We start from the raw sequence: 57,671 nt of genomic DNA, 5'->3' as shown, positions 1-57,671 counted from the left end.
TCGCAGTGATTTTTCAGAAATCAGACGGATTCTGTCTAAAGGAGATGAAATTCACTTTAGTGTATTAGGTAAACAAAACATGGGAGTCGAGATTGAAGCAGTTGATACTCTCCTAAGTTGTGAAGAGGTTAAATATACTAACGAAATACCCTATTGTAGTGGGGTATTTCAATCACGTGCTTATAGGGAAAGAGAAGGTGCAGTAAATGTTAACAATGTTGGACATTACAGCACAAGAAAGCCAGTGGTTATAAAAGCGGTTATTCCTAATTTCTCACACGGCGTACTAGTGGGTTCAACGACAGTAGCTCCTAAACCACCTAGTAGCCAACCTGATTTAAAGCCTGACATTTTATGGTGGGATGTTGCTAAAGAGTCTTATGTTAAAGATTTAACAGGTGTTGCTTGGGTTTATCCTCAGCCTATTAGTTTATCATTTGTTATAGATGATAGCTTTGCAGGGACAAACGGTAGTACTAGTGTATACCCAGGGATTAAAGCTGTAAGTGGAATTGACTTAGACAAGTTAAATATCACTATGCCAGACGGTTCAGTGATTAATGGACAAAATATTCAAGACAGCTTAAGACTAAATCAAGCGCCAAATTATGCAAGACTTTGGCTTGAACACCATCAAATTTCACACCTAAACGATGATGTTATAGCCAGCTCACCTGAGCACTTTCAACTAATTTACGAGCCTAATTCTTCCACGCTAAGTGATGGAGTTAATACTATCAAATTGGGCATTGCGGATTCGGCGGGGAATATAGCCACTGAAGTGAGTTGTTCGTTTACATATCCAACGTCAATTCAGTGTCAGGAGTAGGGAAACGATGAAAATTAAACTTTTAATAACCACACTTATATTTTGGTTGATGTGCTCGTTTGTTTTGGCAGCCGAACTTCATAATACGAGTGTTAAAATATCAGATGTAAATACGCGCTCGTTTGTAGTGGCTTGGGCTGCCCCTTCAGACTCCACTGGTAGTGTTAAAGTTTACTTAGATCCAAAAGGTAGCGACTTAGTTGATACACGTGTCAGTTCATCTCAATTTACATATACTGAAAACAGTAATATTAAGCAGCAAATGTTGGCGCAGGGCTTATTTAGAACGCGAGTTTATGGTTTAACACCTGATACTCATTACTATATTCGTATAGAGCAGCTAGATAATAGTGGGCAAAGCCATGCTTTGCCCGAATCAGGTGCGCTTTTCCATGTTAAAACGATGAGCAGAGAAGATATTGTGCTAAACGACACCTTGGCTGCTTATATTGAAAACGAAAGCGAGCAAAGCCCTGCTGGAAAATTAATGTATTTTAGTTTTCCTGGTGCCGTTTATCCTCTTTCTCACGTGGTGGGAGATTCTCTTCCTGAAAATATGGCTGCGGTTAGTTTATCGAATGTTGCAGATGGAGATAAACATATTTCAATGCTGCGCTCTAACGTTGAGGTTCAGGGTCATGCCGTAACTGGTTTAGTAAACGAAGGGTTTGCGATGGCAGAGAATTCGCAATTAGGTCGCTTACAAATACTCCCTCAAACTATTACTTTAAACAGTGCTAAGGACACCGATGCTGATGGTATTCCAGATTGGTACGAGCTTGAAAATGGCTTAAATGTTCATGGTGATGATGCGTCTTTTGACTTGGATAGTGATGGACTTACTAATTTAGAGGAATTTCAGTTGGGAACACAGTCTAATTTGGCTGATACCGATGGTGATGGGGTTAATGATTATCAGGAAGTTAAGATTGCTGGTACCTCAGCCTTAAGAGTTGATACTGATAATGATGGATTGAGTGATTATCAAGAGTTATTTGTATATAAAACAGATGCATTAGCAGTAGATGGTGATGGCGATGGTTATACTGACGCAGATGAAATTAATTTGGGGTATGATCCAAATGACGCTTCTAAGTACCCTGATTATGATATTGATTTAGATAATGATGGCATTTTTGATAAAAATGATAACTGCCCTGAATTAGCTAACGCTAATCAAGTAAACACAGATGGCGATGATTTTGGGGATGCATGTGATGACGATGATGATAATGATGGTGTAGATGATTATGAAGACAATGCCCCATTGATTGCAAACTCAGATCAACAAGATAGTGACGCTGACTTAATTGGTGATGTCATTGATAATTGCCCATTATTAGGTAATCCACATCAAAAAGATAACGATGAGGATGGGCGAGGTGATGTATGTGATGAGGACGATGACAATGACACCGTTTTAGATTACAAGCAAGCTGGAGAGTCGTCAAATATTGCATTGACTCTATACCGTCTTGAGTCGGTTGAAAGCATCAATTTGTCATTTGCCAAAAATTCGAACGCAAAAATTCATTTTGCTAAACAAACATTTGACGATAATGAGCAAATTTATTTAGGCGAATTTGATATGAGCTTGCACAGGTTTAATGCAAGTGAGCTGTCACCTGAAGACGAAGGGAAGTTGGGGCAGTTGATTTCGATTTTAGATGGTGAAAGTTGTGATTGCGTTATTGTTAACCAACCTAATAGCCAATTAAAACTCATTACGGATAGTCAGTCTATTAATATTCGTGTACCAAGTCACATTCCGCAAAAAGGGAAAACAATATTTATATCATCAGATGATGGTTCTGCGTTTGCTGCTTATAGTTCATCAGATCACAGCAACCTGTTAAATTTACTCGTTGCGGGTAGTGCCTTTATTAAAAATGACAACTGTCAATTTATCAGTAATATAGAGCAAATTGACGGTGATGGTGATGGAGTAGGGGATGCGTGTGATATATCACCACAAGATATTGATGGAGATGGCATCTTAAATGTTAATGACAACTGTCCTGCGATTCACAATGAAGATCAAAGCAATATCGATGGTGATTCTATTGGAGACCTTTGTGATGAGGATATGGATGGAGATGGTATTCCTAACGAAGTTGAGTCAAATGAGTTGTATACAGATCCAAAAGATGCATATTCGTGGTCAGATATTATAAGTGATGGCGAGGCTGATTTTGATAACGATGGGTTTAGTAATTTACAGGAAGTGTCTCAAGGAAGCAGTATTTTAATTCCAAACCTTAAATTGTTGAAAGGTAAAAACTATATTTACTACCCAATTGAAGGGTTAACTTCAAAGAAGGCATCAGATTTAGTTGAGGTATTGGGTGGTGCTGAGTTTGTAACTCGGCTTGCCACAATTGATTTAGAAGGTAATATTTCCGAGACATTTACGTTCGATGGGCAAGCCTGGGTGGGTACTAATTTCGACCTTAATGAGTATAAAGCTGTAATCGTTGACTCATTGACACAATATATACTCCCCGAATCAGTGGCAGTGGCTTGCAAGTCATTAGATTTGGCTATTGGGGTTAATTTTACGTCGCTACCTTGTGTTACGAATGGTGATACTGCCTTTAAATTATTAGAAGAATATGGTCAAGATAAAGTTAAATCGATAACAGGAATTAATGCCCACTCAGGACTGCGTCAAACAGCTGCTTTTGTAGATGGTGAGTTATCAGGAGAAAACTTTTCTCTTAGCGTGTTGCAAGGTTACCAGTTAGACGTTATATCACCCTTTACAATAGAAAAACCTATTTTGAATCAGTTCGGTGTATCTATAGATAACTTTGATGGAATAAAAGTAGTTACAACCTCAAGCATTAATTTGAGTGGTTTTATTGATACAGCAAGTGGTGTCCTTCTGGTTAATGGGGTTGCGGTAGATGTTATTGATGGGCGTTTTAGCTTAGAAAACTTTGCATTAAAAGAAGGTGAAAACTTAGTTGTTGTTAAAGGGCGAGACCAGAATGGCTCTCCAATCTATTTAGAGTTTGTTATACAGCATGTAATACCGCCAACTTTTGACGTGATTTCTCACCAAAGTGGACAGTCTTTAAGTGCAAAGTCTATTACAATAGCAGGCCGCTACCAAGGAGCTAAACGTGTTGTAGCCAATGGCGTTGAAGGTATATTAAAGGACGGTATGTTTATTGTATACCCAATACAGTTAACAGAGGGAGATAACGTAGTTACAGTCGCTCTTTATGGTGACTATGGCGTTAAAGTTGAAAAAAATGTTCATCTTACATCTTACCCTATTACAGTGACTCTTCCTGCAGGAGCTTCTCAGCAAGTAAAGTTACCTCAGTCGGTAATCTTTAGTGATGAAAAATTACCGATATCTCCTCAATATGTAACTTATTTAGGGAAAGATAAAACAATCAAAGCAGAACGTTACCAAACTTATTATCCTGATCTTGATAAAGTTGGATTTTATGCGTCCTTTGTTAGTGCTGACCAAAGCTTAACACCAAGTATTACAATGAATTTCAGATCAATTAATACTAATCTGCAATACGGTACTCATCAATTTGCAATCCCAGTTAAAGTAACCGATGCATATGGCTCGTTGACTCATATTGATGACGTGTGGGTAAACATTACTCTGCTTAAAGAAAATGGTGGGGGAGCTATGTTTGTTACCTCACATTCGGATGGTGAAGTTGTAAATGACGCAGATATTAGGTTTCAAGGCTATGTGATTGAAGCACAAAGTCTTAATTATCAAGGGCAAAGCATTAGTCTCGATAATGATTTTTTTGATATTCCAATTAACCTTTCTGCTGGTCGAAATTACTTAGCTTTTGAGATTGTTAGAGAAGGGATCATCAATAATGAAGTATATCGATTAGACTACTATCCAGAAGGGTATAGCCAAATATTTGTTACATCACATAGTCATAATCAGCATGTTTCAGGAAGTAATATCGTACTTTCAGGTGTTGTCTCTAATGAGGGGGCGAAGCTAAAAGTAAATGGTATTGATGCGTTAGTCGATGGTATAAACTTCTCAATTAATGTTCCCATTTCCGCTGGAACTAATTGGCTGAATATTACTGCGGAAGTGGAAGGTAAAGTAAGTGAATATCAATTAAATGTAATTGGAAAAAAATATACTGCACGTTTTACAAACTTAGTAGACCGTGAGCACTTGTATACATATACACCTGTAATTAACGTGGCGACTGATGGAGTAATCAAAAGAGCGAGGGTCAATAATGGTGATTGGCAATCAATGACTGATGCAAGCGACATAAATCTTGCAATAAAGTACTCTAACCCTCTAATTGAAGGCCGTAACTTTATCGTTGTTGATATTGAATTTATGGATAACACCAGCCAAAAACTAATTGCGATCGTTTACTTTGATAAACAAACTCTAAAATTAAAAACGATTATGCCAAGTAGCGTAAAAGTTTGGGTTACTATGGATGAGGTCGTATATAGTGAAGCAGACCAATTTACCTTTGATTTAGGCTGGCTGAGAAATCGTGACCTTGGTTTATTTCAAGCACCAGTCCCAGATAACGCTTCCTCTAGTTATGGCGCTTACGGTCGAATGGGGGCGAGCAAAGTTATTAAAGATTTAGGTGTTGATGAGTTATCTCGAAGAACTGTGTTAGTTGAGTTTCCTTATGAAATCTTTCAATCTAATATGGTTGTTGGTGATACAGCTGACACATCTGGATATATTCGGGTTTATAATAAATCTGGTGAACAAGTTCATTATCAAAATGTACACTACAAAGTTGAATATGTGGAGATCGGGAAAGAGCCACAACTCTATATATGGAACCACGGTGAAAATGAAAAAATTCACACCAACAAAACGACCTTGATTGCCTCTGCAGCAAACTTTATACCCTCTAGTGCAAAACTTAACGGCGTAAATGTAGCCGTGCAACGAAGCACTTTAAATAATGGGATAAATGAGTACCTTCTGCTAGCAGGAGCTTTTAAACTTTCTGATAAACCCTATGTATTAGAAGTGTTTAATGCTAACGGGGACTCATTAACCACACAGTTTAACTTAGAGTATGAACATTTGGCCTATACCCTGCAGTCAGGGCAAGAGTTTAGAGAAAATATCCAATATGAATTAGTGACTTACAATACTCCTGGGAATGTGTGGAGTCGAGAAAAAAGAACCAGTGATTATCCTATTATAAATATGGGCTCTTGGTATCAAATGGGGCCAGAACAACGTAACCTTGATGGTATATATGTTGGCGAAATCACATTAGGTCTTGAAACAAATGAGGGAGGGGCTGCTCTCGGCTCACAAAGTATATCTCATAATGTTAATTTAAGCAGTTATGGTTTGCCAATCTCTAATGAGGTGTATATTTATCGGTATGTAGATGTTGTGTCAGGCCCAAATGTGGTACCAATTATTGATGTCATTGAACCAGCCCTCAATAGTGAAACTTTCCTTTCAGAGGTTAAAGTTAAAGTTGAAATTAAAAATGATAACCTTTCACAAGTATATATAAATGATAATCTAACAACTAAACAGTTTCTTTCGGATTATGGCTGGCCAGCTCGGGATGGTCTACATCATGTACTAAAGGTGCCACTTCATCTTGGCGAGAATGAAATTATTATTAAAGCGCATGCTACTTTGAATGATCAAGTCGTTCAAAAAACTTTAACAGTTATACGCAACCCTATGCCACGACCTTCATTCGAGATTTTAGCACCTACTCAAAACTCAGTTTATAAATTGTTTGATGATGGTATGAAGGACGTTGAGCTTAAGGGGCGTATTGATAAAGCTATTCCTATTCAAGAGTTATTGATTGATGGGGTAAAGGTTGAGGTCGGAAGTGATGGGTATTTTTATCATAGAGCAGCCTATTCTCAAGGCGAACATCATTTAGTTATTAGTGCGAAAAATGATGCTGGAGTAACTGAAAAGATTGTCAATTTTTCCGTTGAATATGGTCCTCCTAACATTACTATAGAAGTTCCCGAATCCAGTAGCTATCAAACAAGGGAAAAAAACATATATATATTGGGTTCAGTTGATGATAAAAATGCATACTTGACCGTTAATGGACATGAGCACGATATTGATTTTGAAATTGGATCTTTTTCTCTTAACTATATTTTAGTTGAAGGTATAAATGATATTGAAATTGTAGCAAAAAATAGTTTTGGGGAATCTAGAAAGTTAATATCAGTTAACCTTGTTGTCCCTGAGAAAACACATGTTGAGGTAGTTAACGGTACTAGCAAATCGATAGAGCGGAAATTAAAAACTACAAATGAAGTTGTATCAAAACTTAGCAGTTATAGAAGAGATATAAACTCTCCTAAATATGGGGTAAATGTAGACGTTAATTATAAAAGAATAGAGGGTCAACCTAGGGACACTGTTGTTTTTGAATATACAGTAAATATTGATGACTCTGTTGAAGCTGGAATTTATACAGTCCCAGTAAAAATAGATTTAATCGATGGCTCTGGAGTTGTTATTCACTCAGATATTTTAGATCTAGTAATTTATGTAGGCATTGAGCGCTTAAAAGTAAAATTAGATAATCTATATGAGAATCAAAGGATAAATACGCTCAATTATACTATTACAGGCAATGTAAATGATCCATCCGCATTAATTCAGATAAACGGGAGCCCAGCGGCTGTAAGCGATATAGGCAATTTCTCATATGAATTAAATTTAGTTGAAGGAATTAACTTTGTAACCGTTACTGCAATCAATACAGAACAACAAGCCATAACAACTTTTCATGTTAATGTTTTACTCGGCGACTTAGATTTAACAATAACCAGCCCAGTACAAAATGCTGCTTTATCAGAGCCTAGCGTGGTATTTTCTGGAAAGGTGAATGACCCCTTAGCTAACATAACAGTGAATGGTCAAACAGCTATTGTTGATGATGAAGGGAAGTTTGCTAAAACTTTGTTTTTCAGTGAAGGAGCTCATCAAGTTCTCATTAATGCTGACAACGGCTTTCAGTCTGCTTCTAAGGAAGTTTCTTTTGAGGTTCTCCCGCAGCCTTTATCTTTGATGATTACATCACCAGCAAATAACAGTACTTTTGATCGTAATGATATAACCATAACAGGGGTTGTATCTGATGCGAGTGCTTTTGTAACCATTAATGATCAGGAGGTCTCAGTTAATGTATCTGGTGAGTTTTTACATGCTATTGTGTTGGATTATGGGGAGCATAACCTTAATATTGTTGCCTATAACGATTTAGAACGAGTGAATCAGACTGTATCTGTAATTATAAACGAAGCTATTGAAGATGAAGTAATTGAAGTTACACAAGGTAACGATAGCTTGGTACAAAGTACAACTATGGTTTTAAGTGATGAGCAAAAGTCAAAGCTTACTGCTTATTCTTATAATCTCTCACAGCTGCCAGAAGGTTTAAGTTTTAAGTTCGTAAGAGTTTATTTTAATAGTGAGGGGGTCGCTTTTGATTATCAATTTAGTGCTAGCGTTTCAATGCCTGTTTCAAAGCACTCAACGGTGTTGTCACTTTCTTTAAATGATTCAGAAAATAAAATAATAGCAACAAAAACAATACCGCTTACTGTATCTGTAGTTGATGAACAAAAGCTAGAGCTTGAATTAACTGTCACTTCTCCCAGCAATGATGAGAAGATTAATTCAAATAAAGTGTTTATTGAAGGGATTGTTAATCACCTTTCGGCACTAGTTGAAATTAATGGTGATAATGTAACTGTATACAGTGATGGTACGTTTTCTCATGAGCTGGTTCTCGACGAGGGCAATCATACAATTGAAGTTAGTGCTAAATATAATGGTGAAACAAAAATTAAGTATGTCCCTATTGTAGTTGATACGAGTACGCCTAGAATAGTCGTGAACATTCTCACTGGGCAAAATACGACTTTCGAAGTTGTAGTGACTGAAAATAAACAGCTTATGTCTCAGGTAAGGAACATTTTTAGTCAATTTTCTCAAGTGCCGAATGGTACTGAAATTAATACAGTTAGCGCAGCTTTCATTAGCGAGAATTCTATGAAATTAACTTACGAGATTTTAGCTGACTCTATATTGGATAACGAGGAAATCGGCCTCGATATTTTGTTAAAAGATGGTTCAGACAATACCATTTTTGTATATCCAGTTAATTTAGTTATAAACCCGTAAATGGAATTTATATGTCATCTATAAGTAGAAAAAAATACGCTTTAGGCATATTCATAAGTGGGATTTTGGTTTCTATAGGTTATTATTTGTTTTTACCTATACAGCTCAACCTAAGCTCTGATGGTGATTACAATAATTTTTTGGTACAAGTCATAGATAATAACGTTGAGGTATTAGAGTCAAATACTATTGATAAGAACTTTTCTTTGGATGCTATAAAATATTTAAAGTATTCGCTGGATGGTTCTACTATCAGGGTTATTCACCCTTTACTCAAAAAGCAGATGTACGCAATTGGAATCTCAGATATTTTTAACAAAGAAATAACAATTAACTTAACTTGCTGGTGTGCAGATAAATCATACCCTGAACAACAAGATTTAACTCTAATTTATTCGCATTTTGAGGACATAAAAAAACATTATATCGAGAATGTTGATGTGAGAAATCGAAGGCTGTCAGTGCAGGGAATGAGCAGGTCTTTATATTTATTGATTGCAATTGCTAGTGATCGAATCGGTTTGGCGAGAACGTTACATAAAGATAGAATACGCTTGATGAAACAAAGAATGGGCGAAATAATTGGTGACTTGTATATTAATTGATAAAAAATAAAATTGCAGTTATCTTTGAAGTTAACCGAGCCTTAATACAAACATGTTTAAGGCTCGACTTTTACTATAGAGGCTAGCTCACAGCTCTAAGATTTATTACGATTTTCTTTAGCAAATGCACGTATTTTACGCTTTTGCGACAGTGTTACTTTATTAACACGACCAGCAAATGGGTTTTCACCTTCTCTAAATTCAATTTTGATTGGGGTGCCCATAATTTTAAGCGCTTTACGGTAGTAGTTCATCAGGTAGCGTTTATAACTATCTGGTAAATCTTTAACTTGGTTACCGTGAATAACAATACGTGGTGGGTTATAACCACCGGCATGCGCATATTTGAGCTTAACACGACGACCACGAACAAGTGGCGGCTGGTGATCGGCTTGAGCCATGTCCATAATACGACGCAACATTGCAGTACTTATACGTTTAGTTGCAGACTCATACGCTTCGTCAACAGATTCGAATAAATGACCAACACCTGTACCGTGTAGTGCAGATATAAAGTGTAGGCGTGCAAAGTCAATAAAGCCTAAACGGCGATCGAGCTCTGATTTAATACGATCTTTAACGTAATCGTCTAAGCCATCCCATTTGTTCACAGCAATAACCAATGAACGACCTGAGTTAAGGGCAAAGCCAAGCAAGCTTAAGTCTTGATCTGAAATACCATCGCGAGCATCAACAATCAATAACACAACGTTACAATCTTCGATTGCTTGAAGCGTTTTAATTACAGAGAACTTCTCAACTACGTCGCTTACTTTTTTACGCTTACGAACACCTGCGGTGTCAATTAACACATACTCTTTTTCATTTCGCGTCATCGGAATGTAGATAGAGTCACGTGTTGTACCTGGCATATCGTATACAATTACGCGATCTTCACCGAGTATGCGGTTAGTAAGTGTAGACTTACCAACATTAGGGCGACCAATAATGGCAAGCTTTACAGGTTTGTCTGCAAATGCCTGGTGATCGGTGTCGCTGTCTTCATCTTCTTCGTAAAGATTAATAAGCTCTTCGTCATCGCCTGTTACGTCTTCGTCTTGTGCAGCTAATTCAGCAATAAGCGGCTGAAGTGTTTGCTCAAGTAATAACGTAATACCACGGCCATGGGATGCCGCAATATGATGGATTTCACCTAATGATAATTGGTAAAATTCAGCACAGTTTGAATCTGCATCAATACCATCGGTTTTGTTGGCAACAACAAAACACTTTTTATCTTGCTTGCGTAAGTGATTAGCAATTGCTTGGTCAGCTACGGTCATACCTACACGAGCATCTACTAAAAACAGAACAATGTCGGCTTCTTCAATGGCTAGCAGAGATTGATCTGCCATTTCGATTTCGATGCCTTCTTCTGAGCCATCAATACCACCCGTATCTACCACGATAAATTCATAGCCATCATAACTAGCTTGGCCATATTTTCTATCTCGTGTTAAACCAGGGAAATCGGCTACGAGCGCATCACGAGTACGTGTTAAACGGTTAAATAATGTGGACTTGCCCACATTGGGTCGCCCAACTAGAGCGATCACGGGAAGCATAAACTACCTCTTTAAAAAACAACAAAAGGCTTCGCAGTGCGAAGCCTTACAAAAAATAATTAACTATTAGCAGGTTATACTAATAGTAGTAAGTTAGTTCGGTATTTTAACCGCACTAACTTCACCATCACGGGTGTATAAAATCAGTTTATCGTCGGCAACAACAGGCTCAATAAAAAATCCTGAACTGTCAAAGTCTTCACGAGATACTAGCTCGCCAGTTTCTTTATTTAACCAATGCAGGTTACCTTCTTGGTCGCCTATAGCTAAATGGCTACCCGCAACTGTAGGGCCTGTTAAGTACCAACCACGTAGAGCGGGTTGGCTCCAACGTTCAATACCTGAATCTTTATCCAATGCGTAAATAACACCATCGCTATCTACTACATAAATACTTTGTGCATCCATTGCAATATCGCGGTAGCTACTGTATTCACGTTTCCAGACAATATTACCTGAGCGAATATCAATAGCGGCTAAGTTACCATTATAAGCAATAGCATATGCGTATGGGCCGCTAATAAGTGGTTGAGTATCTACGTCAACTAGGCGTTCAAACTCTGATGCACCTTTAGCTACCGCTATTTCTGCGCTCCATGCTGAGTAACCACTTTCTGAAATCAAAACGTTTAACTTGCCTGTTTCAAGGCCAACTAATACACCACCGTTAGCAACGGTTGGCGAGCTTTGTCCGCGCAATGTTAGCGGCGGTACTTCTTGTTCAAAGCTCCAACGCTGCTCACCTGTATCTGGGTGTAACGCTAATAATTTACCAGACGCTAAATTAACAAAAACTAAGCCATCGCCAGCAGTTGGTTTTGATAGCGATTCACCAGGTACATTTTTACGCCAAACTTCTTCACCTGTTTCACGGTCAAGGGCTATAATGAAGCCATGTTCAGAGCCAATATAAATCTTACCATAAGCTTGTAAAATACCGCCTGATAATTTTGCTGTACCGTTGTCACTCCATGGCCAAAATGATAAATCCTGACGCACGTCAGTTTCCCATTTTGTGTCGCCATTCGTAAGCGAAAGTGCTTCAACTTGGCCTTCACGGCTAGCAACGTATACAGTATCTTTATAAATAGCAGGCGTTAGTCGAGAGAAATAATGCTCTACACCGTCACCAACTGATTCTTGCCAAACAACGTCAGTTTCAAACTGGTTTACAATTTCAGGAAGTACTAGTTCGTCTTCATCATCACTTGATGAACAACCCATCAGTGTTGCCATACATAGGGCAAGGGTTGCAGTCGTTAATTTTCTCATGCCTAAAACCTTAAGCCGCTGGGCTAGTTACTGCTAGGTCATCTAACTTAACTTGTAATAGTGGGTTACTGGTTAATCCACCTGCATCTACAGCTGCTTGATAAGCAGTGCGAGCATGATCTTTATTACCTTGCTGAGCGTAAATATCGCCTTTAAGCTCGGCAACGTTTGCGTTAAATGCTTCTGGTAATGGTGCATTTAATGTATTTAATGCATCGTCATATTTAGTTTGTGCAATTTGAATGCGGGCTAAGCGTGTAATAGCAATTGCTTTTAGTTCTGTATTTTGCACATTAGATACGATCCAACTCAGTTTTTCGCTTGCTACATCTAACTTTTGCGCATCTACAGCATCTTTAGCAGCAACAAATGCGGCTAATGTTGCATAGTTTGTGTCTTTATTTTCGCTGATAAACGTATCTGCTGAAGATAATACATCATCACCTTCAACAAGCTTAGTGAAAGAGTTTGATGCTTTCTCAGCTGTTGTGATTTGGTTTTGGTTATACGCTTTCCAGCCATACAAACCACCCAAGCCAACAACTATACCTAGTGCAAGTGAAACGCCGTTTTCACGGAAAAAACGTTTAATGGCTTCTGCTTGTTCTTCTTCTGTTGAATGTATATCCATGTTTACCTCTAATGTCAGCTTAGCCGTTAATAAGCTCAGCTAATAGCGTTTTAGCTTGTTCTAATTCTAATGTGACTTGTTCTTTACGTTCACGTAAGTACTTTATAGTCACAACGCCTTTTTCTAATTCATCTTCACCGATAATAACAGCAACAAGTGCATCGCTTTTATCAGCACGTTTTAATTGTTTTTTAAAGTTACCGCCGCCAGCATGTACCATAACACGTAAACCGGCTACGTCACGACGTAGTTCAGAGGCTATAATAGGTGCTTGAATACTTGCTTTGTCGCCCATCGCTGCTAAATATACATCAGCATTGCGACGAATGTCACCCACACACTCAATAGCCTGTAGCAATAATACTAAACGTTCTAGGCCCATTGCAAAACCAACCGCTGGGGTTGCTTTACCACCTAGTTGCTCAACTAAACCATCGTAACGACCGCCTGCACAAACAGTGCCTTGTGCGCCTAAACTGTCGGTTACCCATTCAAATACGGTACGGTTGTAGTAGTCTAAACCACGTACTAATTTTTCATTAACCGTGTATGAGACGCCTGCAGCGTCTAAACGTTCACATAAATTTTCAAAATGTTCTTTTGATTCAACATCTAGGTGCTCAGATAATCTAGGTGCGTCGGTTAATATGGCTTGTACATCTGGGTTTTTGCTATCAAGTACGCGTAATGGGTTTGAATACATACGACGTTTTGAATCTTCATCCAGCACATCTATGTGTTGTTCAAGGTAAGCTACTAATGCATCACGGTAATCGGCGCGCGCTTCGTTAGATCCTAATGAGTTAAGCTCTAAGCGTACGTGCTCAGTAATACCAAATGCTTCCCATAGTTGCGCTGTTAATAAAATAACTTCGGCATCTATATCGGCTGTGGCAATACCAAATGTTTCTAAACCAAATTGGTGAAACTGGCGGTAACGACCTTTTTGCGGGCGTTCATGGCGAAACATTGGTCCCATATACCAAAGACGCTGCTCTTGGTTATATAATAATCCATTTTCGTTACCTGCGCGCACACATACAGCGGTGCCTTCAGGACGCAGTGTTAATAAGTCGCCATTGCGATCTGCAAAGGTGTACATTTCTTTTTCTACTATATCGGTTACTTCACCAATAGAGCGTTTAAATAAGTCGGTTGATTCTACAATAGGAAAACGAATTTCTTGATAACCGAACGATGCTACTGTCTCGCGTAAAATGCTTTCTACTTTCTGCCAAACTTGTGTGTCGCCTGGCAGACAATCGTTCATACCGCGAACTGCCTGAATTTGTTTTGCCACTGATAAATCCTAAATGCTGTTTATGTGTAATAAAAAATGCTTACACAACAAGAATGCTAAAAATTGACCCGCTATTATATACCCAAACTACCCCAAGATGCGACTTTCAGTTGGAATTAAAAGCGATTTAGGCAAGGCATTGATTGCAAATAATAGAGGTTCTATTGTTAAAATCAATAACGCAGTATAAATCGCTTTAAAACCAACCCATTGGGCGGTTCACAGGCACTTACTCTCATCGTTGTTACTTTTTAAGAGCGATTGCCATACTTGCAAAGTAACGCCTTGATATTAAATCCCTGTGAAACGCTGAGTTCTGTATTTTGAGGTGGTTTGGGTATCCACTTGCTATAAAGGTCAACGGCAAACAGCGTTGTTTGCCACTAAATACGGTATTTATTCGACTATTTTTATGTCGATAGGTGTTTGGTTTTGCTTTTGGGCTATAAAGTCACGTACATAACCTTCGAGTTGTTCAACAATATTATTGTTATCGATACGTGCTTTTTGACGCTCGCCATTAATATATAAGCCAGAACGACGGTTTGCACCCGCAAGACCTATATCACTAACGAGTGCTTCACCTGGGCCATTTACAACACAACCAATTACCGAAACCGATACAGGCTCAATAATATCTTCAAGGCGTTCTTCAAGCTGGTTCATGGTGCTAACTACATCAAACTCTTGGCGTGAGCAGCTAGGGCAGGCAATAAAGTTAATACCGCGTGAGCGTATACGCAGCGATTTTAAAATATCAAAGCCTACTTTGATTTCTTGTACTGGGTCGGCTGCAAGTGATACTCGTAGTGTGTCGCCAATGCCTTCAGCAAGTAACATACCTAAACCAACGGCTGATTTTACCGAACCTGAGCGCATGCCTCCTGCTTCGGTAATACCTAAATGCAGTGGTTGGTCTATTTCTTTAGCAAGTAAGCGATACGCACCAACGGCTAAAAATACATCTGATGCTTTTACTGATATTTTAAATTGGTCAAAATCAAGGCGGCGTAATATATCTACATGGCGCATTGCTGATTCTAATAAGGCTTCAGGTGTAGGCTCGCCGTATTTTTCTTGTAAGTCGCGCTCAAGTGAGCCGCCATTTACACCAATACGAATAGGAATGTTATGCTCGCGAGCTGAATCGACCACGGCTCTAATACGTTCTTCGCTGCCTATATTACCTGGGTTTATTCGTAGGCAATCTACGCCGTATTTTGCCACTTTTAAGGCTATACGGTAATCAAAGTGAATATCGGCTACTAAAGGGATAGTGACTTGTTCTTTAATACTTTTAAATGCATCTGCTGCATCCATTGTTGGCACTGATACACGCACAATGTCGGCACCGGCATCTTGTATTGCCTGAATTTGTGCCACGGTTGCATCTACGTCCATGGTATCGGTATTGGTCATTGATTGCACTGCAATCGGTGCACCATCACCAATAGGTACATTACCTACATTGATACGAGTTGATTTTCTGCGTTTAATTGGAGATTCTGAAAACATAGCGACTACTCTGCTAGTGGTAATTTAAATTTAGCTAAACGATTTTTAGGAAAAGCCGAAATGTCGATAGGCTCACCATCCAAGGTAATACTTACAACGTCATGCTTACCTAGTACAACAGAAAAAGGAGGAGTACCGCTAACCGTCATCTGGTAGCCTGCTTTTTTAACACCAAAAGCTACTTTTTCACCCTCACCGTCATAAACTTCAACCCAGCTTTCATCGTTAAAGTTCATCACGATTGTACTTATACCTGGTGTTTTATCCAGATCAGTAGTTACTGTTTCTACGGGTTGTTCTACTGAATCATTTAATGTTTCGCTTTGCGGTTGTACCGTTTTATTAGTATCTGCTTGTTGTTCTTGTTCAAAAAAAGGAGATTGTGCTGCTTGTCGCTCACTCATAATTGAGTTCTCAACATTAATATTACTTGTTTGTTCTTCAATTGGCGTGGCATTTTGCCAAAACCAAAGTGCAGACGAACCAATGACGATCGCTAAAATAATATAACTCACGAACATTAATCGGCTGTCATTGGCTTCTTTCTCCGTTCGGCGTGAAAAGCTTTGCATGTTCGCGGGTTTAGCCGGCTCAGGTGGGGCTGGCATCATAGCTAGAATAGGCGTGCAATCAACTTTTAATTCTCGGCAATAGTTTTTAATATAACCTTTTACAAACGTAATAGGACCGAGTAATTGAAATTCATCGTTTTCAAGACGCTTTATTTGTAGTTCAGATAGTTTTAACGGCTTAGCAATTGCTTCAATGCTCACATTCGCTTGCTCACGATGTGCTTTTAGTATTTGACCAACCGTTGGTTGTTCGCTCTGTGTTTGCGTATTGTCTTCATTCATAATGTGTATGAGTCTGGATCCACTAGTAAAAGTCTATGCCCTGGCGTAAGTGCTATGTCAGGACTTAATTTATTCCATCGCATTAATTGATCAATTAATACACGCCGCTGGGTAGCTATTTCGTAAAGGGTGTCGCCAGCTTTAATTTCGTAATAAACATTAGGATCGTTTAGGTAAATTTTACTTCCATTCATTACCCGATCCGACTCTTTTAAACCATTCCATTGTAGAAGTTTTTGTAGTTTAACATTGTATCGCACCGAAATGCTAAATAGGTTTTCACCGAATTGAATTACATGAAATGGGATGCTTAAAGTTGGTACTTTAGGGTTAAGCATTGGTGGTTCAATGTGTTCACTTGCCTCATAACTCTTAAACTGTATGTCATTATTATTTTGGCGACTACTTTCAGCAAACACGTTAGTATCTTTCGTTGCAGTGTAAAAAACAACATCAGAATCATTCTGTTCTATAGGAGCCTTTATTACAGGGGGAGTTTGCTGCGAATTAAAGTTTGCATCTTTAGGGGCGCCAAAAGAAATTATTTTAATGCTGTCATTTGGTTTAGTTAATGTTTTTTCGGCTTGTTTTTGTGATTTAGGTACTTGTGGAGCGGCGACCGTTTTTTGCATCGTATTAGTTAAATTATGACCAGTTGTTAAAGCAAGCATGATAGCCGATGTATCGGTTTTATTACTTGAACTAGTTACTGTTGGTGTCGTTTCTTTTTCTGAAATAGATGATGGGGGAGCGCTTGTATAAGTATTTCCTTTATTAATTGGATTAACAGTACTTGCAATAACTGAACTTGCATTATCCATTTGAGTTTGGGGTGCTAAACTTATGCGTTTGTTATCGTTGGTAACTAAGCTTGTTGAATTATCTCTAGCAATGTGTTTTTTCCGGGTGATTTTTATTTTTGGTTTAACACTAATTTGTCCACCATTACTTGTTTCTTGTAATTCATCAAGTTTAGCTTTTCGGTATTTTTCTCTTAAAATTTCAAATTCGCTTAACCGTACTTTTTGCTCTCGAATTACGTATGCTTCATTACTCGTTGGGTAGGTCTGTGAAATAGTGGTCGCAATTTTTTCTGCATCTTCTATTTTACCCATTCGATTTTTTATTAAATAGTTAAGCATTAAAGCCCGAGATGAAACTTTGCCTGTATCGTCATAACGCTTTAAAAGCTCACTTGCTTTGTGTAAATCACTTTTAGCATAAAACAGTGCAGCTAAACTGATTAAAGTAGACGTTCTTTGCGAGCTGTGGTTCATGGCTTGTTTAAAATAACTTTCAGCATTATCAAAATCGTTAAACTCAATGGCACATAAAGCTAAATTTTCGTAGCTTTCTGCAACACGAATGTAGCTAGGGATTTCTATTGCTTTTAAAAATTGATCAGTGGCTCGGTCGTATTCATTTATACCACATAAAAATACACCGTAGTTATTTAAGGTATTTGGATCGTCTGGTTTTATGGCGAGTGCTTTTTGGTAGGCTTTATCGGCCAGTGTATTTTCACCAACTTGTTGATAGTAATAAGCTAGAGAGTAATGAACCTCTGGTAAATTTGGTGCAAATTCGGCTGCACGCTCTAGATTATATTTAGCCTGAGAATTATTGCCTGTATTTAGGTATTGTAATGCTAGAGCAATGCGCGTTCGCGCTGCGCCTATATTATTAATTTTATTTTCGACGACGGGTTTGTCACTGCCGTTATAACTATTTTCGGTTACACACCCGCTTAGAGCGAGTGCCGACATAGTTAAAGCAAGTAAAGATCGCATTACCTTATCTCTGTATTTTAATCCATATCTTCTATCTTACCTAAAAGCCTTTATGTTGCATCATATATTTAAAAATAAACGAATTAATATAAAGGCTTTAAGTATTTTACTAAAAGTTATGCTTGATGAATGTTTACAGTAATCGCATTATCATCACGCATTTTCTTTTTAGCTAAGCGCTTAGTACGATCCACTACATCACCCACTAATTGTCCACAAGCTGCATCAATATCGTCCCCTCGAGTACGACGAACAATACAGGTAACGCCGGCTGCTTGTAATACCTTTGAAAAGCGATCAATACGGCTGTTACTTGAGCGAGTGTACTCATTACCTGGGAACGGGTTAAACGGAATAAGGTTTACTTTAGATGGTGTGCCTTTTAACGTTTGCACGAGTGCATGCGCCTGATCGGTGCTGTCGTTAATACCGTTAAGCATAACGTATTCAACGGTTACGTCTTTATTAGCTTTTGAACCGTCGATATAACGACGACACGCGGCTAAAAATTCTTCAATAGGGTACTTTTTATTAACGGGCACTAAAATGTCACGCAGTGCGTTATCTGGTGCATGCAATGAAATAGCCAGTGCTACGTCAATTTTCTCTTTTAGTAAATCAAGTGCAGGTACAACGCCTGACGTACTTAATGTTACGCGGCGCTTAGATAAACCAAAGCCCCAATCGTCCATCATTAGTTCCATTGCTGGCACTACGTTTTTAAGATTAAGTAAAGGCTCACCCATACCCATCATCACAACGTTAGTTACTGGGCGCTTTTCGCTATGGCCATCAAGGCCTATATCTTTAGCTACACGCCAAACTTGGCCAATGATTTCAGATACTTTTAAGTTACGGTTAAAGCCTTGTTGAGCAGTAGAACAAAAAGTACATTCAAGCGCACAACCAACTTGTGATGATACACATAAAGTAGCGCGTTCTTTTTCAGGGATCCAAACAGCTTCTACTTCTTGGCCGCCTTCAAGAATAAGTGCGTACTTAATAGTACCGTCGCTTGCTTGTTGGCGAACGGTGATTTCTGGTGCAACAATTTCGCACTCAGCTTTAAGCTTTTCTTTAAGCTTTTTATTTACGTTGGTCATTTCGTCGAAGTTATCTACGCCAAAATGATAAATCCATTTCATCACCTGGTCACTACGAAACGGTTTTTCACCGAACGATGCAAATAGCTCGCGCATTGCATCTCGGTTTAAATCTAATAAGTTAATCTTTTTTTGCTCGGTCATGAAACAACCTCAATCGGTGACGGTGGAGATAAAATTTACGAGGACGAATTGTACACAATTCACTCACTTTAATCATTAAGTAAAACATTATTAGTTTACTGATTAATACTTTACGTAATGACTAAAAAAGGGCCCGAAAGCCCTTTTCAATATGTTAACGAATTCGAATTAACGAGTACGTGAACAAAGCTCTTCGTCAGCGAAGAAGTACGCGATTTCGCGAGCAGCAGATTCAACAGCGTCAGAGCCGTGAACAGCATTTTCGTCGATGCTATCAGCGTAGTCTGCACGTAAAGTACCAGCTAGTGCTTCAGCAGGGTTAGTAGCACCCATGATTTCACGGTTTTTAAGAACAGCGTTTTCGCCTTCAAGAACGGTAACCATTACTGGACCAGATGTCATGAAAGATACTAAAGCACCGAAGAAAGGACGTTCGCTATGTTCAGCGTAGAAACCTTCAGCTTTCTCTTGTGAAAGGTGAACCATTTTTGCTGCAACGATTTTAAGGCCAGCAGATTCGAAACGGTTGTAGATAGCGCCAATGTGGTTTTTAGCTACTGCATCAGGTTTTACGATTGAAAAAGTACGTTCTAAAGCCATCTTTATGCTCCAATAATTTTAAATAAAAGTGTGAATATTAACGGGCGCGAATTATACGCGTTTTAAGTGAAAAATCCTAATTTTATTAAAAACCAGTTTGATTGCAGTTTTGTGATCTTGATCAAAAGCACAATGCTTGGCGGATTTATAATGCCGCGCTCGTAAATTAATTAATCATGCAACCGACTTATACTCGGTTCGATGTATGGAGCGCACATGTCACCCATTATTTCTTCAACGCCTTTTACTCCTGAACTATTATGCCCTGCAGGCACTTTAAAAAACATGCGCTACGCGTTTGCTTATGGCGCAGATGCGGTTTATGCGGGGCAACCCCGCTATAGTTTGCGTGTGCGCAATAATGAGTTTGACCTAGACACGCTGCAAATTGGTATTAGTGAAGCACATGCGCAAAATAAAAAGTTTTATGTGGTGTCTAATATTGCGCCGCATAACGCGAAAGTAAAATCGTATTTACGTGATATAGAGCCAGTTATAGCAATGAAACCCGATGCGCTGATTATGTCAGATCCTGGTTTGATCATGCTGGTTCGTGAAAAATGGCCGGCGATGCCTATTCACTTATCGGTGCAAGCAAACGCCGTTAACTTTGCAAGTGTGCAGTTTTGGGCGAAGCAGGGCATTGAGCGGGTTATTTTATCTCGCGAGCTCTCGCTTGAAGAAATAAAAGAAATACGCACGCTTTGCCCAAATACTGAGCTTGAAGTATTTGTACATGGCGCACTGTGCATGGCGTATTCAGGGCGTTGTTTGCTCTCTGGTTATATAAACAAACGCGACCCAAACCAAGGTACCTGTACCAATGCATGCAGATGGGATTACGATGTTAAGCCAGGTGTTGAGAACGAAACCGGCGAAATGGTGCATAAAATTGATCCCAAACAGGTTATTCCTACATTAGGTGAAGGCGCGCCGAGTAACGATGTATTTATGTTAGAGGAGCAAGGCCGCCCAGGCGAATACATGCCTGCGTTTGAGGATGAACACGGCACGTATATTATGAATTCCAAAGATTTACGCGCTGTACAATATGTAGAGCAGCTCACAAAAATGGGTGTACATAGTTTAAAAATAGAAGGGCGTACTAAGTCATTTTATTATGTGGCGCGCACTGCACAAGTTTATCGCAAAGCAATAGACGATGCGGTTGCAGGCAAGCCGTTTGATGCGGATTTATTTAAAACATTAGAAAACTTAGCGCACCGTGGTTACACCGAAGGCTTTTTAAAACGTCACGCCCATCAAGATTACCAAAATTACGAGTATGGTCACTCTGTATCAACTAAGCAGCAATTTGTGGGTGAAGTACTTGGGCGCTGCGAAAATGGCTTAGTTGAAATAGACGTTAAAAATAAATTTTGCACAGGCCACTCTTTAGAGCTAATGACGCCAAAGGGAAATATTAGTTTTGTGCTTGAATACATGGAAAACAAAAAAGGCGAAAGTATTAGCGATGCTAAAGGCTCTGGTCACATTGTAAAAATACCGCTAGATGAGGGCGTTAACTTAGCGCACGCTATTTTAATGCGTAACCTAGATGCACACCAAGATACCCGAAATCCGTTTAAACAAGCAGTTTAAGGGGTATAAGTAACACCAAAAATCGGTATTTTGGTGTTACTTCATAATCTATTTTAACTACCCGTTAAATGCTTATTCATGGCGTACGTATTATTAAGCTGTTGCTCTATTAAGCTAATCGTTTTTTATTTACGTCGAGTGTTTTAGCGGTGTCTTTAAAGTTTAAAATAATCTCCGCTATTTCAGATATTATAACTTGTACTTGTTTCCAGTTTGCATAACCTGCTGCAGAGGCCAGCTTTTGAATCGCTTTTAGTGGCGGGTTTTTTCCAAATCCAGCAAACGAAGTAGCATGCTCGTTAAAAGGGTGTGGACTAAAAGTGACATCATAAAAAGGCGCTAAATCCCACTCACCAGAATCTTCTTGTAAAAAGCCCATTTTTTACTGTGGTCGTCTTGGTTACAGCTAAATAAATTAAACATAGCCCGACGAAATTGTAATTGCCCCGCAGCAGGTGATTTGCATAAAACACGGCTCGCTTTAATTAAATCCTCATAATCTAATGTAAGTGTACGAAAATCAGCATCTAGCAAGCCACATGCACTATGCATATGTTTGCAGCCCATTTTATCACCCGTTAATTTAAACCTATCGAATCGCTTTAAGGCAAGCCATTGCTTTGCACCGGTCCCTTCTGGGGCGGGTACCAGTAATCGTTGAGGTGGGTTTAATCCCGCTTGTTCAGCTAAATCCAAATACACAGCTTCACATAACCCTTTCTCATGTCCTAAAGCGAGGTTTTTGGATGTGAATTTGATTAACCAAGCATCATCGCCTGTTTTAGGTTTTGTCCTACATTCTTGTATATTATTGTCAGGAAAATAAATTTGAGCTTTAGGGCGTGCACCGCCGGAGCTGCCAGCAGCCACTAACGCAGAAAGTACTTTTTCTGTCTGCCCGTCAAATATTGCTTGGGCTTGTTGACCCAATGTAGCAAGACCAGCGTCATCGTCATTTGTGCCATCATAATGAGTTTCAGGTGTAAACGATAATGCCCCATAGCTAAATGGCCAACAAAAGATAGCGGTCCATTTGGGTCACAAAATTAGGCATTATATTATTTTTTCTGAATACACGGTCCTGTAGTAGTAACCCCCACTCATCAGGTAAACAATCAGAAAAGACCCCATGCAATCCATTATGTGGGCTTTTGGGTGCTAATTGAACATCTCTATTGAAGGCGAGTGAGAATGGCGAAAGATTACCATATGTGTCTAAATAACTTTGGTCGAACTGAAAGTAAACACCTTGCCTATTTTGAGCAAGTACGCCCACCATTAACTCTGTTGAGTCTGACAGTGTACGTTTTACTTCTAGCTTTTCTATGGGTTTAATAAAGGCCATTGTTTAATTCCTGAACAATAGGCGTTGGCGCATTCTTGCCTTGAGTTGGCGCTTGTGTTAAGTCATATAAACGAGTTAAATCGTCGAGTGTTTGCCACAAAAGCAATAGCTGCCTAAACGAAATAAGCCCTGTAACCTCAAACTTTTTTATTGTAGAAGCCGGTACTGTGCTTTTTTTAGCTAACGCCTCGCGTGACATTTTTGCTTTTTTGCGACGTTCTTTTAGGTGCTCAGCAAAAGTCAGCTGCACATCACCTTCGCTTAATAATAAATAATTAATAACAGAACCTCGCGAACTTGATTGGGCATTACTGTGTCCAAAATTGCTTTTTTATGAGCGTAATGGATATTATAGTGTCCATTTTTAGTTATAAAGTTAATGATTGAATGCGAGTTACCCAATGTAATTTTTATTGATTGAGATCAACAAGAAAACGCAGAATAAAATGCATAATTTACGGCTGCAAATTTATGCTAGAAGTACTAGAGGTTAGAGAGTGGCTTTACTAATTAACAGCAAATGCATTAACTGCGATAGTTATAAGGTTTCCAATTAAAGTCTTTAAAAACAGCTCGTTACTTTGTCGTGCTATAGCTTGTGCTACGATTTTACGTAACTCGTCAGCACTTAGTTAGTATCTTAAAAACAGCCTTAAAAGGCAAATTGTATTAACTACAAAATTAAAAACACAAACTACCATAACCTTTGAATCGATATTATTTAATAACGCTTTAATACCTGTGCGATAGACGTTGGCGCATTCTTGCCTTGAGTTGGCACTTTTGTTAAGTCATATAAACGAGTTAAGTAGTCGAGAGATTGCCACAAAAATAATAGCAGCCTGAATGAAATGAGCCCAGTAACTTCAAACATTTATCGTAGAAGCAGGTACCGTACTTTTTTTAGCTAACGCTTCGCGTGACATTTTTGCTTTTTTGCGACGTTCTTTTAGATGCTCTGCAAAAGCTAGCTGCACATCACCTTCGCTTAATAGTAGGTAATTAACAATATACGTCCCAATAAAAGAGACACAGCTGTATCTAAAATGGATTTAAAATAAGATTAATGGATACAATAGTGTCTATTTTTTGCGAGTAAAGCGTTTGAGATGTGTTAATGCCAAGCAAAGTCGATACCGGCTAACCTCATTTAGGATCCCTACACAATAAAATATAAATCAAATTAAAAGCTTAAAAAATTAAAACGCACATTAGCGTTTTTACTCCTCACCATAATGTGCTTTTTAGGGATCATTAAGCTGCATTTAAGGTCTTAAAGTGACTTATGGGTCACTTTAACTACCTTAGGTTATACTCAAAAAGTTAAGTGTTTTTTACTTAATCTACTTTCTTAGTTTTTTTAATAAGCTTAATTAGAATTATCGTAAGCACAGCAGCTGGTAATAACCATATAAAATCACTCATCTAAAATTCTCAATATTTGAAATAGTAACTTAACATTAATGTTTTTGAGGTGTTTTGCAAATTTAAGTCGTTTATCTATTAACTTTCAATTTTTCTCCTGACTTATGCCTAGTTAGCTTTAGGACAAATTAACTAGGAAAAACCATGAAAGAACAAAAATCACCGTTTATACGCCAATATGTACGCGCTAGTAAATCACCGTGGGAAGATGCTTCCACCATTTTACTATTAGCTGATGTTATTGATAAGCAAACACTAGAACTAGGTTTCACCAATTACATTTATTTACACCGAGATAGCATGGGGAGTGTGCTGGGTATTAGTATTTCTCAACAGTTATTAGCTGCTAATCCTGAGTTCTCAGAGCGGTATTTGGAGGGTATTGAAATGTATGCCTTTTTACTCATACATATTGAAGACATAACGCACTTCTGCAATTTATTTTCTGCAGAATTTGAGCAACTGTTTATGCTAAAACCAAATGCGTTTTTTGCAGCTGCAGAAGACAGTTGGTTACGGTTAATAGAAAGCTCATAAACTCTGGCGAGCCTTTAGGCTCGCTTTTTATTTTTAAAGGTTCTGATCCAATTGTGTTTTAAATAAATAATTTAAATACCCTAAAAAATCACTATTTCTCCCTGGGAGTGCCTATTTAACAGTAGCCTCACAATAAGAGGAGTAAATAATTATTAACGGACAATAATTATTAAGTTAATTTTAAATAAGGAAATTCTATGACTTGCAGATATACCTCTACTCTAGACATTCTCACCCTGTTAGAAGATGTCAAAACGGTTGTTAGGGATAACGATCATAAAATAAACAAACTCATGCTAAGCGCAGATAACCCTAACTTTAAAGGCTTTTGGGCTATTGTAGAGCCTCAAGTTTTTAATAAAAAACATCTTAATTATCGTGGCGTAAAAGTTCTGATATATAAACTAATGATTTGTTTAATAAATGATGTACACCAACCCGTACCAGCATATCCTGATTACGATGACGAGTTTTATGAAGAGCCAGAGCAAGCATTTAGTGATGCGCCAGAAGAACACTTTGATTCAGTTTTTGATAGCAAGTTTGAGGAGGAATTTGAAGAAGACTATAAAAATGATATTGAAAATGAATTTGTTGACGAGTTTGAACAAGATCGTATTGATCGTAATATCCAAGATGCAATAAACAGTCTTCTAAATAAATAATAAAGGACAAATATAAGTTATTTTAATAATAGAATAACTGCCTAATCATTACCCCTAAAATATGCCATGAGTCATTATTTGCAGGCTCACTGCTTAAGCTGGAATCTGGTTTAAGCAGCTCAATCTCATTAATGGAGATTACACCTCTAGGGGAAGGCGTGATGCAAATATAGCGCCTTGTTATTACTTCACAAAAGCGTGTATTTAATAATAATGTTGGCAAGGCTTTAAATAGGCCAAAAGCAAAGGGGGAATGGATTACTATCCATTCCCCCTTTGCTTATCTATTGTTTATTCATAAAACATTTCATTAATTTCTTCACATAATTTAGTACGGTATATTATAGAGGCTCGCAGCAGCTCAGCATCACTTTCACTGAGAAGTGGTGCTCGCGTTTTTTTATTAAAACGCTGTGGCATCTCCTCAAATAACTGTTCGTGGAGTCGTTTAATGTCATCAAAAATTTTGACCGACTGAGAGAATAAAAAAATCTTACTGTAATCGCGTTTTTTTAACGAGGCCAAATATTTTAGCAAAATGACCTGCCGTGCCGTTTTATTTTTAAAAGAGTGCTCCACCTCAATAGCGGCTATTGAGCCATCAGGAAGTTGCACAGCGCCATCCACAGTTCTTGCAGCGGATAGGCTGTTAATTCGTTGAAATTCAGGCTCGGTAATGAATCCACTCCACATTGGCGCATATGTTTCATCACTGTGATAATTGTGTATACCGCGCAGCATGACAAATGCGTTTATAAGATTATGTACTACATTATTTTGATTGAACTGCAGAGCAGGGTTTTTATTACTCCTAAAATATACGTCGATGCCCATTAATTCCTCGGCAAATTTGGCAGCAGTATAGGTAGGAACATAGACGCGTCCGTTTGGACTGCGGTGTGTTTTTACCACACGCAGTAAACTGTCCTTTTCAAGTCGGTTCAAATGCTCTAATGCGAGGCGATGATTGATGCCATATAACCAACGAACAATGCTTGGTGTAACAATGGAAAACCGAATTGCAATTAAAACGGTTAATCGTGTTCGGTTTACCCCTTTTTGATGGTTATTTGCGCCTGGATAATACCGCATATCAATATCAAAATAGCGAGGGTAGTGAGTATGAAGGGTGTTGTTCGTTTCCAAATTTATTGATGGTTGTTGTGTCATTTTCTAAAATCTTTCTGGCTAGTTAATTAGTAAAATTAACTAGTACCGCAACACAAAAATTATCATCATTTTAAAATTAAATTGCCGTTTTTCATTCCGAGAAGCTTTAACAGCATGCACGTAATGATTGTTGCGATAATAATCGCAACAAAAGCCGCTTTCAGCGGATGGCTTCTCAACTTCGTTGTTTAACCATAGGGACTAAAACGCCCGTCAGCTCTGGTGTTGCTCCGCAACGAGCTGACTCGACGCGCTATCGCGCTAGCGTTTTAGACCCCGCGCGAATGTACGAGCTACGCTCCGTACTAACCGCCATACTGCCGCTTCAGACAATGCGATGGGTGCCCCATTATCCGCATTTTTCTTCGCTTTTATTTTCTACGAAAATAGATGGTTCGATATCAATTTGTGCCAAATTGATATCGAATTTCGCTGATGCGAAACACTATCGCGGTTAGTACAGACCAGCTGTACATTCGCGCGACTCCACACATTTCCGGCTTCGCCTCCAATGTATTACGCGAGCTATTGGTCTCATTCTGAGACGCTCTTTTTTCATTTTTTCGTGCCGAAAAATGCGTTTTAATAACGTCTTTCAGACAAAAACAGCCTTAAAATTAAACTTATTAATGAACTTTTTAGATAAAGAGGAAAGGGTTTTTCCTTAATAAAAATTAGGTGGAGTAAGGGAAGGGCGAGTAACTTAATTCAAACTTTTTGTTGCTGAGCTGCGCAGTCAAACAAGTTTGATTTTTATCACGAAATCATTAAATTTGAAAGCAGAAATTAATGATTAATAAGGTTAAAAAATGAAAAATAATGACGCTAATGATATTGCTATTAATCCAACAACAGGATTACCTATCACAAATGCGAGCGCTAATATTGTAGATGTTGGCGGCAATGTAGTGGGCCAATCTAATCGAGTAATGACCGTTTATGAAATTGAAGAATCGATAGCGGACTCTATAGGAGATGATTGTTTTGATGCATTTGAACCGTTCGATGATGGTTTTTAATGCCCAAAATTTTGAAAGCTATTAGTCGATATCGAATAGAAATCATCTATTCGACCATTGTTTTTGGTGGCTCAGCGGTACTTTCTTTCCTGTACCAATCAACTCAAAATTTTGCCTGGTTTATTACGCTGACCTTATTCTGTACCAAGATGGCTATTGGCATAATCAACTACGAGAAATATTGCCAAAGTAATAAGCATAGTATGAAAGCTATGCTGCTATATTTGTTATTTAAATTTGTATAACCCTCGTTTATTTGTCCTAAACGCAAAGCGCCTAATTCTAGGGCGCTTTTTTAGTTTTATAAGTATTTAAGTACTTTTAAATTGCTCAGATTCACAAACTATGGGTGGTAAAAGGGATCTTAAAAATACAACTTCTTTATCATTTAAATAAAAAGGTGTCATCCGGACTAAAAAGTCTGCTGCCTGGTATTAGGTTTATGACAATAATATTCATGAAAGAAGTATGTAGGTTTTTATAACTCTGGTAGTATTTTCAGTTTGACAGCTTTTAGTTTATGAGTGGAATGAGTAATGGATTACAGAAAGATGAAATTGAAGATTGTTGTAAGTGTATTGTGTTTATCTGGGTGCAGTGAGTTTGATGACGAAGCAATGACGTTCTTAAGATGTGGGATTGCAGCCAATGAACTAGATCAGCATCAAGCGATCGATAGAATAAATGATAAGATGGGGTTGTTTTTTAAAGAAGAAAAGTTATATATATCAAGCAGAGATGCAAGTTACATGGGTGCTGAGATTCGTAATGAAGAAATGCAGCTTTATAGAAAAAATGCATTAGCTCAATATGCTACTCTAGTTGAAGTCTATAATTCGTCCGAATGCGTTGACTTACATGAAGGCGAAGAGATTAATATACCGTTTGAATATTAATTAAGTTATTTATAATCAAGGTCTTATTTTTATGGATAGTTATAAAGTTACTTTTAAGGGTCAGCTTACAGAAGGGGTTGAGCGGGATAAAATAGGACTTTCACTAACAAAATTTCTTAAATTACCTGAATCTAAAGCAGAATTACTTTTCAATGGAAAGACATATATTATCAAAAAAGGGCTTAATTTAGAGAAAGCTAAATTAATACAAAAGAAGCTTAAGTCGGTAGGTGTAATAACTAACTATTCAAAAGAAGAGAATAAGCAGCCCCCAAATAAGTTACCGGAAAAGACTGAAAAAGTTTCAGATGTTTTGCCTATTGATAAAGACTTTGCAGTTGAACCGATAATGAATGACAAAATCTGCAAATATTGCGGAAGTGAGCTAGTTAAAGCAGATAAGAATAATTTTAATCTAAATTTGATAATTCAAATTTTGTCAAATGGAGGCTATTTAAGGCATCTTGGTATTTGTTTTACGTTATTTCTTTTTCTAGCAATCATAGGTGTTTTTTCTTCTAATATTTCTTTTGGTTTTTGGGCTTGGCTGTCATTCATTATTGTTATGCCAATAACTGTTTCTATTGGCTCATACATAGGAGGGCTTTTCTTAAAATTTGTAAAGCCAAATTTGTACTTTACTTCAGGTGTGATGGATGCGTTACAGAAAAGAGTTTTTTGGACTGTTGGACCTCAGTTTATAGGTGGCTTTATAGGTTACATGATTGGTAATGGCTTTATTATAAATGTATTAGGATTTACCCAATTTCTATGATTTATCAAGTTCTTACTTCAATGGTCGAGCTTTAAAATATAGACTATTAATTTTTAATAATACTCTGGTTCTAACGCTAATCTTTGCTTATTAACCGTATTTTATATAGCATCACTAAACAGCATGAAACACGTTGAATCAACGAGTTGTGCGCACTCATGGCGTAGTATTTAGGGATGGTTTAAGTTATGGATAAAAGAAAGCTCAGCGAAACTGATATAATCAGTAAGTTTATTCTACCCGCAGTTAAAACCGCAGGATGGGACGACATAACTCAAATACGCCAAGAGGTTAAACTACGTGACGGTAAAGTAATCGTACGTGGGCAACTTGGTGTACGTAAAACGGTTAAATCGGCTGACATAGTGCTTTACCATAAACCCAGTATGCCGCTTGCTGTCATTGAAGCTAAAGCGAATAAGCACGAAGTAGGCAAAGGTCTTCAACAAGGCTTAGACTATGCCAGGCTACTCGATGTGCCGTTTATATTTGCCTCCAATGGCGATGGCTTTATATTCCACGATAAAACCAAGCTAGGTACGCCTGATGCGCACAACCTTGAAACCGAAATACGCTTAGAAGACTTCCCATCACCTCAAGAACTTTGGGCTAAATATTGCGCTTACAAAGGCTATACAGAATCGCAACTCTCTATAATAAACCAAGCTTATTATGATGATGGCAGTGGTAGACACCCGCGTTACTATCAGCTCCAAGCGATAAATAAAACAGTAGAGGCTATATCGTCAAGTAAAGACCGTGTACTCCTAAGTAGTTCCATGAAAAATGTATCAAGAGAACAAATTAGGAGCTTAGCTGTTGCCCTATCGCCACAAAAGGAGCAACACCGCATCGTTACTAAAGTCGATGAATTAATGACACTTTGTGACCAACTTAAAGCTCGTTTAAACGACGCGCAAACTACTAAACTTCACTTCACCGACGCCATAGTCGAACAGGCTTTATAATATGCAATTAGCTACTTTTTTAAGAAATACAATTTTAGGTGATGATGCAGAGGGGCGTGCTACTGAATTTGTTAAAGTGCCAAAGAATAATAGTAAAGAAGGTCTTATTTCTATTTCGTTAGAAAGAGGTAATTTCCTATCTTATATCATTTGGCCTATGAATACATTTCACATCATAGCTCGAATGCTTGATACATTTGATGTGTATCAAAACGTAGTATCTTTAAAAAACTATAGTGAATTACCCTATAGAGGCTCAACAGGAAGGCATGACCGAACGTGGCGTGAATCTATATTATTAAATAAAAGTGAAAAAACAATAGAAGTAACCGACCGGTTTTATGAGCTTTTGTACAATTTATTTAAGAGTTCTAATGCAAGCCAACAAGTTAGCGATTTACTCAAGAACCGAACTTATTTTAGTGAGTTAATAGAGTTATTTAATGCAAGCGATAGTTGTGCATTTAATATCAAAAATACTTTATTTTCAGAGGTGGCACCTGCATATATTGCAGCCCAAGTTAAAAAGCTAGCGCGCTCAGAAAGTTCAGCCATATTGAGCTTTTCAAATTGCAATTCCAGTTACGGAAGTGTCCATTACAAAACCCACACACCACAAGCAGGTATATCCTTAAATAGTTTGAGCCACGATTTAGCTTATATAAAAGCAGGTGTAGAGATAAACTCACTACCCCAAAAAGTCGAATACAAAAATGAGCAAAAAGACTTTAATATTTTACTTTTGCCTTGGCCATTGAAAGTAGAAGATAATTTCTTCAATACAGCTGTAAAACCACTATTACAAATGGATGATGAATTTGGGTTCTTTTCATATTCTAACTTAGAAGTAATCACAGCAAAAAAGATTATATATGCAATGAAGGGCTCCAATAGCCCTTTAGATCTTGTTGTAATACCAGAGTGTTCAATTGATAGTGAAAATAAGCAAACTATTATTTCAGAATTAGGTAGTTATTTTAAAAACAAGCATGTAACAGTTCCGACATTTATATTTGGCGTTTTTACGAAAGGAACAGAGGATAGATACGGTGAGAATAGCTTATCTGTATTAGTTTGGAACGAAAGCACGAGTTGCTTTATTGAGGAGACTCAACAAAAGCATCATCGCTGGGCTATTGATCAGCAACAAGTAAGTAATTATGGCTTGCAGAATATATTCGAAGATAAAAAAGTAAAGTGGTGGGAAGACTGTTTAATTGGATCTAGGAAATTACTTTCATTTGAAAAAAGCTCAACCCATATATGCCCATTAATATGTGAAGACTTAGCGAGACAAGAGCCGATCTCCGGTGTGCTGAGGTCATTAGCCCCTCACCTAGTTGTTGCTCTTCTTTTAGATGGTCCTCAACTTAAAAGTCGCTGGCCAGGGCATTACTCGCACACATTAGTCGATGAGCCAGGTAGTAGTGTCCTTACTATTTCACCTTATGGGATAGTTGAACGCTCTACAAATGGTGGTGAGTTTCCTAAAAGTAACGTGATCTCTTTATGGAGCGAGCCCAATAAAACTGTAGAAATCGGGTTAGATGATGAAAAGGCAGGTATAGTTTTAACGCTAGTAAAGGAAGAATCGAAGCAATGGACTGCAGATGGCAGATTAGAACCAAAGAAAAGGCTGACATATAAAGATCATCGGTCTATTGGGTCTGCGAATGAGTTATCTGAAAAATAATTAAAACCTCTAATTACTTAATATCATTTTAAAAAGGAATTATATGCCAACCTATAATAAATATAACTTCAATGGAGAGCAGTTAGGTAAAGCACCACTTATTTTAGCGGTAATGAAAGAGTATGTTGAAAATAATAACCCAACGTATGACCAACTGAAACAAGACTTCCAAGAAATCGAAAAAAATAGAAGTAAAAGTAAGCCCCTATACATAACTCCGCAAGAATTAGAAGAAAGAAAAAAGCATAGTAAAGATAAAAGAAAGCGATTTTTTGAGTCTGATACAGAGGCTTTAACTCTAGGTGATGGCACTCGAATTTTTATCAGTAACCAATGGAGCATCGATGGTACTGAAAAAGTCATTCGCTTTGTCAATTCTAAGTTTGATTACGGTATTACTGACGTTATTGAGCATAAGTCTATAAATGATTTATATAAAGATTACCTCAAAAAGCCTAATAAAGGTTGGATCTCTGATTATGAGCGCTTTAGTGCAGAAGTTAAGCAAAATATAGATACTACTCCTAATCGATATAGTGCTGGTTTTATAAATGAATTATGGAAGCTTGATACAAATGGTATTACTGGAGTTAAACCTGGGGCACTAAGTGACATTGAGTTTAATAAACTTTTAGATGATTTACCTAAAATTACAGCTTTAATATTTAAAGATCCCTCAGCGGATACATTAAAAGAAGTTTATGAGTGGGCGGAAAAAGCTAAAACAGTAGGTAAGCTAAAAACTATTAAATGGAGTGTAATTCACAGAGTATTTTCGGCTGCAGATACTCAAACATATAGTACTATTTTGAATGTGGATGATTTAAAGTTTTTTGCTAAATTATTAAATGAGAGCTTTTCTCTGGGTGTTAAAAGAAATAGCAATTGGTCTGAGTTAAATAAAGAAATTACGGCTAAAATTAAACAAGCAGTAGAAAATGTTGGAGATACTATTACCTTTAATACATTTATCTGGTGGTTGTTTGAAAAGCTAAGAATTGAAAGACAGGATGAGGGCTTATATATCGATGAAGACGAAACGGATCCTTCAAGGACTACTGAACGAAACCAAGTTAAACAAAAAGCAGTAAACCTTATTTATTATGGCCCACCTGGTACTGGTAAAACATATACCCTTCAAAAGCTTTTAAAAGAACAATACACAGAAAAAGGAACATCTGAAGAGCTAGGGGTTTGGTTGAATAATAAATTAAGTGATTTGAGTTGGTTTGAAGTGATTACACTTATTTTACTTGATATAGATGAACAAGTACAAGTAACAGATATTGTGGATCATGAGTACTTTATCAAGAAGTTAGCGCTTAACGGTAGAACTGCGAACATACGCCAGACAGCTTGGGCTGCTTTGCAAACTCATACCATTCAAGACTCAGAAACTGTTAAGTACGCCAAGCGCATTGAACCACTAATTTTTAACAAAGATAAAGATAGTAAGTGGACTATTGTTGATAAAGAACATGAACTAATCGCTAGTTATAAAGAGCAACTAAATGAGCTTAAGGCAGGTCCCCCTGTCGAAAAAGAAATAAAGCGCTTTGAGTTTGTGACTTTTCATCAATCTTATGGATATGAAGAGTTTATTGAGGGTTTAAGGCCAGTTACTAACGACGATGGCGATATAAGTTACGTTGTGAAGCCTGGTATTTTAAAGCGCCTGTGCAAGCGTGCGGAGGCTGATTCAAACCATCAATATGCGCTAGTGATTGATGAAATTAACCGAGGCAATATTAGTAAGATATTTGGTGAGTTGATAAGCCTTATAGAAATAGATAAACGTGCTGGTGAAAAGTATCCACTTACAGTTACTTTACCATACTCAAACTTACCTTTTTCGGTACCTAACAACCTCGATATTATTGGCACAATGAACACGGCTGACCGCTCTTTAACGCATATAGATATAGCGTTAAGACGGCGATTTGAATTTATAGAGCTGAGAACTGACTACTCTTTATTAAGCGATAATGTGGATGGTATTAACTTAAGGAAGCTCTTATTCACTATTAACAAACGGATAGAACTTTTATTAGATAGAGAGCATATTATTGGCCACGCTTTATTAATGAAAGTAAGTAATAAAGCGGATCTTAAAAAAGTATTTATCACTAATATTATGCCGCTATTGGAAGAATACTTTTTTGAAGATTGGGACAAAATTAAGCAAGTATTTAATGATAACGGGTTTGTTTCTGAGCTCAAAGATGCTCATACAATTTGGCTTGGTGACTCTGATGAGTATGCAGGCAACTCTTACTATGTAGACCGTAAAGCCTTTGACAAGATTGAAAACTATACAGCTGTTTATCAAAACATAAATGATGAAAATTTTGATGAAATGAAACAGAACTAAGGAGGGTTTATGCGTACATGGTCTGTTTATGAGTTTTCTCGCTTGTATAAAAGTAATATTACTAAATATGAGAGTGATCATTTAAACCTAGAACACTCTAAATTTGAAGCGCTTAAACAGTTACTAACTTGCAGTGAGGCAGACCATGATAAGTTATTTAGGTATGGCTTTGAAAGACGGCAAGAGGTATTAGTTTGCCAAAATTACGTTGGTGTAATTTGCTTACCTTGCGGCGATCAAATTGAAATATTGCCTAAAACACATCGGACAAGCGTACACGGTGGGAGTAATGAAAGTATTAGCAGGAACCGCTCCAACCTCATAAAGCTGTTAAAGGCAACGCGATATTTACCAGGTAAGGTTGCTGACAATGCATCGTTAGATATGGCGAAAATGCCGTTACTTGATGTATTTATTCAATTGTTTTTGCGTGAAATAAGCTTATTAATTAAGCGTGGTGTGGCAAGGCAGTATGAAACGCACGAGAGTAATGAACCTTTTATAAAGGGTAGAATACTGGTTAGCCAGCAAATCAGACATAACTTAGTTAATAAACATCATCACTTTATAGCCTTTGATGAGCTAACGACTAACCGCCCTGAAAACCGATTAATTAAAAGTGCTTTGCTCTGGTCGCTCAAGCGCGTGACAGCAAAAACGCAACATCTTTGCAGGGAGTTACTATTTCATTTTGAAGAAGTAACAAGCTCAAAAGCTATATGGCAGGATCTCAATGCTTGGCAACGAGGCAGGCATTTATCTCACTATGAAGCGATTAGACCGTGGATCGAGATGATTTTTAAAGATCAAAGCCCTACATCGGTTAACGGTTCAAAAAGTATGCTGTCTATATTATTTCCTATGGAACGTGTATTTGAGGATTACGTACCAATTTGTCTGAAAAAACAATTTCAAAATTATGACATAAAAACACAAACCCGCAGTCAATACTTAATAAGCCATACGCCTAGCGACAGTAAAAAACGCACTAATGATGGCAAGCTTTTCCAATTAAAGCCTGACTTACATATTCAAGCAGAAAATAAATTAATTATTGGTGATACAAAGTGGAAGGTGATTGATGAAAACTTACCTAACAAAAAGTATGGAATAAGTGAGGGCGACATATACCAGATGTTGGCCTATAACCAAACTTACCAGAAGGGTGAATTAGAACCCGCAGTGATTTGGCTTATCTACCCTATGACTGCTAAGTTTTTAAAGCCCTTGCCTGATTTTATTTTTAATAACGGGCTTACACTCAAAGTATTACCATTTGATATTGATAAGTCGGAGTTAGCTGAAAAAGCAGCTGATAATTAATGGTTAATATTGGCTTAACAGTAAGCGTTACTGAATTTAAGCTTAAAACTTGGTCATATAACCTGCTTTTTTAGTTGTTTATCATTGTTTTTTTGCTTATCACAGTTGATTTATATACTATCTCGCCACGACTAAAGTATTGCTTTATTTTAGTTGTGGATGGCGAAAGGGAACGTAAAGATTTTATGGATAAAAGCCGAGCAGTACTGCCAAACCCCCACTGTTAATTTTATACCTCTTTATGATTCTTTTCCTTGCCATTAATGCGTGTTTTCTGCTTTGAGGTTTCAAAGTAGTTGTCTATTTAATTACGAGAGTACAAAAGATAAATCATATGGATATACTAGAAAGTTTACTACGCAGTTTTGATCCAAACGTTGTTAGCGGTGCAGTATTAATTTTAATGCTTTTTGTTTTTGGTTCAGGTTTGTTTTACACCAAAAAGGCTAGGCAAGTTGAATTTGTTCAGTTTGTTCCAACACTATTAACTACTATGGGTATTTTTGGTACTTTTTTAGGTATAGTTCTTGGTTTATTAGAATTTAACCAAAATGATATAGAAGCCAGTATTCCGTTATTATTAGCAGGTTTAAAAACGGCATTTATTACAAGTTTAGCGGGTATATTTTTATCTTTAGTGTTTAAAACACTGTCTACGTTTTCTTTCTTAAAACCTAAGCAACTAGAAGATAGCATTTCTCATGCAACACCTGAGGCGATATTAGGTGCTATGCAAGCGCAGGTTGTAGAAACAAAAGTTTTAAAAGAGGCGATTGTTGGTAATGAAGAGTCAACACTGTTTGGGCAATTAAAAATATTACGTGGTGATATTAATGATAATGCAAAAACATCGATAAATATTGCCCAAGAGCAAGCCGTAAAACAACAAGAGAACTTTGAAGCGTTTAGTGAAAAGCTATGGCTTAAGCTACAAGATTTTGCAGATACTTTATCAAAGTCAGCTACAGAGCAAGTTATTGAAGCGCTAAAACAGGTGATTAGTGATTTTAATAACAACTTAACAGAACAGTTTGGTGATAACTTTAAACAATTAAATGAAGCGGTAATTAAATTAGTTGAATGGCAAGAAAACTATAAAGTTCAGCTTAAAGAAATGAGTGATCAATACGCTCATGGTGTTGCTTCTATTTCTGCTACTGAATCATCTGTTGCACATATTAGTGAGCAAAGCCAAATAATTCCTCAATCTATGGGTGAATTAAAAGGCGTTATGGAGGTTAATCAACATCAATTAGCTGAGCTTGAACGCCATCTAGAGGCCTTTAAAGATATGCGCGATAAAGCTGTTGAAGCCGTCCCGCAAATTCAAAAACAAGTTGAAGCTACAGTGAATGATATATCGGCTGCCGTAACAACAGCGAGTGACCATTATAAAACCCTTCTTACACAATCGGACGATTACATAAAAACTCACGTTCAGACATCTAATGATTTATTAGACAAGTTTGCTCATGAAACAGAGAAAGGCATTAATAGTGTTGGTGAGCGTTTGATTGAAAGCTCAGACAAGATTGCTACAGAAGTAGATAATGCTGGCACTGATTTTATAAATCGTACAAGCAGGACAAATGAAAGTTTACAGGTTAGTTCTGATACTTTATCAACAAATAGTAAAGAAATTCAGAATTATTTACAGGATACAGTAAGTGATCTAAACAATCATATGCGTGACATGATTGAAAAACTAGTAGATGACGCTAAAGATATTACTTCAACTATGAAGCAAGCTAATCAAAACCTTGTGACAGATACAGAGCAGGTGCGTGACACTGTGGTTAAGTCTGCAGAAAAACTTCAGCAACGCCTTAATGAAGTGATTGATGATGCAGCTGCACAGCAAATTAACCAAGCTAAACGTACCTTTGATGCAATGGAAAATGAGGTTAAAAAGCAGGTTGGTATGACTGGTGAAGCCGTAGACTCGCAACTAAAACTTATTGATACTGCGATGCAGCAAGAAATAAACCGTGTAATGAACGAAATGGGTAAGGCACTTGCACAGGTAAGCGGTAAATTTGTTGATGATTATATTAAGCTAACTAAAGCGATGAATGAAGTTGTAAGTCAGCGAGTAATGTAATGGAAAAGATATTTGGCTCTCAAAACACCTCACAAGATAGTGGTGACCATTGGTTAACTGTATCAGATTTGATGGCTGGTCTAATGGTTGTATTCTTGTTTATAGCTATTGTTTTTATGATGATAACTCAAAAAGAGAACGACAAGATTAAAGATGTTGCTGTTGCTTACCAACAGAATCAAGTTGCTATATATGAAGCTCTAGAAAGCGAATTTGAAAAAGATCTTGATGAGTGGGGAGCAACAATAGACAAAGAAACGCTAGCGTTCAATTTTCAATCTCCTGATGTTTTATTTGCTAATAATGAAACTAGATTAAGTGACGCATATAAAGAAATATTAAACGACTTTTTCCCTCGATATATCAACGTGCTTGCTCCGTTTAGGGACTCTTTAGATGAAATTCGTATTGAGGGTCATACTTCGAGTGTTGGTTTAAGAGGCTCTACAGAAGCGCAAGCATATTTTTATAATATGCGACTATCTCAGGGTCGAACACGTTCTGTATTAGAGTATGGCTATGCACTTATGCCTAATGAGTCTGATTGGATTAAAGCTAATATTGCTGCAGTTGGTTTTTCATCTTCACGTTTAATTAAAGAGAATGGAGTGGAAGATGCTGCAAGGTCAAGGCGTGTATCCTTTAGGGCTATTACTAATGCTGACATTCAAATAAAACGGATACTGGAGGCGCAGTAATGAAGCTAACAGTTGATTTTAGTGCGTTACATAGAGCGGTAGCACCTTTAGGGCAAGTTGTTACAGACTTTTCTATTACCAGTGATGCTTCTGAACTTGAGAGCATTGGCAGTCATCTTAATCAAGGGATGATTTTAGGTAAAGATGTACAGTTAGATGAAATTGATGGGTCAAACGGTGTATTAAACTATGATGGCCATCAGGTTATGCTTTATATACCGGATCAAGGAGATGATATTGAAGCTGTGTTGTCTAATGGTAAATTAGGGCGACGTATCCATGTGGCAGAGTGTTCTACTCTTGAGTTGATGCGAGAAACAGGCCGGTTTAAACGCTATGATGTTATTAATCGGGTTGATGGCTTTTTCCCTGTATTCGGCTCAAGCTACAGAGGTGGCCCTAATACAGAGGGAGAGGCTGATTTAGGTGTATGTAAAAACTGCTTAAAAATTCTTAATTACAAGGGTTACTCTACTCAGAGTCCTCAAGTTAAAAACCAAGTATTTAATAGTTTCTCGTTTGAACAATTCTTCGAAGTTTATAGCTCCTACTTTAAAAGTTTACCTGTTAACAGTAAAAAACATACAAGTGGTTATACGTCAGATTGGCCATCAATTTCAGCTAAGTTAAGAAGCGATTTGAATTATACATGTGAGCAATGCGGCGTTGACCTTAAATCTGAAAAAAGGCTCTTACATACTCATCATATCAATGGGAATAAAGCAGATAATGAACGAGATAATTTGAGAGTACTTTGTGCAGATTGTCATAAAAAGCAGCCACATCATGATCATATATATGTAAGCAACTCAGATATTCTTAAAATTAACCAGCTAAGACGAGAACAACATAAGTTTGACGTGTTTAATTACGATAATCTGCGAGAGTGTGCAGATACAGCATTAGATGGCCTTCTGCAAAAATGTGAGTCGACTAGATTACCAGGTGCTGAGCTAGGGATTGTTATTCAAGATAAAGAAACATTTGTTTCAATCGATCTTTGCTGGCCAAGACGAAAGGTAGCTGTGCTTATTAACATGAGTAATTCTAATATATTAAGAAGACACGGCTGGACTGTATTTACTGCATTCGACGCCTTAAATAACTTTGAGAATTTTCAACGCCAAATTAGATAAGAAATTTTAATTTTAAAGGATTAATTTATATGCATTCTAAAGCAAGCTTTGTTTTTTGGCTTACATTAGCACTTTATTTGATAACACTATTTACTGTTACTTATGTAGGGGTTTATCTAACCTATATAGCTCTACCACTTTTGGTCATTTCAGGACTAATCATGAAGTGCACAAAACCAAAGGCTGAGGTACAGAAAGTTTATGATGATAGTAAATCTGCAGCTACTCAGGCGCTACTAGGCACAAGTAATTTTTTAGGTAGTGTTAATGAAGGTCTAAATGAATTTAATAGAAACTTAGAAATTAAAAATAAAGTACACGAGCTAGTCAGAGAGCGAACGAAGGCCTATAAAGCTAAGATACAATCGTTGAAAATAGAAAAAATACCCTTTGAAATGAAGTTAACCCATGCAGAGCTAGGCTCAGAAAAACGCACTCTACAAGATGAAATAGAGCGTATTGATAGGGAAATAGAATTGAACAACAAGCATATAGAGCAGATTAAGATAGCCTGTGAATTAGAAGTTAGAGCTCCGTAATAATAGATATTTCTGAAAGCTACTATCTTTGAAATTGTTTTAAGCTAATTAAGCATAGTTCTATAGGTGATTAAAATGCTCATTTTAAGGCAAAGTACAATTCTTGATATTATCCCCTTGAGCCCTAGGTATATCTCCTCACATGAATTAATGGTTAAACTCAACCAGTTTGGCTTTGATATTTCAACCCGTATGCTACAGCGAGACCTCCAATCACTTTATGAGCAAGGTTGCTTTGGGCTTGAAAAAGATACCCGCAGTAAGCCCTATGGCTGGTCTATAAATGCGCAGTGGCGAGGTGGTAATACAAAAGTAATGAGTACTGAAGTTGCAGAGCATTATTTGTTGTTGGAGCAATTACTACCGCAATCTGTACCGAGCGATGTGAAACGCTCTGTGCTTACTAAAGCAGAGCAGGCTCTTAAACGTTTTAATGGACATGTGCCTGACTGGCTTGCAACCCTGCCAAAACCGTCTTTAAAAGTGAATATTGATACTCAGTTAGTGGCGCAAATTGAGCATGTGATTAAACATAAGCGTGCAGTGAGCGCTGAGCTTTATAGAGTACTTTACGATGAGGCACATTGGTTAAAGTTTGCTGAGTTGAGTTTTTATAACATAGTTGAGCAAGGCGGTGTGTTAATGGCGCAGTTTATGGTGGGGTCGCTTCACGATAAATGCTATCAAATGCCGGTTTACCGCATCCGGAATGTACACATTTTGCAAAAAACACGGCGTGAGCCAAGCACTGAGCAATTAAAGTCGTTACGTAGTGCGATTAACAAAGGCATGTCGCAAGAAGCGATTGAGTTAATTGTAAAAGTACCCAGGCACTCGGCGGTTAATCAAGGCTTTATTGAACTTGGTGAGCTGACTGACAAGCAACAGATTGACGATAAAAACGTATTACTTACCTACCAAACTATTGATGCCGAACAACTAACCGATGAGCTATTTAAATGTGCTCATTGGCTCGAGGTTATTAAACCTGAAAAACTGCGGCAAAGAATAACTACAAAGCTTAAAGCGGCCGCTACCATCTATAAATAACTCCAACTAGTTTAGGTGCGTCAAAAATTGACGCACCTATTTGTTATGCTCCTTTAAAAGTTAAGGAGTAGTTATGTTTCAATTAATTCAGCAAAATGATGGTTTATCAATCGGTGTATTTGGCATTGGTGGGTGTGGCTGTAATACGCTTAACAGTATTTTTGAACAGCGTGAGTCTGATCAGGCGCACTTGTACAGCGTTAATACCGACAAAGTGGTGCTTGAGCATACACAAAGTGATGAAGCTGTGCTTATAGGGGCTGAGTTAACTCATGGTTACGGTGCAGGAGCCGACCCAAAAGTTGGGCTGCAAGCGGCGGAAGAGAGTAAAGAGCAGCTTTTAACGCTTATTAATGGCTGCGATATCATACTGTGTGCAACAGGGTTGGGTGGCGGTACTGGGACTGGCGCTAGCCCGTATATTGCAGAGCTTGCGAGTGAGCAAGGTAAGCCCATTATATTTGTTGCTACATTGCCATTTAGTAGTGAAGGGCAGTTTAGAAGCAATATAGCGCAAACCGGCCTAAATGATCTAAAAGAGCATGCTAATGCTGTTATTACACTCCCAAACGATCAACTGATTGAAGTGCTAGGTAATGATATTGGTTTATTTGACGCCTTTATGCATAGCAACCAAATACTCCATTCACTGATAAAATCATTAATCGATATGCTGTGTTTTCAAGGACTTATTAATGTTGATTTAAACGATTTTGCGAAAATTATGGATTGCCAGGGTGATGCAGTACTAGGTGTTGGTAAATGCGATGAAGAAAGCGAGCTTACTACTGCGCTTGATGGTGCACTTAATAACCCACTGGTTAATCAGGTAGATATGTCATCAAGTACGGGGGTGATAATACAAGTAAACTGCAAAGATGAAATTTCACTGGGCAGTTATAATCTCATTACCGATACAGTACGTCAGCAGGTAAGCCCTAATGCTTTGGTTATTTGTGGTGTCTCGAAAATAGAAAGCCTAACGATTAACTATGAGCTGCTAGTAATTGCTACGGGCGCGAGTTCAAAAATGATACTTGATGACACTACAAATGAGTCAAGCTCTAAAGTAGTCGCCACTAAGCCAAAAGCATCTGATATTTTTGATATCCCTGCTTTTATAAGAAATCAATCTGCACCACCTAGTAAAAGCTCTTTATAGGTTTTGTAAGCAAAGAAAAAGTTGTATTGCAATATGTAAGCGCTACTCTAATATTTGCAAAGGGCGGCTCTTTTTAAGCTTTTGGGTTTGCTGAACTATATTACCCCAGATAGTGGAATAAGCACTTATTGTGCTTTTGACTTTGGCGATGAAATTATTTGAATAATCTAATTTTAAAAATGATTTTTTAGTCGTTTTGTTTTTTAACTTAGCCTGTATTTTTACTTCTTTAAGTATTTCCTTCTCAAATAGGGAAAAGTTTTTATAAAGTGCTTTAATATCAGTGTTATATATTTTATTCGAGTGGTCATAATGTTTACTCATCGGATCGTGATCTAAAACAGAGTGATGGAGCATTTTTTTAGACTCAATTTCAGCAATTGTTGATGACCCAATTTTTTTAGTTAGCACTTCTTTCATGTGCGATTTTAAGAAGCTGCGAAGTAGTGTTGGATAGGCTCCGGCAGAGCCTTTTATATTTATGTTATCTCGCGAGGCCACGACCATGTCTTTTGGCGCATGATACTTAAGTGCTCGGTTTAAACTCTCTTTACTAATGGGTTTTGAGTCGTCTTTAACCTTGCAAAATAAGTAGGTGCGGTTTTTGTCTGGGTTTAATTTTAATTCTTGTTGTATCGCTTTTTTCATCTCGGATGTGAGTTGTATTTTGAACTCTTTTTGGTTTTTCATTGCTCCGCGAGCGGTATGAGTTGTTTCAGGAAACGTTAAAAATTTAGGGTTATCCAAATCATCTATATACGATAGGCGCAAGTTGCAAATATTTATAGGTCTTAGCCCAGTAAACATCATCAGTAGTACCGCATTTATTAATGTATTATTTTTAGCTGTTTTTAGGTTTATGTATAGCTGAGAAATTAGAGATATATCAGTATATGCCTTACAAGGAATAGGCTTCGCCGTTCGAGAAGATATATAATTATTGTCTACCTCTAGGAATGGATTAGTGCCGTTATTATATTTATTTTTTGCGAACACCCACAGCTTTTTCATTTGCTCGAATAGCTTAGCCACATGCGGACCACTTTTCTCTGTTAACAGTTGGTCAAGCGTTGCTTCTATTATCTCAGGCGTAATAGTTTGAAATAACGTATTTTTACCAAAGGCATTTTGAATTGCATTAAGGTAAGAGGTGTATGTTGTTACTGTGGTTTCAGCTAACTTGCTAGGGCTATGTTTATTTATTGCCTGTAAGTTTTCTATTTGTTTACTCACTACAAATTCGATTGTGTAATTAGAGGTGTTTTTTTTGTATATTTCGGTCGCTCTTAATTTCGCTGCCGAAAAACTCATATTATTAGAATCACCAATCTTGATATTTTTTATACCATGTTCTTTTTTAAAATGAGTAAAAAATTTAATAATGCCATCATGCTGGAATACAATTCTTATTTGATCTTTAAGCTGATACTTTGAAAGTCTTCTACCTTTATCCTGCGCCAATATAATAGTCGCAAGACTGGCTAGCTCTTCCATTGACTCGTCATTGTACGGTGGCTTAAATGCATTAAATTCAACCATGCAAAGGTCTCGACTTTTAATCATGACCTCACATGGTTTTATTGAATTTAATACTGATGTTGCCATTAATACATAAGCCTTAAAAAAGTTAAAATCATCAAATAACTGATGAGGTATCGCTCTAATAAGGCAATGATATGAAATTAATTTTTTTTACTAAAAACTTTGGTAAGTCGAAATTAAACTTTTTTTAATTATTTTTTGCTTTAGCTTCTTGGTCACTTAAATATCTCTCAACGACAGCTCTTCCTTCTTCGGTTAAGATCAAATCTTTTGCTACTCTGCCCGTATCACCAAGAGGCTGATTAATGAAGTTTACATAACCTCGTTTATAAACTAGATGATCTTTAATCCTATCTCTCAGGGCTTTCTTTTGGTTGTTTTCTTTAAGGTTTTTAGCTTGTTTACTTTGCATACCTGTAAGTCTGAGTTTTTGGCTTTCGAGTTCTTTCGCTCTTTTTAAAATACTGGCTTCATGAATTTTGAATACATTAAATTTTAGCTTTGTTGAAGTGCCAAATAGCTCTTCAGATTTATCATAATTCAAGCCGTTTGGATCGTCCTCTTTTCTTAGGTGATGAAGCGCGAGTCTGGTGAGTTCCTCTGCGTGTTTAAAATGATAGCCGTTGGCAACCATAATCGCTTTTGCGTTGGATTTAAAAAAGCTTCGGCACATTGTGCAAAATGCACCTGCAGATCCTTTCATTACAATATTTCTTTTATCTCCTTTTACTGCATCAACAGGTGAGTAATCTTTAATGATCTTATCCAGCGACCTTTTAGCAAATGGTTTGTTAAGATCGCGAGGCTGAAGAAATATATGATCAGGGTTACAGTTGGGTAATGCATTTTCCATCCAGGCTCTCTGCTCTAAAATAATGGCGCGCATGGCCTTGGTTAATGGCAGCTTATATTCTTTTTGGTTTTTCATTTCTCCACGAACCCCAACAACAGATGCCGGAAAGGTAATTAAGGTTGGAAAGTCGATACTATTGAGCCACTCCCACTTCATTTGTGGAATATTAATAGGGCGTATGCCTGTCAAAATCATAAATCGCGCAGCATTTTTTTGATGTACATTTGGGGCCGATGCGAGGTTTATCCATAATTCAGCTATCGAATCTAAGTCTGTATAAACTTGGCAAGGACGGGGGCTTTCTACACGGTCAGATACGTAAAAGTCATCGATATCAGCAGCTGGGTTTTTACCTGAGTTAAATTTGTTTTTGGCAAATCGCCATACCCTTCTAATTTGTGCAAAAAGCTCAATTGCTTGGTTGTTGGACTCTGCCTTGATAATTAAATCTACAATCTTTTCTAACTCTCCAGCTGTAAGAGACTGGAATGCACGCTTAAGCGGAAAATGATGCCTAAGCTTTTTTATTCTACATTGATATGTTCTGAGCGATGAAGCTGCAAATTTAGTGGGTGCGGTGTTATGACGCTCTATTAAGCTTTGTTCATAAGCATCAAACACAGTTTTAATATTATGATTATTTAAAACGCCATATTTCATTTGTTCAGTGAGCTTACGCGCTTTTGCTATTGTTAATTCAGGTGCTTCACCTAACTTGGTATTCGCTATACCAGATGATTTTGGGAAGTTAGAGTAGAAAATAGCGGTGCCAGACTTGGTGAAAATTAGTCGAATATGGTGTTGTGCTTCGTATTTCGATAATCTTTTAGTCCGACTAGGTCTAAGGCCTTGTTTATCTGCACTTTTTTCTTCAAAAAATATGATATTTTGAGCCAGCGTAGCACACCGATTTATGTGCTGCATAGAAAATGGAGGTTTGAGCTGGTTCCATTCTAGTTTAGCTTTCGTGTATTGAACTTTGGTAAGCGTTGATAAAGAGTGCTTCACTTTGTAATAACCTATATAAATAAAGGCCTTGCGGCGATTTTTATTGATTGAGATCAACAAAGCAACAGAGAAAAATAGGCATAATTCGTGGCTGCAATTTACACCTAAAAATAAAATGGTGTGTTACGAATGTGTGCTACGATTAAATAAAAAATAAAGGTTTTTTATTGAACTACACTTGTATGAAAAGTAGTCAAAAAACATTTCATTTAAATCTATGTTTATGTTTTATAATGATTTTAATTGAAGGGGCTTAAAAGTGGCTCTACTCATAAATAGTAAATGCATTAACTGCGACATGTGCGATCCAGAATGCCCTAACGAAGCCATTTACATGGGCGCTAAAATTTACCAGATAGATGCAAATAAATGCACTGAATGCGTAGGCCATTACGACAAACCAACCTGTGTCAGCGTATGCCCAATTGACTGCATAAAGCCCGACCCAGCCCATCGTGAAAATATAGACGAACTGGCTGAAAAATATGTCAGGCTAACGAGTTAGTTTGTTAATTGGTTTTTATGTGTAATGGGTTACGAAGCGAAAGTGGCGATACTGTCGCAACAACCAAACTGCTCGCATATGACTAGGGCGTGTTGATCTTTGGTGGGTGAGTTTGCAGCTGTATGTTTGGTTTTTAGGCAAGGCAGAGCCTATGTAGTGTGGTTATTCCCCATAAATAGGCGATAACGCAGCATAAATACCAAACATGCGCTGCCCTTTGGGTTCTTTCTAGGGACGATAAACTCTTTGTTGCTCGGTTTTTACTTAGCCCACTAGGTTACAAACCTCGCGCCGCGATTTAATCGCCCCTAGATTGAACAAATTTCAATCCACAAAGATCAACACGCCCTAATAAATATCCCCTCATATATTTTTAATTAAGTCTCAATAATTCGCGCTCTTTACGGTATGATAACTCAATAATTTGTATTGATATTCTGGTCTGAGATAGCTATGGAAACCGCACCTAAAAAAACCGCCACAAAGCCCGCTACTAAAAAAGTTGCTAAAAAAAACACAAAACAAGCACAAGTCGGGTTTGAAGAATAGCTTTGGGATGCCGCCAATAAACTACGTGGCAGTGTTGAATCAGCCGAATATAAGCACATTGTTTTAAGCTTAATCTTTCTTAAATTTATTAGTGACAAGTTTGAAGTACGTCAAAAAGCCATTATTGCTGAGCACGGCGATGAATACATCGACATGGTCGACTTTTACGCAATGGATAACGTGTTTTATCTACCAGAAGACGCCCGCTGGTCATACATTCAAACCAACGCCAAGCAAGGCGATATTGCAGTTAAAATAGATACCGCACTTCACGGCGTTGAAAAAACAATAAATCACTCGCGGGCGCATTGCCCGATAACTACTTTTCACGTTTAGGGCTTGATGCCAGTAAGCTCTCAGCGTTAATCGATACTATTAATAATATCGACACCATCGCCAACCAAAACGAAAAAACAGAAGAAGACTTAGTTGGCCGTGTTTACGAATACTTTTTAGGTAAATTTGCTGCATCTGAAGGTAAAGGCGGGGGCGAGTTCTATACGCCAAAATCAATTGTTACCCTAATAGCCGATATGATTGAACCATTTGAAGGTAAAATTTACGACCCCTGTTGTGGCTCGGGTGGTATGTTTGTGCAATCGCTTAAGTTTATAAATAGCCATAACGGTAATCAAAAAAATGTGTCTATTTATGGGCAAGAGTACACCAACACCACCTATAAACTGGCAAAAATGAACCTTGCTGTGCGCGGTATTTCGGGCAATTTAGGCGATATAGCAGGCGATACCTTTTTTAAAGATCAACACCCCGACCTAAAAGCCGATTACATAATGGCAAACCCACCATTTAACCAAAAACAGTGGCGCGCCGATAACGAGCTAGTCGACGATGCCCGCTGGGCAGGTTACCCAACACCGCCTACCGGTAATGCCAACTATGCGTGGATCATGCACATGATCTCAAAACTCAGCGAACATGGCACCGCAGGCTTTGTGCTGGCTAATGGTTCAATGGGTTCAAACACCAGTGGCGAGGGTGATATTCGCCAAAAAATAATCGAAAACGATCTAGTCGATTGTATGATAGCCCTACCAGGGCAGCTGTTTTACACCACGCAAATTCCGGTGTGTTTATGGTTTATCAGTAAAGATAAACGCGGTAATAACGAAAAAGGCTTACTAAAGCGCCGTGGCCGCCAAGGCGAAACGCTATTTATAGACGCCCGCGAAATGGGCTCTATGGTTAACCGTACCTTAAAATAACTCACCAACGACGACATAGCTAAAATAACCCAAACCTACCATATTTGGCGCGGCGAAGAGCTAACCACTGCAAGTACTGAGCGAGAAAGCGCAAATAAAGAGCAAAGCGAAAATAAAGAGCAAGAACAAGAGTACCAAGATGTCGCTGGTTATTGTAAATCAGCCACCCTTAGCGATATAAAAGTGAACGACTACGTACTTACCCCTGGGCGCTATGTCGGCGCGGCCGATATTATCGACGACGGTATCCCGTTTGAAACCAAAATGAGCGAACTTAGCCAAACCCTTTATAGCCAAATGAATCAAGCAGATGAACTTGATAACGCCATTCGTAAAAACTTGCAGGCCTTAGGCTATGGTGAAGAGCGTGATGGAGAAAAACGTAATGACTCATAGTGAAGAACACCCATCTACTCAAAACGAGCACTTATTAGTTGATATTCGCCGCATTGTTGAGCAAGCCCGTGGGCAAGTTAAACAAACCGTAAATACCGCCATGCTGCAAGCGTATTGGCAAATAGGGCGCTTAATTGTAGAAGATGAGCAAGGCGGTGAAACACGCGCAGCCTACGGCAAAGCAACATTAAAACGGTTATCGCAGCAACTCAGCACAGACTATTGCAGAGGATTTGACATAACCAACCTGCGTAATATGCGCCGTTTTTATCTCGCCTTTGAAAAACGAGACGCAGTGCGTCTCGAATTAAGCTGGACGCATTATCGTGTACTATTACGGGTTGATAGTTCAGCTGCGCGCAACTGGTATCGAGATGAAGCCATTTTACAAAATTGGTCGGCGCGCGCGTTAGAACGTCAAATAGGTAAGCTATATTACGAACGCTTATTGTCTAGCAAAGAAAAACAACCCGTTGAGCAAGAAGCCCAACAAAACACACAAGTATTGGCAGAGTCCGCAAAAGACTCCCTGCGCGATCCCTACATTTTAGATTTTTTAAACCTGCAAGACAAAAGCTATCAAGAAAACGACCTAGAGCAAGGCATTATAAATAACTTACAACAGTTTTTATTAGAGCTTGGTAAAGGCTTTGCTTTTGTAGAGCGCCAAAAACGCATTCGCTTTGATGACGAAGACTTTTATATAGACCTCGTTTTTTACAATTTTAAACTCAAATGTTTTTTATTGCTCGACTTAAAAATTGGCAAACTCAAACACCAAGATATAGGCCAAATGGATACCTACATTCGCTTGTACGATGACCTACACACCAGCAGCGACGATAACCCTACTATTGGCTTGGTCTTATGCAGTGAAAAAAGCGAAGCCGTTGTTAAATACTCTGTACTGAGCGACCAAAAACAACTCTTTGCCGCAAAATATTTAGCCCACCTACCCAGCGAAGAAGAGCTGCGCATAGAACTCCAAAAAGAACGCGAACGTGTGCAAGCGCAATTGCTTAGTCTGCAAGTTAAAGGCCAAGATGATGAATAAACAAATAGTGGGTGCTGTTGATAGCCAAATGAAGCAAAGCGATGAGCTTAATAAAGCCATTCGTAAAAACTTGGAGGCGTTGGGTTATGGGGAGTAGCTTAAAAACTTATACAGTTGAAGAGTTAGTTAATTTGGGAGCCTTGGAAAAACCACTTGATGGAAATCATGGTGGTATCCATCCTAAAAGCTCTGAATTTGTAGCTGAAGGTATTCCATTTATAATGGCTTCAGATATGAAAAATGGGAAAATTGATACTAGAAATTGTAAATTTATCAGTGAAGATCAAGCTAGAGGACTAAGAAAAGGCTTTGCTAAGGAAGGAGATGTACTTTTATCTCATAAAGCAACAATTGGCCGAACAGCTATTGTTGATAATATAGATACTGCTTTTATAGTTTTAACACCTCAAGTAACTTATTATCGGGTTAAAAATTTAGGTGTAATAAACCCGAAATATCTAAAATATTATTTTGATTCCGTACAGTTTCAAAGCTTATTTGAACAATGGGCAGGAGGAGGTTCAACACGACTATATTTAGGTATTACAGGGCAAAAGAAGCTACCAATTGAGTTACCAGATATTGAAACTCAAAACTCAATTGCGTCGATTATATCTGATTATGATTTAAAGTTATTACTCAACCGCCAAACCAACCAAACCTTAGAGCAAATGGCGCAGGCGCTATTTAAAAGCTGGTTTGTTGATTTTGATCCGGTGTTCGACAACCTACTTGCTAGCGTTGATTTTAAGTTAGAAAACCTTGAAACTAGTCTGCCTGACGAGTTAAAACAAAAAGCACAGCGCCGCTTAGCGGCACTAAACAGTTTAGAAAATGCTACAGAATGCAAAGCCTCACTCATTGCGCTCGCTCACGAGTTACAAGCGCAAACACAAGCAGCAGTGCAAGTATCAGAAAAAGCCGCTGAAACACCCGTTAAAGCAAACCCTACAATATTAGCGCAACACGCAAACACCCACGCCCACTTCCCCAATGAGTTCGAACACAACGAACAACTAGGCTGGATACCAAAGGGCTGGGAAGTAAAAACTATTAATGAACTATGTAAAATAAATCCAGAATCTTGGACTAAAAAAAATGCACCAAAGGTAGTTAAATATGTTGATTTGGCTAATGCTAAAAATGGAGCTGTGGGTGAAGCTATAGAGTACAGTTTTTCTGAAGCACCAAGCCGAGCAAGAAGAGTTTTGCGGCCGCATGACACAATCATTGGTGTTGTAAGACCTGCAAATAGATCTTTTGCATATGTGAATGAAGAAAATTTAACGGGTAGTACAGGATTTGCAGTAGTTAGAGCAAATAATCAAAATTGTAGAGCGTTTGCATATTTTTCTCTAACTAATGATGATTGCATTCAAGAGTTCACGCGCATTGCAGATGGCGCTGCTTACCCAGCAATAAAACCAGAAGATGTCGCGAAGACATACTGCCTCTTCTCAAATAATAAAATCTTGGACGCATTTGAATCTATCGTTGGGGAATTTATGACTAAAGTTGCAAAAAATGAACAACAAAATAGATACTTAACCAAACTCCGTGACACTTTGTTACCCAAACTCATCTCTGGCGAATTACAAATACCTGATGTAGCCACCGACGATGAAACAGTTGATTAATACATAGGCTAAGCACTTAACCATTAAAAATAAAAATAAAAATAAAAATAAAAAGAATAAGGATGTTTGATGAAATTTACTGAAGCCAAATTAGAACAAGCGGTGGTTGAGTTATTAGCCGAACAAGGCTACCCGCATTTATTGGGCAGTGAGCTCACCCGCAATAATAGCGAGGTATTAATTAAAGAAGACCTACGCGCTTTGCCAATTAACACAATGAGTGAATAAGAATTAGTATGTTTGATTTAAATGAAATAGAGCAACGCGTAGCCAGCAAAACTTACGATTTGGGTTATAGTTTGTACGCATCAAATAATGTCAGTAAGTTACTTATTGTGGGTGATCAAGCAATGGCGAGCGTGGCGGGGCAGTATAAATACAAAGTCACCTTAGAAAATAGTGAAAGCGGACAATGTATGGCAAGCTGTACGTGCCCCGCAGCCGATTATCAAGAGGTATGTAAACATGCCATTGCCGTGGCGCTCAAAGTAAACAGTTTATCTGCTACTGAATTAGCCAACGCAAACGCCGATGCTACAACACAAGGCAACGAACGCGGGGCATTAATGGCGTGGTTTTTAGATAAACCGGCTAACGAACTTACCGATATAATTATGGGTTTTTTAGATGAGTCAGAGCATGAATACGATAAATGGGTATTTATGATGTCAAACGACAAGCAAGCCATGAGTACAGGTGAGCTAAGCAAACTTATCACTAAAGCCTTGCCTAAAAAATCAGTATGGGGCTGGAATGAAGTACGTAGCTATTTTGCTAATGCTGACTCACTGTTTGAAATGATATTTCCTGCGATAGAAAAACTGCCTGTTGATCAGCAATGGCAGTTGAATTTTAAAGCCTTGGTGCGTTTGAACACCGTACTTGAAGAAATTGATGACTCCGGCGGCTTTCGCTTTGATTTAGAAGGGCAGCTTAACCAAAACCTGACCGAGCTTTTTAATCAACTGCCTTGGTCTGATGAGCAAAAAGCGCAGTGGATTTTTGAGCATTTTGAAGATTACAAATACGATGTATTCCCGAGTGTACCGCATGACTTTGACATAACACCCAGTGTAAATACCTTGTTTTTAGCACTGTGTACAACTGCAATAGAAAAGCGACTGCACGCGGGCGTTGACTTTAGTGATTGGAGGCAAAAAAGCGCGCTTACACACCTTACGTCGATATTAATAAAACAAGCGCAAGGGCAGGATGATTGGCAAGCGCAACTGCGTTTAATTAAACTAACAGCCCATGACTCGTCGGATTATTTAAAAATAAGTGCGCTTTGCAAAGCGCGTAATGACTTATTAGATGCCGCTTGCTATTTAAAGCAAGCGTATCAACGGGCAAGTAAGCCACATGAAGTGCTTGCATGTAAACGCGATGAAATAGAACTTCGCCTTGAATTGTCAGAATTTAAAACCGCATGGGCAATCGCGTGGCAGTTATTTGTAGATAACCCGAGTTTTAATGGCTTTAAAGATTTACAAACGCTACAACTAAAAACCGGCATCATTGATGCCCAGTTTACGCAAAAAGTAGAGCAGCTATTGCTATCTCTTTCACAGCAATACACTCAGTCAAACCAAAGGGTTAATCGTTTTTCTAATTATCCGTGCGAGTTACTGGATTTTTATATTGATCAAAATGACATTGAAAAAGCACGTTCATGGGCAGTAAAGCATGAGGTTAAGTCGAGTCAATTGATAACGTTGGCTGGTTTAATTATGGCGCAATATCCACAAGAGTCGATTGACTTGTATCACAAATCACTTAGCAACATAATTGGACAAACCAATAGTGACGCTTACCGAGAAGCAACTAATTTATTAATTAAAATAGAAAAAAGCTTAAAAGACAAAAATGCCGACTGCACGCTATTATATGAAATGATTACTACATTGGCTAAGAAGTTTAAGCAAAAACGCAATATGATAAAGTTGTTGCGAGAATACTTCCCGCATTGTAGCTAAGAATAAAAGTTTAAAAAATAATAACTAACATGAATAAACCAGCGGACGGTGCTAAATAGATGAAATTTACTGAAGCCAAATTAGAACAAGCGGTGGTTGAGTTATTAGCCGAACAAGGCTACCCGCATTTATTGGGCAGTGAGCTCACCCGCAATAATAGCGAGGTATTAATTAAAGAAGACTTACGCGCTTTTTTAACCAAGCGCTACGCTAAAAATAATATTACCACTGGTGAAGTAGACTCTATTATTGCAAAGCTTGAAAAGCTGCCAGCCAGTGATTTATATGAGAGCAATAAAACCTTTTGTAACTGGCTAAGTGATGGCTTTTTACATAAAAGAGACATGTTAAGTGGTCAAAGTAGTGATGCGGCGAAGAGCCAGTCTCAAAAAGATTTATATATTCAATTACTCGATTACGACAACGTTGAGCAAGGCATTAAAAGTAGCCTAATAGCAGGCAGTGCTATGGCTGCTTTGGATAATGTGAATGAAGCCAGTGTTACTTACCTGCAAGACGACAACATTTACCGCTTTGTTACCCAGTTAGAAATACAAAGCCCCACAAGCTACGACAACGTTGAACTGCGCATTCCCGATGGCATTTTATATGTGAATGGTTTGCCGCTGGTGGTGTTTGAATTTAAAAGCGCGATACGCGAGCAAGCCCCTATTTTTGAAGCGTTTGAGCAACTAACGGTGCGCTACAAACGTGCTATTCCTCAATTATTTGTGTTTAATACCTTGTGCGTTATAAGCGATGGCGTGAATAATAAAATGGGTAACTTATTTGCGCCGTATCAGTTTTTTTACTCGTGGGGAAAAGTAACGGGGCAAGAGCTAACCGCACAAGAGGGCATAAATTCATTACATACTTTATTGCATGGCTTGTTTGATAAAGCGCGTTTGCGCGATGTAATGCGCAACTTTGTATTCTTCCCTGATTCTGATAATAAAAGCGCGGGCAAAAAAGAGAAAAAAATTGTGCCGCGTTACCCGCAATATTATGCCGCTAATAAGCTGTTCGAAAATATAAAGCTGCATTTAAAGCCAAAAGGCGATGGTAAAGGCGGTACGTACTTTGGCGCAACGGGTTGCGGTAAAAGTTACACCATGCAATTTTTAACACGCTTGCTGATGAAAAGTGTTGAACTTAAAAGCCCGACCATTATTTTAATTACCGACCGAACCGATTTAGACGATCAACTCTCGCAGCAGTTTGGTAATGCTAAAACCTACATTGGCGATGACACGGTAAAAACAGTCACCAGCCGTACTCACTTGCGTGAGCTATTAAAAGGCCGTAACAGCGGCGGTGTATTTTTAACTACCATTCATAAGTTCACCGAAGACACTGCGCTTTTAACCGAGCGCACTAACGTTATTTGTATCTCTGATGAGGCGCATCGTAGCCAAGTTAACCTTGATCAAAAAATTACTATTACCGACAAAGGCCCAAATGCCGGAGTGAGAAAAACCTTTGGTTTTGCAAAATACCTGCACGACTCACTGCCAAACGCCACTTATGTTGGCTTTACGGGAACGCCGGTTGATGCAACGCTGGATGTGTTTGGCGAAGTGGTTGACTCGTATACTATGACCGAATCAGTCAAAGATGAGATAACCGTACGCATTGTTTACGAAGGGCGCGCCGCTAAAGTGTGTTTAAACAACAGTAAGCTGGCGGAAATTGAAGCTTATTACAAAGAATGCGCCGATGCAGGCAGTAACGAGCTGCAAATAGAAGACAGTAAAAAAGCCACCGCCAACATGAATAGCATTTTAGGCGACCCAGACCGTATTAAAGTGTTAGCAAAAGATTTTGTACAGCACTACGAAAAACGTGTTGAAGAATGCTCAACGGTTGCCGGCAAGGCAATGTTTGTGTGTAGCTCGCGTGGCATTGCTTATCAGTTGTATCAAGAATTAGAAGAATTACGCCCAGATTGGTTTGATGTTGTCGACTCTTTAAACGAGCAGGATAACGCGCAAAATTTATCGGATACCGAACGAAAGCGCGCTATTAGCGAAGGCCGTATTGCAGCCCCTTCTGAAAAAGTAAAAATGGTGATGACCCGTGGTAAAGACGACGTAGCACGCTTATATAATTTACTTGGCAGTAAAGACGAGCGTAAAGAGCTTGATAAGCAATTTAAAAACAAACATTCAAACTTTAAAATAGCCATAGTGGTAGATATGTGGCTAACCGGTTTTGACGTGCCATTTTTAGACACCATGTACATTGATAAGCCACTGCAAAAGCACAGCTTAATACAAACTATTTCGCGGGTTAATCGCCAGTTTGAAGGCAAAGATAAAGGCTTGGTAGTCGACTACATCGGTATTAAATCTGAAATGAATAAAGCCTTAGCGCAGTATTCAAAAACAGACGAAACCAACTTTGAAGATATTACCGCGTCGGTTATCGAAGTAAAAAATCACTTAGCGCTACTTGCCCAGTTATTTCATAAATTTGACAGCAGCCCTTACTTTACAAGCGAAGCAGTTACGCAGCTAAATAGCTTAAACCACGCCGCCGAGTTTGCGCTAATTACTGAAAAGCGCCAAAAGCGTTTTATGGATTTAGTTAAGCGTTTAAAAGCCGCTTACGATGTATGTTGTGGTAGTGAAAAAATTAACGAAAACGAGCGTAACCACATTCACTTTTACCTCGCTATTCGCTCTATTATTTACAAGCTAACCAAAGGCGAAGCGCCCGATACCGCGCAAATGAACGCCAAAGTACGTGAAATGATAGCCGAAGCCCTACAAAGCGACGGTGTCGAAGAGGTATTTAAACTCGGTAATGAAGACGGTGGCGAAATCGACATTTTTAATGATGACTACATCGCTAAAATAGAAAAAATAAAACTTCCCAATACCAAAATAAAAATACTGCAACAAATGTTAGCTAAAGCCATAGGCGAGCTTAAAAAAGTAAACCAAACCCAAGGTATCGACTTTACTAAACGCTTTGAATCGCTGGTACAGCGCTATAACGAGCGAAAAGATGATGACATATTGGTAAGTAACGTACTTGATGAGTTTTCAGACACTATGGTTAATATGATTTACAGCGTACGCGACGAAATGAACGCCGGCGACGAGCTAGGTATTGATATTGAAGAAAAAGGCTTTTACGACGCATTAAAAATGCTCGCGGTTAAATACGACTTTGATTACCCAGAAGATAAGCTGATTGAGCTCGCCCAAGCGGTAAAAGTAATAGTGGACGACAAAGTTAAATTTGTTGATTGGAACCACCGCGAAGATATTAAATCATCACTAAGAGTAGAGCTTATTTTAATACTGGCTAAATTTAAGTATCCGCCAATTAGCCACGACGAAGTGTACAAAGAAATATTTGAACAAGCACAAAATGTAAAAGCGAATAAAGAGAAGTAAAACATAAAGCGGACGATGTTCAATAGCTAAGCGAATAATTGGTAGTGTTTAAAGTTGGTATCTGTTCAGTAAACTTGTGAAAAGAAAATTCAATTGAATTTCATAGATACAGTTTAAGCTACTTAATTAGCTTAAGCTCAATGATCAATACATTATAATGTCAGCTTTGTTATTGCGCTATTTTAGTGGCGCTATAGTAAAACACTTATTTAATGCAGTAGTGATAACCGCACAGTTAACATAGCTCTGCAGTGTTATTTATAGAGGTGTCTTTAAATTCCCTAGGATTTGTGTACAAATTGGTTGTTTAATGGGCGAAAAAGGCGATGTAGCCCTTTATTTGTATAGCTTTCATACTAAATTCATTTAATTGACAAAAAGCTGAAATAAAACATTGACCCCCGCTCGAATCTCCCTATAATGCGACCCCACTGAGACGGGAAACGCCGAAGCATAGCAAGGCAGCAACTACTCAGAGAGTTAAATAAAACTTCGGTTTTAAATCTTCCAAAAGAAAGTTTAAAACTAAGTATTGACTCGAAAAATAAAGGGTGTATTATTCGCATCCCTTGAGGCGCTAAAGCGACTCAAAACGTTCTTTAACAATATAAAGCAATCATCTGTGTGGGCACTCGTACAGATTGAGTTCTAACAGCCAAACTACTTAT

General features: G+C 38.1%; 40 protein-coding genes and 2 pseudogenes (1 of these 42 running past the window's edge). 26 read left to right on the top strand and 16 right to left on the bottom strand.

The features are described from left to right. The 3 genes in view from P20495_RS00250 to P20495_RS00260 are tightly spaced (at most 11 nt apart) and all read left to right on the top strand, a layout consistent with a single transcriptional unit that may run on beyond the window. Window positions 1-829: the 3' end of an IPT/TIG domain-containing protein gene (locus P20495_RS00250; protein WP_083829725.1), read on the top strand. It extends 3,065 nt beyond the left edge of the window; only the last 829 of its 3,894 coding nucleotides appear in the window; its start codon lies off the left edge, out of view; its stop codon occupies window positions 827-829. A gap of 7 nt (window positions 830-836) precedes the next feature. Further along, window positions 837-9,002: a thrombospondin type 3 repeat-containing protein gene (locus P20495_RS00255; protein ID WP_008139568.1), complete on the top strand. Its 8,166-nt coding sequence runs from the start codon at window positions 837-839 to the stop codon at window positions 9,000-9,002. Window positions 9,003-9,013: 11 nt separating this feature from the next. Next, window positions 9,014-9,607: a hypothetical protein gene (locus P20495_RS00260; RefSeq protein WP_008139567.1), complete on the top strand. Its 594-nt coding sequence runs from the start codon at window positions 9,014-9,016 to the stop codon at window positions 9,605-9,607. Between the two features lie 95 nt (window positions 9,608-9,702). Here P20495_RS00260 and der read toward each other — a convergent pair whose 3' ends face one another. From der to ndk, 9 genes are all read right to left on the bottom strand, one after another. Further along, on the bottom strand, window positions 9,703-11,172 hold the full coding sequence (gene der / locus P20495_RS00265; protein ID WP_033016533.1) for a ribosome biogenesis GTPase Der: 1,470 nt from the start codon (window positions 11,170-11,172) through the stop codon (window positions 9,703-9,705). Between the two features lie 93 nt (window positions 11,173-11,265). After that, on the bottom strand, window positions 11,266-12,444 hold the full coding sequence (gene bamB, locus P20495_RS00270) for an outer membrane protein assembly factor BamB (RefSeq protein ID WP_008139563.1): 1,179 nt from the start codon (window positions 12,442-12,444) through the stop codon (window positions 11,266-11,268). A 10-nt stretch (window positions 12,445-12,454) separates the two neighbouring features. Next, window positions 12,455-13,075, bottom strand: coding sequence for a tetratricopeptide repeat protein (locus P20495_RS00275; protein ID WP_008139561.1), 621 nt, complete (start codon window positions 13,073-13,075; stop codon window positions 12,455-12,457). A 19-nt stretch (window positions 13,076-13,094) separates the two neighbouring features. Continuing rightward, a complete protein-coding gene (gene hisS, locus P20495_RS00280; protein ID WP_008139559.1) occupies window positions 13,095-14,375 on the bottom strand; it encodes a histidine--tRNA ligase in 1,281 nt (426 codons plus the stop codon). Window positions 14,376-14,771: 396 nt separating this feature from the next. Then, complete coding sequence (gene ispG / locus P20495_RS00285; RefSeq protein ID WP_008139556.1) at window positions 14,772-15,890, bottom strand: flavodoxin-dependent (E)-4-hydroxy-3-methylbut-2-enyl-diphosphate synthase; 1,119 nt, start codon at window positions 15,888-15,890, stop codon at window positions 14,772-14,774. A 5-nt stretch (window positions 15,891-15,895) separates the two neighbouring features. Then, on the bottom strand, window positions 15,896-16,744 hold the full coding sequence (locus P20495_RS00290; protein ID WP_007377439.1) for a RodZ domain-containing protein: 849 nt from the start codon (window positions 16,742-16,744) through the stop codon (window positions 15,896-15,898). Continuing rightward, the gene (gene pilW, locus P20495_RS00295) at window positions 16,741-18,534 is read right to left on the bottom strand and encodes a type IV pilus biogenesis/stability protein PilW (protein ID WP_008139554.1); all 1,794 of its coding nucleotides are present in this window, start codon (window positions 18,532-18,534) and stop codon (window positions 16,741-16,743) included. The genes P20495_RS00290 and pilW overlap by 4 nt, the downstream gene beginning before the upstream one ends. Before the next feature lie 116 nt (window positions 18,535-18,650). After that, window positions 18,651-19,781, bottom strand: a complete 1,131-nt coding sequence (locus tag P20495_RS00300) for a bifunctional tRNA (adenosine(37)-C2)-methyltransferase TrmG/ribosomal RNA large subunit methyltransferase RlmN (protein WP_008139552.1) — start codon at window positions 19,779-19,781, stop codon at window positions 18,651-18,653. A gap of 168 nt (window positions 19,782-19,949) precedes the next feature. After that, the gene (gene ndk / locus P20495_RS00305; RefSeq protein WP_007377442.1) at window positions 19,950-20,381 is read right to left on the bottom strand and encodes a nucleoside-diphosphate kinase; all 432 of its coding nucleotides are present in this window, start codon (window positions 20,379-20,381) and stop codon (window positions 19,950-19,952) included. 216 nt (window positions 20,382-20,597) lie between these two features. Between ndk and yegQ the strand changes: the two genes are divergently transcribed. Continuing rightward, window positions 20,598-21,983 (top strand): tRNA 5-hydroxyuridine modification protein YegQ, encoded by a 1,386-nt coding sequence (gene yegQ, locus P20495_RS00310; protein WP_008139549.1) that lies wholly within the window; start codon window positions 20,598-20,600, stop codon window positions 21,981-21,983. 109 nt (window positions 21,984-22,092) lie between these two features. Here the strand turns inward: yegQ and P20495_RS22675 are convergent, their stop codons facing one another. From P20495_RS22675 to P20495_RS00315, 4 genes are all read right to left on the bottom strand, one after another. Beyond that, window positions 22,093-22,362: a hypothetical protein gene (locus tag P20495_RS22675; protein ID WP_008139548.1), complete on the bottom strand. Its 270-nt coding sequence runs from the start codon at window positions 22,360-22,362 to the stop codon at window positions 22,093-22,095. Further along, a complete protein-coding gene (locus P20495_RS22670) occupies window positions 22,323-22,913 on the bottom strand; it encodes a type II toxin-antitoxin system HipA family toxin (protein WP_008139546.1) in 591 nt (196 codons plus the stop codon). Before P20495_RS22670 ends, P20495_RS22675 begins: the two co-directional genes overlap by 40 nt. A gap of 73 nt (window positions 22,914-22,986) precedes the next feature. Next, window positions 22,987-23,328: a HipA N-terminal domain-containing protein gene (locus P20495_RS22665; protein ID WP_008139545.1), complete on the bottom strand. Its 342-nt coding sequence runs from the start codon at window positions 23,326-23,328 to the stop codon at window positions 22,987-22,989. Next, complete coding sequence (locus P20495_RS00315) at window positions 23,315-23,608, bottom strand: helix-turn-helix transcriptional regulator (RefSeq protein ID WP_033016529.1); 294 nt, start codon at window positions 23,606-23,608, stop codon at window positions 23,315-23,317. The genes P20495_RS22665 and P20495_RS00315 overlap by 14 nt, the downstream gene beginning before the upstream one ends. Window positions 23,609-24,897: 1,289 nt before the next feature. Here P20495_RS00315 and P20495_RS00320 point away from each other — a divergent pair. Both P20495_RS00320 and P20495_RS00325 read left to right on the top strand, forming a co-directional pair. Next, entirely contained in the window at window positions 24,898-25,290 is a 393-nt protein-coding gene (locus P20495_RS00320; protein WP_008139539.1) for a hypothetical protein, read from the top strand. Between the two features lie 197 nt (window positions 25,291-25,487). Further along, window positions 25,488-25,955 (top strand): hypothetical protein, encoded by a 468-nt coding sequence (locus P20495_RS00325; protein ID WP_242401509.1) that lies wholly within the window; start codon window positions 25,488-25,490, stop codon window positions 25,953-25,955. A 291-nt stretch (window positions 25,956-26,246) separates the two neighbouring features. On the opposite strand, the gene P20495_RS00330 is transcribed toward P20495_RS00325, so the two are convergent. Continuing rightward, window positions 26,247-27,125, bottom strand: coding sequence for a hypothetical protein (locus tag P20495_RS00330; protein ID WP_008139535.1), 879 nt, complete (start codon window positions 27,123-27,125; stop codon window positions 26,247-26,249). A gap of 809 nt (window positions 27,126-27,934) precedes the next feature. Between P20495_RS00330 and P20495_RS00335 the strand changes: the two genes are divergently transcribed. From P20495_RS00335 to P20495_RS00385, 13 genes and pseudogenes are all read left to right on the top strand, one after another. After that, complete coding sequence (locus P20495_RS00335) at window positions 27,935-28,144, top strand: hypothetical protein (RefSeq protein ID WP_008139534.1); 210 nt, start codon at window positions 27,935-27,937, stop codon at window positions 28,142-28,144. Between the two features lie 536 nt (window positions 28,145-28,680). Then, a complete protein-coding gene (locus P20495_RS00340) occupies window positions 28,681-29,040 on the top strand; it encodes a hypothetical protein (RefSeq protein ID WP_033016525.1) in 360 nt (119 codons plus the stop codon). A gap of 31 nt (window positions 29,041-29,071) precedes the next feature. Further along, complete coding sequence (locus tag P20495_RS22180; RefSeq protein ID WP_008139530.1) at window positions 29,072-29,815, top strand: hypothetical protein; 744 nt, start codon at window positions 29,072-29,074, stop codon at window positions 29,813-29,815. A 188-nt stretch (window positions 29,816-30,003) separates the two neighbouring features. Continuing rightward, window positions 30,004-30,589, top strand: a pseudogene (locus P20495_RS00345) (type I restriction endonuclease); the annotation flags it as partial. Between the two features lie 195 nt (window positions 30,590-30,784). After that, window positions 30,785-32,476 carry a hypothetical protein gene (locus P20495_RS00350; protein WP_008139526.1) on the top strand — a complete coding sequence of 564 codons (1,692 nt, stop codon included), beginning with the start codon at window positions 30,785-30,787 and terminating at the stop codon, window positions 32,474-32,476. A gap of 43 nt (window positions 32,477-32,519) precedes the next feature. Further along, window positions 32,520-34,847 carry an McrB family protein gene (locus tag P20495_RS21160; RefSeq protein WP_008139524.1) on the top strand — a complete coding sequence of 776 codons (2,328 nt, stop codon included), beginning with the start codon at window positions 32,520-32,522 and terminating at the stop codon, window positions 34,845-34,847. 9 nt (window positions 34,848-34,856) lie between these two features. Beyond that, window positions 34,857-36,170 carry an McrC family protein gene (locus P20495_RS00355; RefSeq protein ID WP_008139521.1) on the top strand — a complete coding sequence of 438 codons (1,314 nt, stop codon included), beginning with the start codon at window positions 34,857-34,859 and terminating at the stop codon, window positions 36,168-36,170. Window positions 36,171-36,504: 334 nt separating this feature from the next. Then, window positions 36,505-38,271 carry a MotA/TolQ/ExbB proton channel family protein gene (locus P20495_RS00360; protein WP_008139519.1) on the top strand — a complete coding sequence of 589 codons (1,767 nt, stop codon included), beginning with the start codon at window positions 36,505-36,507 and terminating at the stop codon, window positions 38,269-38,271. After that, window positions 38,271-38,969 (top strand): OmpA family protein, encoded by a 699-nt coding sequence (locus P20495_RS00365; protein WP_008139517.1) that lies wholly within the window; start codon window positions 38,271-38,273, stop codon window positions 38,967-38,969. Before P20495_RS00360 ends, P20495_RS00365 begins: the two co-directional genes overlap by 1 nt. Continuing rightward, a complete protein-coding gene (locus P20495_RS00370; protein WP_008139515.1) occupies window positions 38,969-40,105 on the top strand; it encodes an HNH endonuclease in 1,137 nt (378 codons plus the stop codon). The genes P20495_RS00365 and P20495_RS00370 overlap by 1 nt, the downstream gene beginning before the upstream one ends. A gap of 29 nt (window positions 40,106-40,134) precedes the next feature. Continuing rightward, entirely contained in the window at window positions 40,135-40,644 is a 510-nt protein-coding gene (locus P20495_RS00375) for a hypothetical protein (RefSeq protein ID WP_008139514.1), read from the top strand. A 75-nt stretch (window positions 40,645-40,719) separates the two neighbouring features. Continuing rightward, window positions 40,720-41,694: a YafY family protein gene (locus P20495_RS00380; protein WP_033016522.1), complete on the top strand. Its 975-nt coding sequence runs from the start codon at window positions 40,720-40,722 to the stop codon at window positions 41,692-41,694. Window positions 41,695-41,767: 73 nt separating this feature from the next. Continuing rightward, on the top strand, window positions 41,768-42,856 hold the full coding sequence (locus tag P20495_RS00385; protein WP_008139511.1) for a cell division protein FtsZ: 1,089 nt from the start codon (window positions 41,768-41,770) through the stop codon (window positions 42,854-42,856). Between the two features lie 42 nt (window positions 42,857-42,898). On the opposite strand, the gene P20495_RS00390 is transcribed toward P20495_RS00385, so the two are convergent. Together P20495_RS00390 and P20495_RS00395 are read right to left on the bottom strand one after the other, a co-directional pair. Continuing rightward, a complete protein-coding gene (locus tag P20495_RS00390) occupies window positions 42,899-44,350 on the bottom strand; it encodes a tyrosine-type recombinase/integrase (RefSeq protein WP_242401508.1) in 1,452 nt (483 codons plus the stop codon). Window positions 44,351-44,585: 235 nt separating this feature from the next. Beyond that, window positions 44,586-46,259 (bottom strand): hypothetical protein, encoded by a 1,674-nt coding sequence (locus P20495_RS00395; RefSeq protein WP_008139508.1) that lies wholly within the window; start codon window positions 46,257-46,259, stop codon window positions 44,586-44,588. A gap of 259 nt (window positions 46,260-46,518) precedes the next feature. On the opposite strand from P20495_RS00395, the gene P20495_RS21795 reads away from it, so the two are divergent. The 7 genes and pseudogenes from P20495_RS21795 to P20495_RS00410 all read left to right on the top strand — a co-directional run bounded on the left by P20495_RS21795 (window position 46,519) and on the right by P20495_RS00410 (window position 57,003). Continuing rightward, a complete protein-coding gene (locus tag P20495_RS21795; protein ID WP_083829723.1) occupies window positions 46,519-46,764 on the top strand; it encodes a YfhL family 4Fe-4S dicluster ferredoxin in 246 nt (81 codons plus the stop codon). A gap of 453 nt (window positions 46,765-47,217) precedes the next feature. After that, window positions 47,218-48,932, top strand: a pseudogene (locus tag P20495_RS21155) (N-6 DNA methylase). Then, window positions 48,922-49,986: a YhcG family protein gene (locus P20495_RS00400; RefSeq protein WP_008139493.1), complete on the top strand. Its 1,065-nt coding sequence runs from the start codon at window positions 48,922-48,924 to the stop codon at window positions 49,984-49,986. Before P20495_RS21155 ends, P20495_RS00400 begins: the two are co-directional and overlap by 11 nt. A gap of 86 nt (window positions 49,987-50,072) precedes the next feature. Next, window positions 50,073-51,623 (top strand): restriction endonuclease subunit S, encoded by a 1,551-nt coding sequence (locus tag P20495_RS22265; RefSeq protein ID WP_008139491.1) that lies wholly within the window; start codon window positions 50,073-50,075, stop codon window positions 51,621-51,623. Window positions 51,624-51,692: 69 nt separating this feature from the next. After that, on the top strand, window positions 51,693-51,851 hold the full coding sequence (locus P20495_RS22165) for a hypothetical protein (protein ID WP_008139489.1): 159 nt from the start codon (window positions 51,693-51,695) through the stop codon (window positions 51,849-51,851). 8 nt (window positions 51,852-51,859) lie between these two features. After that, window positions 51,860-53,599, top strand: a complete 1,740-nt coding sequence (locus tag P20495_RS00405) for an SWIM zinc finger domain-containing protein (protein ID WP_008139487.1) — start codon at window positions 51,860-51,862, stop codon at window positions 53,597-53,599. 59 nt (window positions 53,600-53,658) lie between these two features. After that, entirely contained in the window at window positions 53,659-57,003 is a 3,345-nt protein-coding gene (locus P20495_RS00410) for a type I restriction endonuclease subunit R (RefSeq protein ID WP_008139486.1), read from the top strand. The last annotated feature ends 668 nt before the right edge of the window (window positions 57,004-57,671 follow it).

This window comes from Pseudoalteromonas sp. BSi20495, assembly GCF_000241185.1.
Classification (GTDB): domain Bacteria; phylum Pseudomonadota; class Gammaproteobacteria; order Enterobacterales; family Alteromonadaceae; genus Pseudoalteromonas; species Pseudoalteromonas fuliginea.
The sequence above is the reverse complement of the archived record's forward strand: the minus strand, read 5'-3'. Positions and strand labels throughout refer to the sequence as shown.

What these genes read in the sequence shown, in the direction of transcription:
- der (WP_033016533.1), bottom strand. Translation starts at nt 11,172, where the DNA reads ATGCTTCCCGTGATCGCTCTAGTTGGGCGACCCAATGTGGGCAAGTCC.
- P20495_RS00335 (WP_008139534.1), top strand. Translation starts at nt 27,935, where the DNA reads ATGAAAAATAATGACGCTAATGATATTGCTATTAATCCAACAACAGGA.
- P20495_RS22665 (WP_008139545.1), bottom strand. Translation starts at nt 23,328, where the DNA reads ATGGCCTTTATTAAACCCATAGAAAAGCTAGAAGTAAAACGTACACTG.
- ndk (WP_007377442.1), bottom strand. Translation starts at nt 20,381, where the DNA reads ATGGCTTTAGAACGTACTTTTTCAATCGTAAAACCTGATGCAGTAGCT.
- yegQ (WP_008139549.1), top strand. Translation starts at nt 20,598, where the DNA reads ATGTCACCCATTATTTCTTCAACGCCTTTTACTCCTGAACTATTATGC.
- P20495_RS22675 (WP_008139548.1), bottom strand. Translation starts at nt 22,362, where the DNA reads ATGGGCTTTTTACAAGAAGATTCTGGTGAGTGGGATTTAGCGCCTTTT.
- P20495_RS00405 (WP_008139487.1), top strand. Translation starts at nt 51,860, where the DNA reads ATGTTTGATTTAAATGAAATAGAGCAACGCGTAGCCAGCAAAACTTAC.
- P20495_RS00275 (WP_008139561.1), bottom strand. Translation starts at nt 13,075, where the DNA reads ATGGATATACATTCAACAGAAGAAGAACAAGCAGAAGCCATTAAACGT.
- P20495_RS21160 (WP_008139524.1), top strand. Translation starts at nt 32,520, where the DNA reads ATGCCAACCTATAATAAATATAACTTCAATGGAGAGCAGTTAGGTAAA.
- P20495_RS00300 (WP_008139552.1), bottom strand. Translation starts at nt 19,781, where the DNA reads ATGACCGAGCAAAAAAAGATTAACTTATTAGATTTAAACCGAGATGCA.
- P20495_RS00370 (WP_008139515.1), top strand. Translation starts at nt 38,969, where the DNA reads ATGAAGCTAACAGTTGATTTTAGTGCGTTACATAGAGCGGTAGCACCT.
- P20495_RS00375 (WP_008139514.1), top strand. Translation starts at nt 40,135, where the DNA reads ATGCATTCTAAAGCAAGCTTTGTTTTTTGGCTTACATTAGCACTTTAT.
- P20495_RS00260 (WP_008139567.1), top strand. Translation starts at nt 9,014, where the DNA reads ATGTCATCTATAAGTAGAAAAAAATACGCTTTAGGCATATTCATAAGT.
- P20495_RS00390 (WP_242401508.1), bottom strand. Translation starts at nt 44,350, where the DNA reads ATGGAAGAGCTAGCCAGTCTTGCGACTATTATATTGGCGCAGGATAAA.
- P20495_RS00385 (WP_008139511.1), top strand. Translation starts at nt 41,768, where the DNA reads ATGTTTCAATTAATTCAGCAAAATGATGGTTTATCAATCGGTGTATTT.
- P20495_RS22265 (WP_008139491.1), top strand. Translation starts at nt 50,073, where the DNA reads ATGGGGAGTAGCTTAAAAACTTATACAGTTGAAGAGTTAGTTAATTTG.
- P20495_RS00380 (WP_033016522.1), top strand. Translation starts at nt 40,720, where the DNA reads ATGCTCATTTTAAGGCAAAGTACAATTCTTGATATTATCCCCTTGAGC.
- P20495_RS00340 (WP_033016525.1), top strand. Translation starts at nt 28,681, where the DNA reads ATGGATTACAGAAAGATGAAATTGAAGATTGTTGTAAGTGTATTGTGT.
- P20495_RS00410 (WP_008139486.1), top strand. Translation starts at nt 53,659, where the DNA reads ATGAAATTTACTGAAGCCAAATTAGAACAAGCGGTGGTTGAGTTATTA.
- P20495_RS00360 (WP_008139519.1), top strand. Translation starts at nt 36,505, where the DNA reads ATGGATATACTAGAAAGTTTACTACGCAGTTTTGATCCAAACGTTGTT.
- P20495_RS22165 (WP_008139489.1), top strand. Translation starts at nt 51,693, where the DNA reads ATGAAATTTACTGAAGCCAAATTAGAACAAGCGGTGGTTGAGTTATTA.
- P20495_RS00320 (WP_008139539.1), top strand. Translation starts at nt 24,898, where the DNA reads ATGAAAGAACAAAAATCACCGTTTATACGCCAATATGTACGCGCTAGT.
- P20495_RS00355 (WP_008139521.1), top strand. Translation starts at nt 34,857, where the DNA reads ATGCGTACATGGTCTGTTTATGAGTTTTCTCGCTTGTATAAAAGTAAT.
- P20495_RS00255 (WP_008139568.1), top strand. Translation starts at nt 837, where the DNA reads ATGAAAATTAAACTTTTAATAACCACACTTATATTTTGGTTGATGTGC.
- pilW (WP_008139554.1), bottom strand. Translation starts at nt 18,534, where the DNA reads ATGCGATCTTTACTTGCTTTAACTATGTCGGCACTCGCTCTAAGCGGG.
- P20495_RS00330 (WP_008139535.1), bottom strand. Translation starts at nt 27,125, where the DNA reads ATGACACAACAACCATCAATAAATTTGGAAACGAACAACACCCTTCAT.
- bamB (WP_008139563.1), bottom strand. Translation starts at nt 12,444, where the DNA reads ATGAGAAAATTAACGACTGCAACCCTTGCCCTATGTATGGCAACACTG.
- P20495_RS22180 (WP_008139530.1), top strand. Translation starts at nt 29,072, where the DNA reads ATGGATAGTTATAAAGTTACTTTTAAGGGTCAGCTTACAGAAGGGGTT.
- P20495_RS00365 (WP_008139517.1), top strand. Translation starts at nt 38,271, where the DNA reads ATGGAAAAGATATTTGGCTCTCAAAACACCTCACAAGATAGTGGTGAC.
- P20495_RS00400 (WP_008139493.1), top strand. Translation starts at nt 48,922, where the DNA reads ATGACTCATAGTGAAGAACACCCATCTACTCAAAACGAGCACTTATTA.
- P20495_RS00350 (WP_008139526.1), top strand. Translation starts at nt 30,785, where the DNA reads ATGCAATTAGCTACTTTTTTAAGAAATACAATTTTAGGTGATGATGCA.
- ispG (WP_008139556.1), bottom strand. Translation starts at nt 15,890, where the DNA reads ATGTTTTCAGAATCTCCAATTAAACGCAGAAAATCAACTCGTATCAAT.
- P20495_RS00290 (WP_007377439.1), bottom strand. Translation starts at nt 16,744, where the DNA reads ATGAATGAAGACAATACGCAAACACAGAGCGAACAACCAACGGTTGGT.
- P20495_RS00325 (WP_242401509.1), top strand. Translation starts at nt 25,488, where the DNA reads ATGACTTGCAGATATACCTCTACTCTAGACATTCTCACCCTGTTAGAA.